This window comes from Pseudomonas sp. MYb13 (assembly GCF_002980075.1).
Lineage (GTDB): Bacteria > Pseudomonadota > Gammaproteobacteria > Pseudomonadales > Pseudomonadaceae > Aquipseudomonas > Aquipseudomonas lurida.
On the sequence record NZ_PCQI01000019.1, the window covers coordinates 55,639 to 106,890 of the forward strand.

At 61.4% G+C, this 51,252-nt stretch carries 50 protein-coding genes, 1 tRNA gene and 1 pseudogene (1 of these 52 only partly in view); 33 read left to right on the top strand and 19 right to left on the bottom strand.

Annotated elements, in window-relative coordinates; all coding sequences use genetic code 11:
• Window positions 1-887, top strand: the 3' portion of a protein-coding gene (locus tag CQ002_RS24775; protein WP_105161794.1) for a MucB/RseB C-terminal domain-containing protein. Its footprint begins 76 nt before the window's first position; the window shows 887 of its 963 coding nt (coding positions 77-963); its start codon lies off the left edge, out of view; its stop codon occupies window positions 885-887.
• A gap of 29 nt (window positions 888-916) precedes the next feature.
• Here the strand turns inward: CQ002_RS24775 and CQ002_RS24780 are convergent, their stop codons facing one another.
• Window positions 917-1,096, bottom strand: coding sequence for a hypothetical protein (locus CQ002_RS24780; RefSeq protein WP_105161795.1), 180 nt, complete (start codon window positions 1,094-1,096; stop codon window positions 917-919).
• Between the two features lie 25 nt (window positions 1,097-1,121).
• Here CQ002_RS24780 and CQ002_RS24785 point away from each other — a divergent pair, with 25 nt between their 5' ends.
• Complete coding sequence (locus CQ002_RS24785) at window positions 1,122-2,561, top strand: DegQ family serine endoprotease (RefSeq protein WP_034104125.1); 1,440 nt, start codon at window positions 1,122-1,124, stop codon at window positions 2,559-2,561.
• A 65-nt stretch (window positions 2,562-2,626) separates the two neighbouring features.
• Here the strand turns inward: CQ002_RS24785 and CQ002_RS24790 are convergent, their stop codons facing one another.
• Complete coding sequence (locus CQ002_RS24790; protein ID WP_034104127.1) at window positions 2,627-4,060, bottom strand: M48 family metalloprotease; 1,434 nt, start codon at window positions 4,058-4,060, stop codon at window positions 2,627-2,629.
• A 95-nt stretch (window positions 4,061-4,155) separates the two neighbouring features.
• Between CQ002_RS24790 and CQ002_RS24795 the strand changes: the two genes are divergently transcribed.
• Window positions 4,156-4,395: a sulfurtransferase TusA family protein gene (locus CQ002_RS24795; protein WP_003172483.1), complete on the top strand. Its 240-nt coding sequence runs from the start codon at window positions 4,156-4,158 to the stop codon at window positions 4,393-4,395.
• Window positions 4,396-4,425: 30 nt separating this feature from the next.
• Window positions 4,426-5,496: an AI-2E family transporter gene (locus CQ002_RS24800; RefSeq protein WP_069022293.1), complete on the top strand. Its 1,071-nt coding sequence runs from the start codon at window positions 4,426-4,428 to the stop codon at window positions 5,494-5,496.
• Window positions 5,497-5,534: 38 nt separating this feature from the next.
• Here the strand turns inward: CQ002_RS24800 and CQ002_RS24805 are convergent, their stop codons facing one another.
• Both CQ002_RS24805 and CQ002_RS24810 read right to left on the bottom strand, forming a co-directional pair.
• Entirely contained in the window at window positions 5,535-6,008 is a 474-nt protein-coding gene (locus tag CQ002_RS24805; protein WP_025855402.1) for a peroxiredoxin, read from the bottom strand.
• Between the two features lie 10 nt (window positions 6,009-6,018).
• The gene (locus CQ002_RS24810) at window positions 6,019-6,579 is read right to left on the bottom strand and encodes a glycine cleavage system protein R (protein ID WP_003172487.1); all 561 of its coding nucleotides are present in this window, start codon (window positions 6,577-6,579) and stop codon (window positions 6,019-6,021) included.
• A 273-nt stretch (window positions 6,580-6,852) separates the two neighbouring features.
• Here CQ002_RS24810 and dapA point away from each other — a divergent pair, with 273 nt between their 5' ends.
• From dapA to CQ002_RS24835, 5 genes are all read left to right on the top strand, one after another.
• The gene (gene dapA, locus CQ002_RS24815) at window positions 6,853-7,731 is read left to right on the top strand and encodes a 4-hydroxy-tetrahydrodipicolinate synthase (RefSeq protein WP_034104131.1); all 879 of its coding nucleotides are present in this window, start codon (window positions 6,853-6,855) and stop codon (window positions 7,729-7,731) included.
• A 17-nt stretch (window positions 7,732-7,748) separates the two neighbouring features.
• A complete protein-coding gene (gene bamC / locus CQ002_RS24820; protein WP_105161796.1) occupies window positions 7,749-8,864 on the top strand; it encodes an outer membrane protein assembly factor BamC in 1,116 nt (371 codons plus the stop codon).
• Window positions 8,865-8,868: 4 nt separating this feature from the next.
• Window positions 8,869-9,627 (top strand): MBL fold metallo-hydrolase, encoded by a 759-nt coding sequence (locus tag CQ002_RS24825; protein ID WP_034104133.1) that lies wholly within the window; start codon window positions 8,869-8,871, stop codon window positions 9,625-9,627.
• Window positions 9,628-9,654: 27 nt separating this feature from the next.
• Window positions 9,655-10,368: a phosphoribosylaminoimidazolesuccinocarboxamide synthase gene (purC, locus tag CQ002_RS24830; RefSeq protein WP_105161797.1), complete on the top strand. Its 714-nt coding sequence runs from the start codon at window positions 9,655-9,657 to the stop codon at window positions 10,366-10,368.
• 83 nt (window positions 10,369-10,451) lie between these two features.
• Window positions 10,452-10,541, top strand: a tRNA-Ser gene (locus CQ002_RS24835).
• A gap of 63 nt (window positions 10,542-10,604) precedes the next feature.
• Here CQ002_RS24835 and CQ002_RS28995 read toward each other — a convergent pair.
• The 4 genes and pseudogenes from CQ002_RS28995 to CQ002_RS24850 all read right to left on the bottom strand — a co-directional run bounded on the left by CQ002_RS28995 (window position 10,605) and on the right by CQ002_RS24850 (window position 17,288).
• Entirely contained in the window at window positions 10,605-11,468 is an 864-nt protein-coding gene (locus CQ002_RS28995; protein WP_371919471.1) for a methyl-accepting chemotaxis protein, read from the bottom strand.
• Window positions 11,460-12,230: pseudogene (locus tag CQ002_RS29000) on the bottom strand (MCP four helix bundle domain-containing protein); the annotation flags it as partial. The gene CQ002_RS28995 and the pseudogene CQ002_RS29000, both read right to left, overlap by 9 nt.
• A 100-nt stretch (window positions 12,231-12,330) precedes the next feature.
• Window positions 12,331-13,578 carry an EAL domain-containing protein gene (locus CQ002_RS24845; protein WP_105161798.1) on the bottom strand — a complete coding sequence of 416 codons (1,248 nt, stop codon included), beginning with the start codon at window positions 13,576-13,578 and terminating at the stop codon, window positions 12,331-12,333.
• A 92-nt stretch (window positions 13,579-13,670) separates the two neighbouring features.
• A complete protein-coding gene (locus CQ002_RS24850) occupies window positions 13,671-17,288 on the bottom strand; it encodes a transporter substrate-binding domain-containing protein (protein WP_234010402.1) in 3,618 nt (1,205 codons plus the stop codon).
• Between the two features lie 130 nt (window positions 17,289-17,418).
• Here CQ002_RS24850 and CQ002_RS24855 point away from each other — a divergent pair, with 130 nt between their 5' ends.
• The 6 genes from CQ002_RS24855 (at window position 17,419) to CQ002_RS24880 (ending at window position 21,091) form a co-directional block, all read left to right on the top strand.
• Window positions 17,419-18,045 carry a response regulator transcription factor gene (locus CQ002_RS24855; RefSeq protein ID WP_034104136.1) on the top strand — a complete coding sequence of 209 codons (627 nt, stop codon included), beginning with the start codon at window positions 17,419-17,421 and terminating at the stop codon, window positions 18,043-18,045.
• 159 nt (window positions 18,046-18,204) lie between these two features.
• Window positions 18,205-18,453 carry a hypothetical protein gene (locus CQ002_RS24860; protein WP_034104138.1) on the top strand — a complete coding sequence of 83 codons (249 nt, stop codon included), beginning with the start codon at window positions 18,205-18,207 and terminating at the stop codon, window positions 18,451-18,453.
• Window positions 18,454-18,616: 163 nt separating this feature from the next.
• Complete coding sequence (locus CQ002_RS24865) at window positions 18,617-19,174, top strand: cytochrome b (RefSeq protein WP_105161799.1); 558 nt, start codon at window positions 18,617-18,619, stop codon at window positions 19,172-19,174.
• Between the two features lie 43 nt (window positions 19,175-19,217).
• On the top strand, window positions 19,218-19,769 hold the full coding sequence (locus tag CQ002_RS24870; protein WP_105161800.1) for a tetratricopeptide repeat protein: 552 nt from the start codon (window positions 19,218-19,220) through the stop codon (window positions 19,767-19,769).
• Window positions 19,770-19,841: 72 nt separating this feature from the next.
• Window positions 19,842-20,327 (top strand): RNA polymerase sigma factor, encoded by a 486-nt coding sequence (locus tag CQ002_RS24875; protein ID WP_034104260.1) that lies wholly within the window; start codon window positions 19,842-19,844, stop codon window positions 20,325-20,327.
• Window positions 20,324-21,091, top strand: a complete 768-nt coding sequence (locus CQ002_RS24880) for an anti-sigma factor (protein ID WP_105161801.1) — start codon at window positions 20,324-20,326, stop codon at window positions 21,089-21,091. Before CQ002_RS24875 ends, CQ002_RS24880 begins: the two co-directional genes overlap by 4 nt.
• Here the strand turns inward: CQ002_RS24880 and CQ002_RS24885 are convergent.
• Window positions 21,080-22,018 (bottom strand): LysR family transcriptional regulator, encoded by a 939-nt coding sequence (locus tag CQ002_RS24885; protein WP_034104143.1) that lies wholly within the window; start codon window positions 22,016-22,018, stop codon window positions 21,080-21,082. The genes CQ002_RS24880 and CQ002_RS24885 overlap by 12 nt on opposite strands.
• Before the next feature lie 157 nt (window positions 22,019-22,175).
• Between CQ002_RS24885 and CQ002_RS24890 the strand changes: the two genes are divergently transcribed.
• From CQ002_RS24890 to CQ002_RS24905, 4 genes are all read left to right on the top strand, one after another.
• Window positions 22,176-23,495, top strand: coding sequence for an MFS transporter (locus CQ002_RS24890; RefSeq protein WP_034104144.1), 1,320 nt, complete (start codon window positions 22,176-22,178; stop codon window positions 23,493-23,495).
• 13 nt (window positions 23,496-23,508) lie between these two features.
• On the top strand, window positions 23,509-24,738 hold the full coding sequence (locus tag CQ002_RS24895) for a Zn-dependent hydrolase (RefSeq protein WP_034104150.1): 1,230 nt from the start codon (window positions 23,509-23,511) through the stop codon (window positions 24,736-24,738).
• Between the two features lie 11 nt (window positions 24,739-24,749).
• Window positions 24,750-25,775 (top strand): histone deacetylase family protein, encoded by a 1,026-nt coding sequence (locus CQ002_RS24900; RefSeq protein WP_105161802.1) that lies wholly within the window; start codon window positions 24,750-24,752, stop codon window positions 25,773-25,775.
• A 140-nt stretch (window positions 25,776-25,915) separates the two neighbouring features.
• Window positions 25,916-26,818, top strand: a complete 903-nt coding sequence (locus CQ002_RS24905) for a LysR family transcriptional regulator (protein WP_034104154.1) — start codon at window positions 25,916-25,918, stop codon at window positions 26,816-26,818.
• On the opposite strand, the gene CQ002_RS24910 is transcribed toward CQ002_RS24905, so the two are convergent.
• Together CQ002_RS24910 and CQ002_RS24915 are read right to left on the bottom strand one after the other, a co-directional pair.
• Window positions 26,810-27,568, bottom strand: a complete 759-nt coding sequence (locus CQ002_RS24910; protein WP_034104156.1) for a substrate-binding domain-containing protein — start codon at window positions 27,566-27,568, stop codon at window positions 26,810-26,812. The two genes, CQ002_RS24905 and CQ002_RS24910, sit on opposite strands and share 9 nt — an antisense overlap.
• The gene (locus tag CQ002_RS24915; protein ID WP_034104158.1) at window positions 27,565-28,872 is read right to left on the bottom strand and encodes an MFS transporter; all 1,308 of its coding nucleotides are present in this window, start codon (window positions 28,870-28,872) and stop codon (window positions 27,565-27,567) included. Before CQ002_RS24915 ends, CQ002_RS24910 begins: the two co-directional genes overlap by 4 nt.
• 197 nt (window positions 28,873-29,069) lie before the next feature.
• Between CQ002_RS24915 and CQ002_RS28365 the strand changes: the two genes are divergently transcribed.
• The 7 genes from CQ002_RS28365 to CQ002_RS24950 all read left to right on the top strand — a co-directional run bounded on the left by CQ002_RS28365 (window position 29,070) and on the right by CQ002_RS24950 (window position 35,652).
• A complete protein-coding gene (locus tag CQ002_RS28365; protein ID WP_164403684.1) occupies window positions 29,070-29,213 on the top strand; it encodes a hypothetical protein in 144 nt (47 codons plus the stop codon).
• A gap of 210 nt (window positions 29,214-29,423) precedes the next feature.
• On the top strand, window positions 29,424-30,146 hold the full coding sequence (locus CQ002_RS24925; protein WP_034104162.1) for a GntR family transcriptional regulator: 723 nt from the start codon (window positions 29,424-29,426) through the stop codon (window positions 30,144-30,146).
• Entirely contained in the window at window positions 30,143-30,931 is a 789-nt protein-coding gene (locus CQ002_RS24930) for an SDR family oxidoreductase (RefSeq protein ID WP_034104164.1), read from the top strand. Before CQ002_RS24925 ends, CQ002_RS24930 begins: the two co-directional genes overlap by 4 nt.
• 67 nt (window positions 30,932-30,998) lie before the next feature.
• Window positions 30,999-31,931, top strand: a complete 933-nt coding sequence (locus CQ002_RS24935; protein ID WP_105161803.1) for a 3-keto-5-aminohexanoate cleavage protein — start codon at window positions 30,999-31,001, stop codon at window positions 31,929-31,931.
• Between the two features lie 65 nt (window positions 31,932-31,996).
• Window positions 31,997-32,875: an SMP-30/gluconolactonase/LRE family protein gene (locus tag CQ002_RS24940; protein WP_034104169.1), complete on the top strand. Its 879-nt coding sequence runs from the start codon at window positions 31,997-31,999 to the stop codon at window positions 32,873-32,875.
• 73 nt (window positions 32,876-32,948) lie between these two features.
• Window positions 32,949-34,271: an MFS transporter gene (locus CQ002_RS24945; protein ID WP_105161804.1), complete on the top strand. Its 1,323-nt coding sequence runs from the start codon at window positions 32,949-32,951 to the stop codon at window positions 34,269-34,271.
• Window positions 34,272-34,326: 55 nt separating this feature from the next.
• Complete coding sequence (locus CQ002_RS24950) at window positions 34,327-35,652, top strand: MFS transporter (protein WP_105161805.1); 1,326 nt, start codon at window positions 34,327-34,329, stop codon at window positions 35,650-35,652.
• On the opposite strand, the gene CQ002_RS28370 is transcribed toward CQ002_RS24950, so the two are convergent.
• Window positions 35,607-35,783, bottom strand: coding sequence for a hypothetical protein (locus tag CQ002_RS28370; RefSeq protein WP_164403686.1), 177 nt, complete (start codon window positions 35,781-35,783; stop codon window positions 35,607-35,609). The genes CQ002_RS24950 and CQ002_RS28370 overlap by 46 nt on opposite strands.
• A 129-nt stretch (window positions 35,784-35,912) precedes the next feature.
• Between CQ002_RS28370 and CQ002_RS24955 the strand changes: the two genes are divergently transcribed.
• Window positions 35,913-36,836: a LysR substrate-binding domain-containing protein gene (locus tag CQ002_RS24955; RefSeq protein WP_105161806.1), complete on the top strand. Its 924-nt coding sequence runs from the start codon at window positions 35,913-35,915 to the stop codon at window positions 36,834-36,836.
• Between the two features lie 55 nt (window positions 36,837-36,891).
• Complete coding sequence (locus tag CQ002_RS24960; protein WP_034104178.1) at window positions 36,892-37,254, top strand: 5-carboxymethyl-2-hydroxymuconate Delta-isomerase; 363 nt, start codon at window positions 36,892-36,894, stop codon at window positions 37,252-37,254.
• Between the two features lie 3 nt (window positions 37,255-37,257).
• Here the strand turns inward: CQ002_RS24960 and CQ002_RS24965 are convergent, their stop codons facing one another.
• The 4 genes from CQ002_RS24965 to CQ002_RS24990 all read right to left on the bottom strand — a co-directional run bounded on the left by CQ002_RS24965 (window position 37,258) and on the right by CQ002_RS24990 (window position 43,345).
• The gene (locus tag CQ002_RS24965) at window positions 37,258-38,193 is read right to left on the bottom strand and encodes a LysR family transcriptional regulator (protein ID WP_034104180.1); all 936 of its coding nucleotides are present in this window, start codon (window positions 38,191-38,193) and stop codon (window positions 37,258-37,260) included.
• A 137-nt stretch (window positions 38,194-38,330) separates the two neighbouring features.
• Window positions 38,331-39,518, bottom strand: a complete 1,188-nt coding sequence (locus CQ002_RS24970; protein WP_105161807.1) for a cyanate transporter — start codon at window positions 39,516-39,518, stop codon at window positions 38,331-38,333.
• Window positions 39,519-40,280: 762 nt separating this feature from the next.
• Window positions 40,281-41,723, bottom strand: coding sequence for an aldehyde dehydrogenase family protein (locus tag CQ002_RS24985; protein WP_105161809.1), 1,443 nt, complete (start codon window positions 41,721-41,723; stop codon window positions 40,281-40,283).
• The gene (locus CQ002_RS24990; protein ID WP_105161810.1) at window positions 41,720-43,345 is read right to left on the bottom strand and encodes a 5-guanidino-2-oxopentanoate decarboxylase; all 1,626 of its coding nucleotides are present in this window, start codon (window positions 43,343-43,345) and stop codon (window positions 41,720-41,722) included. Before CQ002_RS24990 ends, CQ002_RS24985 begins: the two co-directional genes overlap by 4 nt.
• A 111-nt stretch (window positions 43,346-43,456) precedes the next feature.
• Here CQ002_RS24990 and CQ002_RS24995 point away from each other — a divergent pair, with 111 nt between their 5' ends.
• Window positions 43,457-44,329, top strand: a complete 873-nt coding sequence (locus tag CQ002_RS24995) for a LysR substrate-binding domain-containing protein (RefSeq protein ID WP_034102504.1) — start codon at window positions 43,457-43,459, stop codon at window positions 44,327-44,329.
• A gap of 59 nt (window positions 44,330-44,388) precedes the next feature.
• Here CQ002_RS24995 and CQ002_RS25000 read toward each other — a convergent pair whose 3' ends face one another.
• Window positions 44,389-45,003 (bottom strand): NAD(P)-dependent oxidoreductase, encoded by a 615-nt coding sequence (locus CQ002_RS25000; RefSeq protein ID WP_069022335.1) that lies wholly within the window; start codon window positions 45,001-45,003, stop codon window positions 44,389-44,391.
• Window positions 45,004-45,036: 33 nt separating this feature from the next.
• The gene (locus CQ002_RS25005) at window positions 45,037-45,903 is read right to left on the bottom strand and encodes an MBL fold metallo-hydrolase (protein ID WP_105161811.1); all 867 of its coding nucleotides are present in this window, start codon (window positions 45,901-45,903) and stop codon (window positions 45,037-45,039) included.
• A 104-nt stretch (window positions 45,904-46,007) separates the two neighbouring features.
• Between CQ002_RS25005 and CQ002_RS25010 the strand changes: the two genes are divergently transcribed.
• Complete coding sequence (locus CQ002_RS25010) at window positions 46,008-46,913, top strand: LysR family transcriptional regulator (protein ID WP_034102501.1); 906 nt, start codon at window positions 46,008-46,010, stop codon at window positions 46,911-46,913.
• Window positions 46,914-47,014: 101 nt separating this feature from the next.
• Window positions 47,015-47,191: a hypothetical protein gene (locus tag CQ002_RS28375; RefSeq protein ID WP_164403623.1), complete on the top strand. Its 177-nt coding sequence runs from the start codon at window positions 47,015-47,017 to the stop codon at window positions 47,189-47,191.
• A gap of 16 nt (window positions 47,192-47,207) precedes the next feature.
• Here CQ002_RS28375 and CQ002_RS25015 read toward each other — a convergent pair whose 3' ends face one another.
• Window positions 47,208-48,086 (bottom strand): helix-turn-helix domain-containing protein, encoded by an 879-nt coding sequence (locus CQ002_RS25015; protein ID WP_105161812.1) that lies wholly within the window; start codon window positions 48,084-48,086, stop codon window positions 47,208-47,210.
• A gap of 189 nt (window positions 48,087-48,275) precedes the next feature.
• Here CQ002_RS25015 and pobA point away from each other — a divergent pair, with 189 nt between their 5' ends.
• Together pobA and CQ002_RS25025 are read left to right on the top strand one after the other, a co-directional pair.
• Complete coding sequence (gene pobA, locus CQ002_RS25020; protein WP_371919472.1) at window positions 48,276-49,460, top strand: 4-hydroxybenzoate 3-monooxygenase; 1,185 nt, start codon at window positions 48,276-48,278, stop codon at window positions 49,458-49,460.
• Window positions 49,461-49,526: 66 nt separating this feature from the next.
• Entirely contained in the window at window positions 49,527-51,044 is a 1,518-nt protein-coding gene (locus CQ002_RS25025; protein ID WP_098465977.1) for an MDR family MFS transporter, read from the top strand.
• The last annotated feature ends 208 nt before the right edge of the window (window positions 51,045-51,252 follow it).

Here is a 51,252-nt window from a genome sequence, read left to right on the forward strand (position 1 = left end):
ACTGGCTGACTCGACTTGGGCGTGCTGAGCAGCAGCAAAGCTTTCAAGGTACGTTCGTCTACGAACGTAACGGCAGTTTTTCTACCCATGACATCTGGCATCGTGTCCAGAATGGCCAAGTCCGTGAGCGGCTGTTGCAGCTCGATGGTTCTGCGCAGGAAGTCGTGCGGTTGGATGGTCGGACGCAATGTGTCAGCGGCACCCTCGTCGCAGGCCTGGGCAATTCGAGTGGCACTTCGTCACGTTCGCTTGATCCGCAAAAACTCAATCAATTCTACGAACTGGCCGTCATCGGCAAATCCCGCGTGGCCGGTAGAAATGCGGTCATCGTGTCGATCACGCCGCGTGACCAGTACCGTTATGGGTTTGAGCTGCACCTGGATCGAGAAACCGCGCTGCCGCTCAAGTCCCTGCTACTGAGCGACCAGGGGCAGTTGCTGGAGCGCTTCCAGTTCACACGGTTAGATAGCTCGCGGGTGCCGGACGATAGCGATCTGCAGCCGAGCAGCGAATGCACACCCATCGCTGTCACCAATAGCAAGGCGCCACAGGTGCAGTCTACCGAGACGTGGCATATGGAATGGTTGCCGCCGGGCTTTCAGCTGACCAGTACCAGCGCACGCAAAGACATCCAGACCAAAGCGACCGTAGACAGTTTGATGTATGAAGATGGCCTGGCGCGTTTTTCGGTGTTCCTCGAGCCGATCAGCGATGCGAGCGTCACCGAGACCCGTACTCAACTTGGCCCTACGGTAGCTGTATCCCGTCGCCTCAATACGGTGGACGGCGAGATGATGGTGACAGTGGTGGGTGAGATCCCGATCGGCACCGCAGAACGTATTGCGTTGTCGGTGCGCGGTGAAAAAAAGCCGGCCGCCCAGCCTTGAGTCGTTAATCCTATGTTCATCCTGACCTTTCACTGTATTTCCATGCCAGGTTGGCTGCCGAGAGCATGAAATGTCTGGATCAGCATTTTCACTTGCAAAAAACTCTCATGTTTTTTATAGGTCAGGGCTTGTCGGCTCTGGCCTTGTTTTGTTCGCGGAACAAAAATGTCGGTCGCAGTTTCCGGCGTTTCTTGAACCCTGTCGCTCAACCCTGCTCGTCGTAACGGGAGCTGTATGTCGATACCACGTTTGAAGTCTTACCTATCCATAGTCGCCACGGTGTTGGTGCTGGGTCAGGCCTTGCCTGCGCAAGCAGTCGAGCTGCCTGACTTCACCCAATTGGTTGAGCAAGCCTCGCCTGCGGTGGTGAACATCAGTACCACACAAAAACTGCCGGACCGCAAAGTCTCCAACCAGCAGATGCCAGACCTGGAAGGCCTGCCGCCAATGCTGCGCGAATTCTTCGAGCGCGGCATGCCGCAACAACGCGCTCCTCGTGGTGGCGGTGGTGGCCAGCGTGAGGCTCAGTCCTTGGGCTCGGGCTTCATCATCTCGCCTGACGGCTATATCCTGACCAACAATCACGTGATTGCCGATGCGGACGAGATCCTCGTGCGCCTGGCCGATCGCAGTGAGCTGAAAGCCAAGCTGGTGGGCACCGATCCACGCTCCGACGTGGCATTGCTGAAGATCGAGGGTAAAGACCTGCCCGTGCTCAAACTGGGCAAATCCCAGGACCTGAAAGCCGGGCAATGGGTCGTGGCCATCGGTTCGCCGTTTGGTTTTGACCACACCGTTACCCAAGGCATCGTCAGCGCCATCGGCCGCAGCCTGCCGAACGAAAACTACGTGCCGTTCATCCAGACTGACGTGCCGATCAACCCGGGTAACTCCGGTGGCCCGCTGTTCAACCTGGCGGGTGAAGTGGTCGGCATCAACTCGCAGATCTACACCCGTTCCGGTGGTTTCATGGGTGTATCGTTCGCCATCCCGATCGACGTGGCCATGGATGTTTCCAACCAACTGAAAAGCGGCGGCAAAGTCAGCCGTGGCTGGTTGGGTGTGGTTATCCAGGAAGTGAACAAAGACCTGGCTGAATCCTTCGGCCTCGACAAGCCGGCGGGTGCCTTGGTCGCGCAGATCCAGGACGATGGCCCGGCTGCCAAAGGTGGCTTGCAAGTCGGCGACGTGATCCTGAGCATGAATGGCCAGCCGATTGTCATGTCGGCCGATCTGCCGCACCTGGTGGGCGCGCTCAAGGCTGGCAGCAAGGCCAAGCTGGAAGTGATCCGCGAAGGCAAGCGCCAGACTGTTGAGTTGACCGTGGGCGCAATTCCCGAAGAAGGCGCAACACTGGATGCCCTGGGCAACGCCAAGCCGGGTGCCGAACGCAGCAGCAACCGCCTGGGTATTGCCGTGGCCGAGCTGACCGATGAGCAGAAGAAAGCGTTCGACCTCAAGAGCGGCGTCGTGATCAAGGAAGTGCAGGACGGCCCTGCGTCCCTGATCGGCCTGCAGCCAGGTGACGTGATCACCCACCTGAACAACCAGGCAATCGATACCACCAAGCAGTTCACCGACATCGCCAAGGCGTTGCCGAAGAACCGCTCGGTGTCGATGCGTGTGCTGCGTCAGGGACGTGCGAGCTTCATCACCTTCAAGCTGGCTGAGTAAACCGTTAAAAACAAAAAGCCCCGCCTTCGTTGAACGAAGGCGGGGCTTTTTTGTGGACGAAGGGTTTAGCTCATCATGCCTTTTACCAGGCGTTCCTGTTCGATCAGCTCGCGCTGGCGTGCGTCGATACGTGAAGACAGCGGGAAATTGTTGCCAGCGCGACGCTTGGCAAAATCCAGTTGTTGGATGGCCTGCTGGAAATCACCCACCAAGGCAAAGTACTCGGCACGCGCCTGATGCAGGCCGATGATGTTGCCGGACAAGCCGCGTGTCTCCGCGACCTGATACCAGACGTCCGGGTCATCCGGGCGAGACTTGAGCAAGCTGTCCAACGCCTTTTCCGCGTCTGCCGTGCGGTTCTGCTTGAGCAGCAGATCCACGCGCATCTGATTCAACGGATAGTTGCCCGGGTACTGGGTCAGCATCCGATCCGTGCGTTGCTGGGCATCGGGCAGACGGCTGTTGTCGATGTCCAACTGGATCTGCGCCAAGTTGTAGGTAATGTCGTTGGGCGCCTTGGCCAGCAATGGCGCCAGGTTTTCCCGTGCCTGTTTGAACTGCGAGCCTTTGATCTGAGCGATAGCCAGGCCATAGCGCGCGACATCGTTCTTCGGGTTCTCGTCCAACTGCGCCTGGAAGCGCTTGGCAGCGAGGCCGGAGGTGTCTTCGTATTGCAACTGAACCCGTGCGCGAATCAGCTGATAGCGCAGGCTGTCTTCCTTGCCGCCAGGCTTGGCCTGCTCGGCACGGTTGCGGGTGTCGGCGATCCGCGATTCGGTGACCGGGTGCGTCAATAGGAATTCCGGTGGCTTGGCATCGAAACGGTACTGGCGCATCAGGCGTTCGAACATGGTCGGCATGGAGCGCGGGTCGTAACCGGCTTTTTCCAGGTTGACGATGCCGATACGGTCCGCCTCTTGTTCGTTCTGGCGCGAGAACCTGCGTTGTTCCTGGATCGCGGCGGCCTGCGTGCCGGCAATGGCAGCAATGCCGGCATCGCCTGCACCGGCGGCCGCCGCAATGATGCCGCCCAGCAGGGCAGCCATCATCGGGAGCTGCATGCGCTGCTGCGCTTCAACGCCACGGGCGAAGTGGCGTTGGGACAAATGCGCCAATTCGTGGGCCAGTACCGAGGCATATTCGCCCTCGGTCTGGGCGTTGAGGAACAGGCCGCCATTGACGCCGACAATACCGCCGGGTGCGGCAAAGGCGTTCAGTTGCGGGCTGTTGATCAGGATGAACTCGAGGCGCCGGTCGTTGACCTGGCTGGTCTCCACCAGTTTATACACGCTGGTTTCGACGTAATCCTTGAGCTGCGGATCGTTGAGCTGCGAGACCTGGCCCCGCAGGTAGGCCAGCCAGGCGCGGCCTAATTGGTATTCCTGTTGTGGCGAGACAATGGCAGAACTGGCGTCGCCAAGTGACGGCAGGTCGTCAGCGAAGCCTGGGGAGGCCAGCAGGCAAGCCAGCGTCAGCAGGGTAGGGCGCAAAAAAGTCATGCACAGAGCCTTTCGACAAAGAGCTTACTGTAGCCGGACACTGAGCTTCGGACCAGATATTCTAAGCAACCCAAACGCGTGTCCGGAGTAAAAACATGACCGACGCTGTAGCCTTTGATGCCGAACTCGATGCCAGTGGTCTCAATTGCCCTTTGCCCTTGCTCAAGGCCAAGCTGGAGCTCAATCGTTTGGCCAGTGGCGCAGTACTCAAGGTGATCGCCACGGACGCGGGCTCCCAGCGTGATTTCCGTACGTTTGCCAAGCTGGCCGGCCACACCCTGTTGCATGAAGAAGACGTCGCCGGTGTGTACCGTTACTGGTTGCGCAAGGCCTGAACCGTTTGCCCCATCACCCGAGGTTGATTGATGTTCAAAGTGTTACGAGACTGGATTCAGCGCTACTTCTCCGATGAGGAGGCCGTTGTGCTGGCGGTCCTGCTGTTCCTGGCCTTTACAGCCGTGCTCACCTTGGGTGGCATGTTGGCGCCGGTATTGGCCGGGATGGTGCTGGCCTACCTGATGCAGGGCCTGGTGACGACGCTGGAACGCTTGCGCCTGCCGGGCGGGGTCGCGGTGGGGCTGGTGTTCGCCTTGTTCATGAGCCTGTTGGTGCTGTTTATCGTGGTGGTATTGCCACTGCTATGGCACCAACTGATCACGCTGTTCAATGAGTTGCCGGGCATGCTCGCCAAGTGGCAGTCGCTGTTGCTGCTGTTGCCGGAGCGTTATCCGCACCTGGTGTCGGACGAGCAGGTGTTGCAAGCCATCGACGTGGCGCGCGGCGAGATCGGAAAGTTCGGCCAGTGGGCGCTGACCTTTTCCCTGTCCAGCCTGCCGCTGCTGGTCAACATCATGATCTACCTGGTGCTGGTGCCGATCCTGGTGTTTTTCTTCCTCAAGGACCGCGCCATGATCGGGCGTTGGGTGCGTGGCTACTTGCCGCGCGAGAGGGCGCTGATCACTCGCGTGGCCGAAGAGATGAACCGACAGATCGCCAACTACATCCGTGGCAAGGTCATCGAGATCATTATCTGCGGAGGCGTGACCTATATCGCCTTTATTGCCCTGGACCTGAACTACGCAGCCTTGCTGGCTTTGCTTGTAGGGATTTCGGTCGTGGTCCCGTATGTCGGCGCCGTGGTGGTGACCGTGCCCGTGACGTTGATCGCCTTGTTCCAGTGGGGGTGGAGCGACCAGTTCATTTACCTGATGGCGGTGTACGGGATCATCCAGACCCTGGATGGCAACGTGCTGGTGCCGTTGCTGTTCTCGGAGGCGGTCAACCTGCATCCGGTAGCGATCATCTGCGCAGTGCTGCTGTTTGGTGGGCTGTGGGGGTTCTGGGGCGTGTTCTTTGCGATCCCGCTGGCGACGCTGTTCAAGGCGGTGCTGGATGCGTGGCCACGGCAAGAGCCGGTAGTTGCACCGCTGTTGTAGTGAGCGGGGCAAGCCCGCTCACTGCACTGGTCAGCGTTTCAAGCCTTGTTCAAAGCCTGCGCCGCGGCCAGAACGGCATCCACGTGCCCCGGCACTTTCACGCCACGCCATTCCTGGCGCAGCACACCTTCGCTGTCGATCAGGAAGGTGCTGCGATCCACGCCCAGGTATTCCTTGCCGTACAGCTTCTTCAACTTGATCACATCAAACAGCTGGCAAACCGCTTCATCCTTGTCGCTGATCAGCTCGAAGGGGAATTCCTGCTTGCCCTTGAAGTTTTCGTGGGACTTCACGCTGTCTCGCGACACGCCGAACACTTCGGTGTTGGCTGCCTTGAATGCTGCATATTGGTCGCGAAAGCCCTGGCCTTCGGTGGTGCAGCCTGGCGTGCTGTCCTTCGGGTAGAAGTAGATCACCACTTGCTTGCCCTTGAGGGCGGCGAGGCTGAAGGTCTGGCCGCTGGTGGCCTGGGCTTCGAAATCGGCTACGGGTTTGTCGATGACTACTGCCATGAAAACTTCCTTACATTGGGTTCTGTGGGCGCCATGGCTCGATCAAGGCGTCGAGGTTCAGGGCATCGGCGAAATCCAGGAACTGATCGCGCAGCCAGCTGATCTGCACGCCAGCCGGCAAGGTCACGGTAAAGGTGGCGTTCAACATGGTGCCGCCGGTTTGCGGAGCCTGGTAGGTGTCGCAGGTCAGGTTCTCCAACTCGACGTTATGGTCGATGAAAAACTGGCACAGCTCGTTGACGATGTCCGAGCGGTAGGCCGAACTGACATACGCCACATACGGCAGGGCCTGGGGACGATTCTCCAGGGCCGCACTGCGCACTACATTGACGGTGAAGTCATGCTTCTTGGCCAGGCCCGGCAGGCCGGTTTCCAGGCGCGCCAGGGCATCCCAGGTGCCGGAGATCTGCAGGACCAGCGCGCTGCACTCGCCATGGCGGGTCAGGCGGGAGGTCACGACGGCGCAGCGGTTTTCATGGCTGGCGCGGCACAGGACGTTGGTCAGCTCCATGGGGTTGGCGCCGAGGGCACTGATAACAAGGAATTGTTCGCGAACTGTGGGGGTGGACATGCAGCCTTCCTAAAACGATGAGCGGTCGATACTGTGAGGGCCGTATCGATCAAAGGATGAAGGGTAGCGAAAACCGCCGCCAAGGGATAGGAGGTGGCGTTTTCATTGCGTGATCGGTCTGATTTCAGCGTGATTCAAGGCCTGCTTTTTCCCAATGATGGCATTGCCCGTCGTTTAGTTGCGCCAGAACGCATCCTCAGGCGGTACTTCGCTTGTGCAAGCATCTTGGCGCCAGTACCATTACGGCTCTCTTTTTCCGGCAGGAGCGGTTGCATGATTGCGGGCAGTATGGTGGCACTGGTCACACCCATGGATGCACAAGGTCATCTCGACTGGGACAGCCTGGGCAAACTGGTGGACTTCCACCTGCAAGAAGGCACCAATGCCATCGTGGCGGTCGGCACCACAGGTGAATCGGCCACCCTCGATGTGGAAGAACACATTCAGGTGATCGAATTCGTGGTCAAGCGGGTCGCGGGTCGTATTGCCGTGATCGCCGGTACCGGCGCCAACTCCACGCGTGAAGCGATCGAGCTGACCAAAAACGCCAAGAAGGCCGGTGCCGATGCCTGCCTGCTGGTGACGCCGTACTACAACAAGCCGACCCAGGAAGGCCTGTACCAGCACTTCCGCGCCATTGCCGAAGCGGTCGACATCCCGCAGATCCTCTATAACGTGCCGGGTCGTACCGCGTGCGATATGAAGGCCGACACCGTGATCCGCCTGTCCACCGTGCCGAACATCATCGGTATCAAGGAAGCCACCGGCGACCTGCAGCGCGCCAAGGACATCCTGGCCGGTGTGAGCAGCGATTTCCTGGTGTATTCCGGTGACGACGCCACCGCTGTCGAGCTGATCCTGCTGGGCGGCAAAGGCAACATCTCCGTGACCGCCAACGTGGCCCCGCGCGCCATGAGCCAAATGTGCGCCGCCGCCATTGCCGGCGACGCCGTGACCGCCCGCGCGATCCACGAGAAGCTGATGCCGCTCAACAAGACACTGTTTATCGAATCCAACCCTATTCCCGTGAAATGGGCACTGACTGAAATGGGCATGATGCCGGACGGTATCCGTCTGCCGCTCACCCGTCTCAGCGACGCCTGTCACGAACCGCTGCGACAGGCCCTGCGCCAGTCCGGCGTCCTGGTTTAATTGAGGAAGCACTACGCATGAAGCGATTGGCCGGACTTTCCGCACTTGCCTTGATTATCTCCAGCACCAGTGGCTGCGGTTGGATCTGGGGCCCGGAAGGCTACTTCCGTGACCGCGGCAGCGATTACCTGGAAGCACAACCCACCAAACCGATGGAATTGCCGCCAGGCGTCAACGTCGCCAAGCGCCTTGACCCGTTGCTGCCCATTCCGCGCAACGTCGCCGACGACACCACCAAGGGTGAGTACGTGGTGCCGCGTCCACAGCCGATCTCGGCCGTGGCGGATGCCAGTGACTACAGCCTGCAGAAAAGCGGCGACTCTCGCTGGATCGTTGCTCAGCGCCCACCTGCCGAAGTCTGGCCGGTGGCCGTGCAGTTCTTCCAGGACAACGGTTTCCGCATCGACGAGCAGCGCCCGCAGACCGGCGAGTTCACCACTGCATGGCAGCAGGGCAGCGAACTGTCCGCCACCATGGCCAAGCGCTTGCAGGCCGGTCTCGTCGCCGCTGACAGCGAAGCCCGCGTGCGTGTACGCATCGAGCCAGGCGTGCAGCGTAATACCAGTGAAGTCTACGTAGTCAGCGCCGAGCGTCCTGCCGGCAGCACCGCCAACGTTGATTTCACCAACCGTTCGGTCAACACCGGTGTCGACTCGGCGCTGGTCGACGAGATGCTGGCGAGCATGAGCCGTATTTCCGAGAAGGGCGGTTCGGTTTCCCTGCTCGCCGCACGTGATTACGACACCCCGAGCCGCGTCAGCCTCACCGAGGACGGCAGCGGCAACGTGGTGCTCAACCTGGGTGAAGACCTCGACCGTGCCTGGGCCAGTGTTGGCCGCGCGTTGGAGCAGGGCCCTTGGCGTGTTGAAGACATCAACCGCAGCCTGGGCCTGTACTACATCAACGTGGCCGAGAAGGCCGAGCGTAAGGATGAAGAGCCTGGTTTCTTCGGCAAGCTGTTCGGCAGCAAGCCGACCAAGGAAGAAATCGAGACCCGTGCCGAGCGTTACCAGGTTCGCCTGAGCAAGGTTGGCGAAAGCGTGCAGGTCACCGTCGAGAAGAACATCAATACCGTTGCGCCGGCTGAAACAGCGCGCAAAGTGTTGGGCGTGATTCAAGACAACCTGGGCTGATCCGGTGCGTTTTGCCGTTCTCGGCAGCGGTAGCCAAGGGAACGGTACGCTGGTCGCCCACGACGATACGTACGTGCTGGTGGATTGTGGTTTCTCGTTACGGGAAACCGAGCGGCGCCTGCTGCGCCTGGGGGTTCACCCCGCGCAGCTGAGCGCGATTCTGGTGACCCACGAACATGCCGACCACGTGCATGGCGTGGGTTTGCTGTCTCGGCGCTACAATATTCCGGTGTACCTCAGTCGCGGTACCTTGCGCGGGATGCGCAAACCCATTGAACCCGCAGGTTTCCTGGCCGGCGGCGAGCAGCTGCAAATCGGAGCCTTGAGCGTCGATGTGATTGCCGTGGCGCACGACGCCCAGGAACCGACGCAGTATGTATTCAGTGATGGTGAACGGCGCTTCGGCGTACTGACCGACCTGGGCTCCTATTGCGCCAAGGTGCTGGACGGCTACCGGAACCTCGATGCCTTGATGATCGAGTCCAACCACTGCCGAGAGCTGCTGGCTCGCGGCCATTACCCCTACTTTCTCAAGCAGCGGGTAGGCGGCGAACTGGGACATTTGAACAACCACCAGGCGGCGTACCTGGTGTATGAGTTGGGCTGGCAAGACTTGCAACACCTGGTCCTGGCCCACCTGAGCAGCAAGAACAACCTGCCGCAGCTGGCCCGGCAATGTTTTGTCGACACCCTCGGGTGTGACCCGGACTGGCTGCAACTGGCCGATCAAGATTCAGGGCTCGACTGGCGACACATCGCCTAGCCCACCATTTAGCAAGCGGAGCCCATCATGGAAAAACGTGAAGAACTCTACCGCGGCAAAGCCAAGTCGGTGTACAAGACCGACGACGCCAACCGCCTGATCCTGCTGTTTCGCAACGACACCTCGGCGTTCGACGGCAAGCGCATCGAACAGCTCGATCGCAAAGGCATGGTGAACAACAAGTTCAACGCCTTCATCATGCAAAAGCTCGAAGCGGCCGGCATTCCGACCCAGTTCGACAAGCTGCTGGGCGACAACGAGTGCCTGGTCAAGAAACTCGACATGATCCCGGTTGAATGCGTCGTGCGTAACTACGCCGCTGGCAGCCTGGTCAAGCGCCTGGGCGTGGAAGAGGGCCTCAAGCTCAATCCCTACACCTTCGAGCTGTTCCTGAAAGACGACGCCAAGGGTGACCCGTTCATCAACGAATCCCACGTCGTGGCGTTCGGCTGGGGCACCGCTGAGCAACTGGCGCGCATGAAGGAGTTGTCCCTCGAGGTCAACGACGTGCTGAGCAAGCTGTTCGACGACGCAGGCCTGCTGCTGGTGGACTTCAAGCTTGAGTTTGGCGTATTCCACGACGGCTCCATCGTCCTGGGCGACGAGTTCAGCCCGGACGGCTGCCGCCTGTGGGACAAGGACACCAAGAAGAAGATGGACAAAGACCGCTTCCGCCAGGGCCTCGGTGACGTCATCGAAGCCTATGAAGAAGTCGCCAATCGTCTCGGCGTACCGCTTTAATCGACGCAAGCATCTGATAGCACGGAAAAAAATCGCTTCGGCGCTTTGCATCCACGAATCATGCTGTTATGATGCGCGCCGTTGGAGAGATGCCAGAGTGGCCGAATGGGACGGATTCGAAATCCGTTGTACCTTCACCGGTACCTAGGGTTCGAATCCCTATCTCTCCGCCATTACACAGAAAAAGCCCCGTAGCTGAACAAGCTACGGGGCTTTTTCGTTTCTGGGGATAAACCCTAAACCACAAACTTCGCAATCATCGTATTGAGATCCACCGCCAAGCGCGAAAGCTCCTGGCTGGCTGCAGTCGTCTGGTTCGCACCGGCGGCAGTCTGGGCCGACAGGTCACGGATATTGGTCAGGTTGCGATCCACCTCCCGGGCCACTTGGGCCTGTTCCTCGGAGGCGCTGGCGATGATCAGGTTGCCTTCGGTGATTCGGGTGATTGCATGGGTGATCTGCTCCAGTGACTCTCCCGCACTGTGGGCCACGGTCAGTGTCGAGCGTGCGCGTTCATTGCTGCTGTGCATCGCCGAGACCGCTTGGGTCGAGCCTTTTTGCACGCCGCTGACCATCTGTTCGATTTCCTGGGTCGACTGCTGGGTTCGATGGGCCAGCGCGCGGACTTCGTCGGCCACCACGGCGAAACCACGACCCGCCTCACCGGCGCGGGCGGCCTCGATGGCTGCGTTCAGGGCCAACAGGTTGGTTTGTTCGGCAATGGCACGGATCACGTCCAAAACCTTGGTGATGCCCTGGACGCTATCGGCCAGGCTCTGGATTTCCCCGGTTGCCGACGTCACTTCTTCGGCCAGCAGCGAAATCGACGCGACGGTGTCCATGACATGGCTGTGGCCGTTGCCTGCCAGGGTGTCACCGTCGCGTGAGGCATCGGCGGTGGTGATCGCGTTACGTGCGACTTCATCCACCGCGGCGGTCATCTGGTTGACCGCGGTGGCAGCCTGTTCGATTTCACCGTTTTGCTCGTGCAGCGCGCGGGTCGACTCCTCGGTCACCGCCGACAGCTCCTCTGCCGCCGATGCCAGTTGATTGGACGAGTCGGTTATCTGGTGGATGGTTTCGCGAAGGTCCGATTGCATGGTTTCCAGGGCGCGCAATAGCTGGGCAGGTTCGTCCTGGCCCTCGACGACAATCTTCACGGTGAGGTCGCCCTTGGCCACTTGTTCGGCGATGCTGACCGCCTGGTGCAACGGCACCACGATGCTGCGGGTAAACAGGGTGGCGAGGAGGGCGGTGAGCAGGGTTGCCAGCAGCATGGCGATGAACACCCATTTCACTGCGCTGGTGTACGTTGCGTCGGAACTCGTCGCCGCGTCGTCGGCTTCCTGGGTATTGATGACGAGCAGGTTCGCCAACTCGGAGCTGAGCCTGTCGCCCAGGGCGATCAGCTCGCCATTGAGCAGCGCGAGTGCTTGTGGTCGCTCGCCGCGTGCGGCCAGGGCCAATACCTGCTGCTGAGTTTGCAGGTATTGCGCCTGGACCGCCTTGAAACGTTCGAACGTAACCCGCTCGGCGTCCACTGCGAGTTTGCTGGTGTACAGGGCGTTGTCCGCTTGAATCTTCTCGCGCAGTTGCGAAAAAGCGCGCTGGCTGGCCTTCACCTGATCCGCGCTGTCCAGCAGCATGACCCGGTAGGTTGCCACACGAATCTCGGACATGGTGGTCTGTAGGTCGCCCAGGGCCAGGATGCTGGGCAGCCATTTCTTGTCGACTTCATCCGACTGGTTGGCCATGTCGCGCATCTGGCTCAGAGAAAACAGGCCCAGTAACACCACGAGCAAGCCGACCAGGCCAAAGCCAAAGGCCGAACGCAGCGCTATTTTCATCTTTCTTAAACTCATGAACTCCCCCGATAACAGGAAAAAAGGAGTGGCCGCCGCCTAGGTTTGTCCCCGCGAAATCGCAGGAGCAAGGGGGCGTCACTCTGTTGGTTTGGTTGTTTTAAAGGTGCGGCAGCGGGCTGTGGCCCATGCCGTGCATCACGGGCGAGCGCTGTGTGGCGGCGTTCCTGTCGATCAGCCATGGCAACAGGTTGTGCGCGGGCATGGGGCGAGCCAGCAAGTAGCCCTGGCCGGTTTCGCACCCCAGGTGGAGCAGGATGTCGCGTTGCTCAGGGGTTTCGATGCCTTCGATCACCACGCCGATATTCAGCTCGCGCGCCAGTGACAACACGCTGGAGATGGCAGCTCGGCTACGCGGTTCCGATGACAGGTCGCGAACAAATTCGGCATCTATTTTTATTTCGTTGAACGGTAAACGGCACAGGCGCTGCAAGGAGGAATAGCCGCCACCGAAATCGTCGATGGATAACCCGCAGCCCATCATGCGCAGGCGCACCATGTTCTCCAGGCTGAGCGAGCCGGGGTCGAGCGTGCCGGTCTCCGTCATCTCGAAAGACAGGCAGGCGCCCGGTGCGTCGAAGCGTTTGAGCAGCAAGGCAATGTGCGTACTCATTTGGGGGTTGGCAAACTGGCTCGCGTTGACATTCACCGCGAACGTGAGTGACAGCCGGTTGGCCAGCGCTGCCTTGCGCAGCGTCAAGCATTGGTCTACCTGCCGATAGAGCAAACTGTCCAGCAGGCCATGCTGTTCCAATACCGGAATAAAGGAAGCGGGCGTCAGAATGCCTCGCTCAGGATGGTTCCAGCGTGCAAGCGCCTCTACGGAAGTGACCTGCAGGGTGCGGATATCGAATTTGGGCTGGTAAAAGACCTCCAGCTCGCCGTTTTCCAAGGCCCTGAGCACCTGGTGTTCGTTGTTCTCATCTGCGACGTGCAGCGGGTAAGGATTACGCGGGTCGTGGTCGAGGTACTTGCTGACCAGCCTTTTCACATCGTGCTCATACAAGGGTTTGCACAGCTGACCGAGCACGCGCAGGCCGAGCAGTGTCGCCATCCCGCTAATGGCTTGGCGCAAGTCAGGAGCGATACTGCTGGTGATCACCACGGATTTCAGTGCGTGCCGTTGGCTCGCGCGCCGCATGAAGGTCATGCCGTCCATGCCTGTCATACAGATATCGCAAAATGCGATGTCTACCGGCCCGTGGCCTTCCAGCAACTGCAGTGCCTCACAACCGTCCGAGGCTTCAAGAATGCGCGTACAACCCAGGTGGGCGAGGAGCGCGACAGCGTAACGGCGCTGTACTGGCTGATCCTCCAGCACCAGGACGCGAAGGGTGGACATTGACATCAGAAGGGCTCACCGAAAGGCTAAGGCGCTAGCTTGCCTAAGACTGATGGCCTTTTAATCTCGAAATCCCTTACGCCTTTGCAAGAAATTTCTTAAAGTGATTGTCCACTGGCATGCGCCTGCAGCAGCGCCAACAGCCGCTGCATGCAATGTCCCATGGCGGCCGTCGAGGCGACCAGTACGGTTCCCTCGACCTCCTTCGCGCAATGGGCCTCAAGGTTCTCGCAGGTGAGGATCAGTTGCTCATAGTGGATAAGTTTCGCCCCGCCTTTGACCCGGTGCGCCAAGTGGGCCAAGCCTGCGCGGTCATCGCACGCGAGCAGCTCGGTCAGCTGCTGCAGGTCGGCCTGGGTGGCCGACGTCAGTTCTTCGCGCAACGTGTGCAGCGCCGATAAGTTGCCCAGCGTCAGCGTGTTCAAATGCGCATCCAGTGAGTCGCCGGTCAGCTCCCCACTTGTCTCGTTGCTGAAGTATTGCGATTGCAGTTGCTGCAGCCGTGTACTCAGTTGATCCAGGCTGATCGGCTTGAAGAGACAATCATCCATGCCGGCTTCCAGGCAGCGCTGTTTCTCTTCGGCAACGGCGTTGGCGGTGAAGCCCAGCAGCACACAGCCGGGCTCGCCTCTGGCCTGCTCAGCCTGGCGAATGGCCTGGGCCAGTTGGTAGCCGTTCATGCCCGGCATATCGCAGTCTGTCACCACCACATCGAAAGGCTGCGCGTTCCACAAGGCCAGGGCTTGGGCACCGTCACACGCATCCTGCACCTCATGGCCCAGGTAGGTGAGTTGCTGTGAAAGCACCAGGCGGTTGGCGGCGTAATCGTCGACGACCAACACGCTGAGCGCCAGGCTCGGCGGGCTGTCGAGCGGGTCGCAAGCCGGCGTCGGCGGTGCATCCGCTGCCGGCAGAACGAGCCTCACGGTGACTCGCGTGCCTGTGGCCGGAGTGCTGGACAACTCCAGGCTGCCGCCCATCATTTCGACCAACGACCGGCTGATCACCAGACCCAGGCCTGAGCCTTGTTGCTGCTTGCCGGCCTGGCTGAATGGCGAGAACAACTGCTGCTGATCGGCTTCGCAGATGCCCACGCCGGTGTCCACGATGCTCACCGATAACGGCATCGGTTGAGAGGCTTGCGCGGCTGGCGCGTGGGCGGTGATACGCACTTCGCCCACCGCAGTGAACTTGATCGCATTGCTCAGCAGGTTGGCGATAATTTGCTTGAAGCGCATGGCATCGATCAGCACGTTGCGGTCCAGGGCTGGGTCGATTTCCAGCTTCAGGGCAATGGCCTTCTCGCGTGCCAGGCCATCGAACACCCGCGCCACCGAGGTCAATAGCTGATACGGGTTTGCACTGTCTGGCGCCAGGCTCTGGCGTCCGGATTCGATACGGGCAATGTCGAGTACGTCCCCGATCAGCGCCAGCAGTTCCTTGGCGGCGCCCGATGCGACATCGATGGCAGCCCGGTCGAAGACGCCTTGGTCGGATTTGCGCGAGGCCATTTCGAGCATACCCAGTACCGCATTCATCGGGGTGCGAATCTCATGGCTCATGGTTGCCAGAAACGTGGTCTTGGCCCGATTGGCGTTGTCTGCTTCCTGCTTTGCCGCGTGCAGTTGTTCTACCAGGCGCTGACGGTCGCTGACGTCGACCCAGCCACCGATCAAGCCATCGACACTGCCTTCGCTGCCACGAAAAGGCAGGATCCAGTGATAGATCGTCAGTATTTCACCACTGGGCAAGACCAGCAGTCGATCACGTAGCATCGGTTCGTCGGCGGCCATTACAGCAAGGTAGTCACGGTGGTATTCCTGGGCCTGCTCTTCGCTGGAGAGCAAGCTTTGCATCACGGTAGTGCCCAGCAACTGTCGCTCGTCCTCGACGCCGAAGACCTGTCGGTAAGCCCTGTTGCACAGCAGCAGGCGCCCCTGGCGATCCCGCACATAGGTGGGGTGAGGCGTGCCGTTGATCAGTACACGATCAAATTCAAGCCGTGCGCTCAACGCGCGTTCGGCGCGTTTGCGGCGCAGCACCTGGCGTCGCAGCAATACAATCCACACACAGGCGCTCAGCAAAAGCACGGCCGCCAGCGCAAAGCCCTGCAGGATTGCCGCCCGGTGTTTGCTCCAGTAGCTGTCGTCCAGCACCACGGGGCTGCGCCAGCGGTTGGTCAGTTCGTCCATTTCCTCGGGCGAGATACTGAGCAGCGCCTTGTTGAGGATCGAGAGCAGTTGCGGCGAGGCGTGATCAACTGCGAACGCCAGTTGCGCAGCACGAGCACCGACGGTTGCACTGATTTTCAGTTGGTCAGGGTAATTTCGGGCTATCAGGTAACGCGCGCTGATCAGCGTGCTGACACTGGCATCCACGCTGCCTTTGGCGAGCAACGAAAACGCATCGGCCAGACTCTTCGCCTCGATGATCTGCACCGTCGGAAACTGGCGTTCAATGGTCTCCCGGCTGGCGTTGCCACTGATGATCGCCAGGCGTTTTCCCGACAAGTCCTGCAGGTTGTTCGGGCTGTCCGGTGCGTTGCGCGTCACCAGTACAAAGGGCGTGGACAGGTAGGGGCGGCTGAAACTGACGCGTCGTTCGCGGTCGACGCTGGGCGTCAGGGCCGCCAGCAAATCGGCTTCACCCTGGTTGACCTGGGTAATCATTGCGTCGACCGATGTGCCTTTTTGCGGGTCGAATTTCAACCCGGTCCGCAGGCTGATTTTCGCGATCACGTCGGCACTCAGGCCCCTGAAACGTTCGTGCTCATCAAAAAAAGTGAACGGCAGAAAGTCTTCGTTAATGACCACTTTGAGTCGGGGGTGCTGTGCCAGCCAGCGCTGTTCCTCGACGCTGAACTGCACTTGATGCGTACCGGAAATACTGACGCCACCGGCATTCCAGCGGCGTGCGATGGTCATCTGTTCACTGGAGGGAATCGCTTGCAGGGCGGCGTTGACCAGGTGCAGCAGGTTAGCGTTGCGGCGTGTCGCCGCGAACGAGAAGTTGTTGACCTCCATTCGCGAAAAGTCCACCAGTTGCACATTGTTCAGGTAGCTCTTGTTGATCAGGTAGCTGGCCGTCACCGAGTCGCCCAGGTAAAGGTCCGCCTTGGAAAACGCCACTGCACCGATTGCATTGAGGATCGAGGGGTACAGTTTGAAGGTGGCCTCCGGGTAGAACGCCTGCACCGCGCTCAGGGGCAGATAGTGATCGACCATGGCAACCGTTTTGCCCGCCAGGCTCGGGTCGACCAGCGGCGAATCGTTGCTGCGCGCCACCAGCGTCGGCTGGTCAAGGGTGTAGGGGTCTGATAGGAGAAGGTCCGGGTCTGCGGCCTCAAAGCCATTGGCAGACGCCAGCAGGTCGATGTCACCGCGTTTGAGCGCCTGGATAACCTCGGTGCGATTGGGGTAACGCAGTACGTGTATGGGTACCGTCAGCAATTGGCCGATCAGTGCCAGGTAGTCCGCGCTGATGCCCTCGAACTCGTGGTTATGGTTGCTGATGTCAAACGGCGGGTAGTCAGGGTCGGATGTGCCCACGCGCAGCTGTTTCTTAGCGCTCAGCCGCTTCAAATCGGCGGGGCTCAACGGCAGTTGGCTGTCTTGCAGGGTGGATCTTCCCAACACCGTTAACGTGACTGGCGCCTCAGCCGCCCAGGCCATGTGAACACTTGCCCCTATCAACAGCATGGCGGCGAACAACTTCAAATCAAAGGTCCTTAATGCGGTGCAGAGAGGGCGTAACCCGTCCGGAATTGAGTAGTGGCATTAAAGCATTATGGTACATTGTCGCCATTATTGCCGACGAAGCACCACTAAACACCGAGGAAGGCTGCAGATGTATAAAGTCCTGGTGGTCGATGACCACCCTTTTATCAGGACCGCGCTGCGTACGCTGGTGAGTGGGGAAGGCTATGAAGTCGTAGGTGAAACCGACAACGGCGTCGATGCCATCAGTCTGGTGCGTCAACTGGCCCCGGACCTGGTGTTGCTGGATATCACCATGCCGCGCCTTGACGGTATTGCGGTGATCGAAAGAATCCGTGCCCTTGAGTTGAACACCCGCATTATTGTGCTCACGTCCCTCTGCTCAGAGCACTACGCCACGCGCTGCATCGGCGCCGGCGCCTCGGGGTTCATCAGCAAGACCGATGAGCTGAACGTGCTCGCCCAAGCCATGAAAACCGTGATGAAAGGCTACGTCTACTACCCCGAAGCAGTGGTGGCGTTCTCGAAGAAACACGAATTGGCCGTGGATGAGGCGCAACTGATCGCCTCACTGTCCAACCGTGAACTGTCGGTGTTCCAGCAGCTTTCCCAAGGCATTAGCAATAAGGACATTGCCCAGAATATGTTGCTCAGCAGTAAGACGGTGAGTTGCTACAAGGCACGTTTGTTGGCGAAGCTGAACGTGAAATCGGTGGTGGACTTGGCGGACGTTGCCCGGCGCAATAATCTGATTTGATGCGGTATGAAGTGCGACCTACATGAAGATCGCGCCTGTCTTACACATTTCCAAAACGTTGCGCACAGGCAGCGCATTGCGACCCTCCAGGGAACTCATTATCTTTCGGTCTCGACGATTTCTAAGGTAGAAATCACTGCACCGCAAAGGAAATGCACCATGAGCACGAACACTAAGAAAACCTCCAGCACGATGGCCTCGTTGGCCGCAGAAACACTCAACAATCCGAATGCCTCGGCGATTGCCAAAAGCCTTGCAGCGTCCGCGTTGGCTCAGAGCGGTACTGACAAACAGACCGGTGCCGTGATGGAAGAGAAGGCGGGCAAGGTCCTACGGAGCGGTCAATACCGTGAGGAGACTAATTCCCTTGCCGCGTCGGTGCTTTCCCAGGCCAATAAAGAACGCTGAAACCTGCGCCCCATCATGAAAAAGCCCGGTGGCTGAGCAAGCCACCGGGCTTTTTGGTTTCCGAGCGGTTTATTTTTCGCGGCGCCCTGAAACAAAATTCCATCCCCGGCGAATAACTTTCCCTCCTGCGGTGTTCACCCCACAGACCACCCAGGGAACGCCCATGAACAGCCTATCCGACCGCTACGACCGCCTGACCCGCGCCTTTCACTGGCTGACCGCCGCAGTGGTGATCTTCATGTTTGCCAGTGCCCATGTCTGGGAAAACCTGGCGAAGGGGACGCCGCTGCGCAAGGGGCTGCAGTCGGTGCATATCTCGTTGGGCATCGCCATGGCGCTGTTGATCGCCGCGCGCCTGCTTTGGCGGCTGTTCGGTGGCAAGCGCCTCAAGGCCGACAGTCACCCAGCGCTTAACCTGCTGGCAAAAATGGCGCATGGTTGCCTGTACCTGTTGTTGCTGGCGCAGATTGCCCTGGGGTTCCTGTTTCGTTGGGTCCAGGGCGAGCCGTTCAACTTTTTCGGGCTGTTTTCCGTTCCCGCGCCTTTCGGGGTCGATCATGAGTGGCGGGGCACCCTGGGTGACCTGCACAACGACGTGGCGTGGGCGATTATCGTGCTGGCGGGGCTGCATGCCGGGGCTGCGCTGTGGCATCACTGCGTGATGCGCGACGGCACCTTGCGCCGCATGCTGCCCCGCCCGCGGAGTGCTTGGCAAAAATAACGTTTGCGGCTGTACCACCCTGTCGTTGCGGAGCAATACAACCATGAAGACTCACCCTCCACACCTGCTCAACCCTCACCGCGCGCTGTTGTTCGGTGCCTGCCTGGCGGCCGCGTTGTTGGCCGGGCAGGCACGTGCTTCGGGCGATGAATCGGCACCGCCCAAGCCCAACTGCCCCAAGGGCCAGGTCTGGGATACCAAGACCGGCAAGTGCGTGCTGCAAACCAGCAAGGCCACCTCGGATGCCGACCGCACCGATTACGCCTACCGCCTGGCCAAGGACGGGCGTTACACCGAAGCCCTGGCTCTGCTCGACACCCTGCAAAACCCGAACACCGCCAAGGCCTTGAACTATCGCGGCTACGCCACGCGCAAATTGGGTCGCACCGACGAAGGCATCGGCTACTACCTGCAATCCGTGGCGCTGGACCCCAATTACGCCCAGGTCCGTGAGTACCTCGGTGAAGCCTACGTGATCAAAGGGCGTCTAGACCTGGCGCAGGAGCAGTTGCTGAAAATCAAAGCCCTGTGCAGCACCACCTGCGAAGAATATGAAGACCTCGCTGAAGCCATCGCTGCCGCACCACGGGTATGAAACCGGTGATTGAACGAGCAGGGGGCCGCCATCACCAGAGACGCTGAGTTTCGTCGCGAGCTAGGCCTGTTGTTGCCACGTTTATGGCGATACGGGCTGGTGTTGTCGCGGCAAAAGCATCTGGCCGAGGACCTGGTCCAGGCCACCTGTGTGCGCGCATTGGAGCGAACCGGGCAGTTCGCGGCAGGCACGCGGCTGGATCGCTGGTTGCTGGCGATCATGCACTCGATCTGGCTTAACGAACTGCGCTCGCAACGGGTGCGGCAGGGGCAGGGCTTCGTCGATGCTGAGCAAGCCTTGTCGTTCGATGGCGAAAGCCAGGCCCAGGACCAGGTGCTGGCCGCGCAAGTGATCAAGCGCGTCAACGGCCTGCCCGAAGCGCAACGGGAGACGGTGTTTCTGGCGTATGTCGAAGGGCTTTCCTATAAGGAAATTGCCGACGTCCTGCACATACCGGTGGGGACGGTGATGAGTCGGCTGGCGGCCGCACGCGCCAAGCTTGCCGAGGCGCCCCCCTCCAATCACCGAGCGGAAAAAACCAGCGGAGAACGACGATGACCGACCTTAATGCACCGTCCGACGAGCTGCTGGTGGCGTATCTGGATGGCGAACTGGACGCTGAGCAGCGTCGGTTTGTCGTCGACCAGCTCCACGCTCATCCCGCTGTGGCTGAGCGTCTGGCGGCATTGCAATGCGCTGATATGCCTTTCAAGGCCGCGTTTGAGGGGGTGCTGGATGAGGCTCCCACCGAACGCTTGAACGCAATGCTCAAGGCGCTGCCAGCGAGAGAACCGCCTGCCTTGAGTCGCCGGCGATTCCTGGCGGTGGCGGCGAGCTTTGCGGTGGCCGGCGTCGTTGCCGACCGCCTGTTCATGGCATGGCCCCATGCCGAGTCCGGCCAGGGCTGGCGTGCCTCGGTCGCTGAATACATGGCCTTGTACACGCCCCAGACCCTGGAGAATCTAAGCGACGATCGCGCTGCTCATGTCGCGCAACTGCGTTCTGTTGGCACACAACTGGGCCTGCCATTGTCCCCAGACGCAGTGAGCCTGCCCGGTGCCGAGTTCCGGCGCGCGCAGATCCTCAACTATGACGGCGTACTGATCGGCCAGTTGACCTACCTGGACCCGCGCCACGGTCCACTGGCGCTGTGCATTACCGCGAGCCAAAAGGGCCCGGCGGGCTTGGCGACTGAGCAGCGGCGGGGAATGAATGTGGTGTATTGGTCCAACGCGTCCCATGGTTTCATGTTGATCGGCAGGAACCCTTTCGACGATTTACAGATCATGGCGCGCAGCGCAGAGGAACGCCTACTGGGCTAACCGTGCCCTGAAGCTATCGATAAACACGCGTTCTGCCCGGCTCATCTTTTGCTCCCGATTCCACAGCAGATAAATGTCCACATCCGCGATGCCTTCATCCGGCGGCAGCCGCCACAGCAAGCCGTTTTTCACATCGTCCGCCACCACATGAATCGGCAAGCAGCCCAGGCCAAACCCGGCGATCACCAGCCGCCGCACTTCTTCCAGGCTGGATGACGACGCCACGATGCGCCCACTGAAGCCCTGTTGGTCGCGAAATATGGTCAGCGGCGAGAGCATCCCGCCGATTTGATCGCTGGTGAAACTCACGAAGTTTTCCGACTGCAAGTCGCCCTCGGCCAGGGCGCTGCGACCAAACAGCGGGTGGTGGCGCCCGCAAAAGAAAGCATAACGTTGGCGCAGGAACAGGTGCTGTTCCAGGCGCGGTTGTGGCCGGCGATTGAGGCTCAGCCCCAGGGTCGCCGTTTTTTCGAGAAGGGCCGCGACGATGTCGGAGCTGCGCATTACCTCGACATCCAGATCCACCCGCGGATGTTCGCGGTGAAAGCCTGCGAGAAAGTCATCGAACAGGTCGGAATTGATGCGGCTGATCGTCAGCAAGCGCACTTTGCCAATGACCTCGTCGCCCGGTTTTTGCAGCGCGTTGCTCATCTGCGATACCTGGCCGTACATCTCGCCGGCGATGGCGAAAATCTGCTCGCCAGCTTCGGTGAGCACAAAACGCGGACCACGGCGCACGATAAGTTGGCAGTCGAGTTGTTCTTCAAGACGCTTCAGGGCCTGGCTGATCGCCGGTTGGGTCAGGTGCAGGCGGGCGGCGGCGCGACTGATGCTCAACTCCTGGCCGATCACGCGAAAGGTGCGCAGCAGGTTCCAGTCCAGGCGGTCGTTGAGCAGCGGGTGAACGTCGCGGCGAAACTCAGGCATGCTCGGGCTCGATAATAAGCAGGATTTATAATTGGAATAATAAATAGAAAATTGACTAATCATAGCCCCGAGACAAAAAATCCTCCTGACAAGCGCCTTCAGAGCGCACGCGTTTGACCCTTCTCCTGCCAAAAAAATAACCAAAGGAGCCAGCCCCATGAAGCCATCCGCTTCGCCCCAGCCCCGCCGTGCTGCGGCCGCCGCTTTCATCGGCACCATGATCGAGTGGTACGACTTTTACATCTATGCCACCGCCGCCGCGCTGGTATTTGGCCAACTGTTTTTCCCCTCCGAAGACAAGCTGTTCAGCACCATGGCCGCGTTCGGCACGTTTGCCGTGGGCTTCTTCGCGCGGCCGTTGGGCGGCATTGTGTTCGGGCATATCGGCGACCGGATCGGGCGCAAGAAATCCCTGGTGATCACCCTGGTGATGATGGGGGTGGTCACCGTGTGCATCGGCTTGTTGCCGACCTACGCCCAGATCGGCGCCGCGGCACCGGTGCTGCTGATCCTGCTTCGCGTCGTGCAGGGCATTGCCGTCGGCGGCGAGTGGGGCGGGGCGGTGTTGATGGCGGGCGAGCATGCGCCGAAAGGTCGGCGTAACTTCTTTGCATCCTTCGCGCAATTGGGTAGCCCGGCGGGGTTGATCCTGTCGTTGCTCGCCTTCAGTGCGGTCACTCGTTTACCGGAAGACCAATTGCTCAGCTGGGGCTGGCGCGTGCCGTTCCTTGCCAGCGCCTTGCTGTTGGTGGTGGGCCTGGCGATTCGCCTGGGCGTGAATGAGTCGCCTGAATTCCTCGAAGACAAAGCCCTGGCGGAAAAAGCGCGAGCGATCAAGAAAGACCAGGCCCCAGTGATCGAAGTGCTGAAAACCGCCTGGCGCCCGCTGTTGCTTTGCATCGGCGCGAACACCCTGGGCATCGCCGGCGTGTATTTCACCAATACCTTCATGATTGCCTACAGCACTCAGCAATTGGGCTTGCCGCGTTCGTTGATTCTGGAGTGCCTGTTTTTCGTGGCCATCATTCAGTTCTGCGTCCAGCCCCTGGCCGCGTGGGTGGCGGAGAAAGTCGGTGCCACGCGCTTCCTGTGCGCGATGACGGTATTGGCAATGGCGTCGCCTTACCCGATGTTCGTGCTGGTGAGCAGTGGCCAGGCGCCGCTGATCATCCTTGGCATCGCCCTGGCGGTGGTGTGCATGGCCTCCTTTTATGCCGTGATCGCCGGGTTTGTCAGTGGCCTGTTTGAAACCCGCGTGCGCTACACGGCGATCTCCCTGGCGTATCAGGTCTGCGGTGCGCTGGCGGGTGGGCTCACGCCGCTGATCGGCACGTGGCTGGCCCATGAATACCAGGGCCAATGGTGGCCGATGGCAGTGTTCTACAGCCTGATCGCGGCGGTCTCGCTGGTGTGCGTACTGGCGTTGTCGCGCCGCCACGCCACCGCTCACCGTCATGAGATGGCCCATAGTGTTTGATGGAGCGTGTGCAATGTTGAAGATCAATGGCGAGCGCCTGTGGGCCAGCTTGATGGCCATGGCCGAGATTGGCGCCACGGCTCGCGGCGGCAGTTGCCGCCTGGCGCTGAGCGCTGAAGATAAAAACGGTCGAGAACTGTTCAGCCACTGGTGCAACGCTGCCGGGCTGACGTTGAGCGTGGATGCCATCGGCAATCTGTTCGCTCGGCGTGCCGGCACGGATAAGGACGCGGCACCGGTCATGATCGGCAGCCACCTCGACACCCAACCCGAAGGCGGGCGCTTTGATGGTGTCTACGGTGTACTCGCCGGCCTGGAAGTGATCCGCAGCCTCGACGACCACGGTATCCAGACGCGCAAACCCTTGGAAATCGCCGTATGGACCAACGAGGAGGGCGCGCGTTTCACCCCGGCCATGCTCGGCTCGGCGGTGTTCACCGGCACCCTGTCGCTGGACGAGGCCCTGGCCACGGCCGATGTCGATGGCATCCGCGTGGCCGAGGCATTGCGCGCCACGGGGTATAACGGTTCGCGCCCATTGGGCGGCGCAGTGGATGCGTATTTTGAAGCGCATATCGAGCAGGGCCCGATCCTTGAGGACAATGCCAAGAGCATTGGCGTGGTCACCGGTGGCCAGGCGATTCGCTGGTTGGATGTGCGCGTCGACGGCATGGCCGCCCACGCCGGTACGACGCCGATGGCGTTGCGTAAAGATGCGCTGTATGGCGCCGCGCAAATGATCCAGGCGCTGGAGGCACTGGCGGCGGATTTTGCCCCGCAAGGCCTGACCACCGTCGGCGAACTGAACATCGCCAAATCATCGCGCAATACCATTCCAGGATTGTTGACCTTCACCGTCGACCTGCGTCATCACCGCGACAGCGAGATCGACGCCATGGAGCAACAGGTACGCCAGCGGTTACACGCCATCGCCGAACAGCGTGGCCTGAGCGTGACTGTCAGCCCCCACTGGGTCAGCCCCGCCACGCCATTCGACAGCGAGTGTGTCGCGTGCGTGCAAACCTCGGTGGACGCCCTGGGCTACAGCCAGCAACGCATCGTCAGTGGCGCCGGCCACGATGCCATCCACCTGGCGCGCTACTGTCCGACGGCGATGATCTTTATCCCGTGCGTGGGCGGCCTCAGCCACAACGAGGCCGAAGACGTGCTGCCCGAGGACGTGCGCCAGGGCACCGATGTATTGCTCAACGCCGTGTTGAAACGCGCCGGCCAGGTTCAGTAAGGAGAATTTTAATGCGTACGTTTTTCCACCCCGAACAACTCCTGCACCATCCGCGCAGCTACTACTCCCGTGGGCAGATGCGCACGCCACAGGAAGTCCCGGAGCGCGCCCGCAACCTGTTGCTGGCCGCACAGACCCTGGGCTTCGACATCCAGCAACCGCAGGATTTTGGCCTCGACCCGCTGCTGGCCGTCCACGGCGCGCCGTACCTGACCTTCCTCCAGGAAGCCCATCAGCGCTGGAAAGAAATCCCCGAAGAGTGGGGTGACGAAGTCATGTCCAACATCTTCGTACGTGAACCCAACGCCTTGCGCGGCATCCTCGCCCAGGCTGCGCGCTACCTGGCGGACGGCAGTTGCCCCGTTGGCGAGCTCACCTGGCGCTCGGCCTACTGGTCGGCCCAGAGCGCGGTCGCGGCCGCCAGGACTATTCTTGACGGCGCCCCGGCCGCCTACGCACTGTGCCGCCCACCTGGGCATCACGCGCGATACGACGCTGCCGGCGGGTTCTGTTACATCAACAACGCGGCCGTTGCGGCGCAAGCCCTGCGCCAAGGCTTCCAGCGCGTCGCGGTGCTCGACACCGACATGCACCACGGGCAAGGCATCCAGGAGATCTTCTACGACCGCGACGACGTGCTGTATGTGTCGATCCATGGCGACCCGACCAACTTCTATCCTGGCGTGGCCGGCTTCGCCGAGGAGCGCGGACGTGCGGCGGGTGAAGGCTTCAATCTCAACCTGCCGATGCCCCACGGCGCCAGCGAGGCGGTGTTCTTCGAAAACCTGCAACGGGCCCTGGCGGCGGTGAAAGACTTCTCGGCGGATGTGCTGGTGCTGTCGCTGGGTTTCGATATCTACGAACTGGACCCCCAGAGCAAGGTTGCGGTAACGCGCGAAGGGTTTGCGCGTTTGGGCGCGTGCATCCGAGGGCTGGGGCTGCCGTGTGTGATCGTGCAGGAAGGTGGCTATCACCTGGAAACGCTGGACAGCAATGCGCAGGCGTTTTTCAGTAGCCCGCAGGCTTGGCAGAATTAAACCGGCTGCTGTTGCAGGGGGGCTGTCCTGTAAGCAATGGGCGGCAGGGTTATCAGCGTAGTCTGGCTCCGGTACGCATGGCGCCTCATCGGCTCCCATACGATAATGCTCGCCACCCCGACCACTTTGGCCTCCCTACCGTGATCATCAACTTCGACCTCAACGACCTCCAGGCTTTCCGTGCGGTTGTAGACAAGGGCAGTTTCCGTGGTGCCGCCGAGGCCATCCGCATCTCGCAACCGGCCCTGAGCCGGCGGATCGAAAAGCTCGAGACTGCCCTCGACGTCAAGCTGTTCGAGCGCACCACCCGGCGCGTCAGCCTGACCATGGTCGGCCGCGCGTTCCTGCCGCAGGTCGAACGCATGCTCGACGACCTCGACGTGGCGCTGATGGGCATCAGTAACGTCGCGTCCACGCGCATGGGCAATGTCACCATCGCCTGCGTGCCGTCGACCGCGTATTACTTCATGCCCCACGTGATCTCCGAATTCCACAAGCTGTACCCGAAGATTCGCCTGCGGGTGCTGGATGCCAGTGCCGGCGAGGTGTGCAATGCGGTGGAAAGTGGCGAGGCGGATTTTGGCGTGAGTTTCAGCGGCAGCCTGGCCGATGAAGTGGAGTTCGAACTGCTGTTGCAAGAGCGCTATGTACTGGCGTGTCGCCGTGACCACCCGTTGGCCCAACGCGACAGCGTGACCTGGGTCGAGGCCTATGAGCACGACTACATCACCGTCGACAAAACCTCTGGCAACCGTTTCCTGCTCGACCAGGCCTTGCGCGGTGTGCGAGTGAAAAAGCCGAGTATTTGCGAGACGCACCACGTGACCACGATGATCGGTCTGGTGGAGGCGGGGTTGGGGGTCGCGATGGTGCCGTCGATTGCCATGCCCGCCATTGAACACCCGATTCTGGTGAGTGTGCCGCTGGTGGAGCCGCAGGTGATGCGCAATGTGGGCTTGATCAAGCGCCGCGGGCGGACGTTGCCACCGGCGGCGCTGGAGTTGGAGCGGTTAGTGCGGGAGATGCCGTTTCGCTCAGCGTGACACCGAGTCCAGGCCGGTGGATTGCACCACCGGTTGCGCTTCGGGCGAGGCCAGGTAATGCAGCAGCGCCTTGGCCTGCTCCGGGTGCTGGGCGTTGACTGGAATGCCAGCGGCAAAGCGCGTCACCGATTGCACGTCTTCCGGGATCTTGCCGACGTAGGTCACACCCGGCACCGGCAACAATTCCGCCACCTGCTGCAGGCCCACTTCGTAGTCACCCTTGGCGACCTGCTCGGCCACCGGGAGGCGTTCGATCATGGTGCCCTTGGCGGGCATGCCGAGCTTTTTGAACAGCTCTTTCTCGACATACACACCGCTGGCACTGTCCGAATACGCCACGGACTTGGCCTTGCTCAGCACGGCTTTGAGCTCGGCATCAGTCCCGATGGCAGGCTTTGCTGCACCTTCTTTCACTACCAGGCCGATGCGCGAGTCCGCGAGCTCCACGCGGGAGGCCGGGTCGACCTTGCCCTGCTTGATCAGCTCATCCAGGGCGTAGCCGACCATGATCACCACGTCGGCATGTTCGCCACGGGCCAGGCGGTTGGGAATCGCTTCCGGCGCCTTGCCCATGGAGGGGCCGAGAATGGTGTCGAGGCTGTCACCGCTTTGCTTGGCGTACTGCGGGCCGAGCAATTTATACGCGGCGGTGAAGCCGCCGGAGGTCATCACCTTGAGCTGTTCGGCCTGGGCCGTCAGCGCCAGCGCGCCGAGGGCCAGGCCCGTCAGGGTCTTGAACAGTGCCTTCATTGCGCGGCCCCCTGCATGACCTGCCCGCGAGCGTTGGCGCGGCGATACAGCGCCAGGGTCGAGCACAACGCGCACAGCGCAGCGAACATCATCCAGTAGGCCGGCGAGGCCTTGTCTTCGGTGATGTGAATGAACCAGGTCGAGATCGCCGGGGTGAAGCCGCCGAAGATCGCGGTCGCCAGGCTGTAGGCCAGGGAGAACCCTGCCACGCGCACTTCCACGGGCATGATCTCGGTAAGCGCCGGGATCATTGCGCCGTTATACATGCCGTAGAGGAAGGAGAACCACAACAGGGTTTCCAGCATATGGCCGAAGCTTGGCGCATTCACCACGTAGGACAGCGCTGGATAAGCGGTGAGGACGGTCAGTGCGGTCATGGCGATCAGCACCGGCTTGCGGCCGAAACGATCACTCAAGGTACCGCCGATCGGCAGCCAGACAAAGTTCGACACCGCCACCAGCAGGGTTACCAGCAGTGCATCGGAAGTGCTCAGTTGCAGCACGGTCTTGCCGAAGGTCGGCGCGTACACAGTGATCAGGTAGAACGCGGTGGTGGTCATCGCCACCATCAGCATGCCGCCAATCACCACGGTCCAGTTTTTCACCAGGGTCGCCAGCACTTCGCGCATGGTCGGCCGATGCTTGCGGTTGGCGAACTCCTCGGTCTCCTGCAGGTTGCGACGCAGGAAGAAGATGAACGGGATGATCACGCAGCCGATGGCAAACGGAATGCGCCAGCCCCAATCGGCCACTACGGCCGGTTCCATCCACACGTTCAGGCCATAACCCAGCGCGGCGGCGACCACGATGGAGATCTGTTGGCTGCCCGATTGCCAACTGGTGTAGAAGCCTTTGCGGCCTGGGGTGGCCATTTCAGACAGGTACACCGACACACCGCCCAGTTCTGCACCGGCAGAGAAGCCCTGCAACAGGCGGCCCAGCAGCACCAGCAAGGGCGCCCACAGGCCAATAGTGTGATAACCGGGCACCAGCACGATCAGCAGCGTGCCGCTGGCCATGATCGAGAGCGTCACGATCAGCCCTTTGCGACGACCGACGTCATCGATGTAGGCACCCAGGATGATCGCGCCCAACGGACGCATCAGGAAGCCTGCGCCGAATACGGCGAAGGTCATCATTAATGACGCAAACTCATTAGCGGCAGGGAAGAACGCGGCAGCGATGTAGGTGGCGTAGAAACCGAACAGAAAGAAGTCGAACTGTTCGAGGAAGTTGCCCGAAGTAACGCGGAATACCGCACCCACTTTCGAACGGGCAGAGTCGGGCCGGGAAGGGCTAGTCATGGTTTTGTGTCTCCAGCGTTCTTTTTAAAGTGCTTGTTTCGCCTAAGACTTCGAATAGTGGCTGACACATTTAGAAATGATAAGTGACAAATTTGGATAGATTGATGTTCATTGGCTATCAATCGGCGGTGCAGTCCAAAATGTCTTCGCTGTTCTATGCTTGCAAAGTGACCAATTCTTACGGATGGGAGGTGGCAATGGCTGACCAACACACACCGCAGGACGCACCGGAGCGCGAGCGACCCCGGCGGCAGGAGGAAGAAAAACCGCAGACCTGGAAGCATCCCGATGACGGGACGGAGCTGTCCGAGCGCGACCAGGAACGTCCGCTCAAGCCCTGACCTCAAGCTCAACACCACCCCACTGAGGGAGCGGGCTTGCCCGCGAATGCGGTGTGTCAGTCAACCAATGTGTCGGCTGATCCACTGCTTTCGTGGGCAAGCCCGCTCCCACACTTGTTGTGCGCGCGCATCCGTCTGGGAAACTATTTGACATATTTGATTTGTGATCACATATTGAGGCCATAAGAACGACAACACAGGTTTTGCCTCATGACAGATGGTCCGCTCCTCCTGCCTACCCTGCGCCAGGTGTCCCGCGATACCTTGCAAGACCAGGTCTATCGCCAGATCCGCGAAGCGCTGATGAGTGGCCGCTTCCAGCCCGGCCAGAAACTCACCATCCGCGGCCTTGCCGAAGCACTGGGTTCCAGCCCCATGCCGGTGCGCGAAGCGCTGCAGCGCCTCAGCGCCGAAAACGCTTTTGAAGTCACCGAAACCTCTCGACTGCGCGTGCGCCTGATGACGGTCGAACGTCTGCGCGAAATCCGTGATGCACGGGTCGCACTCGAAGGTTTGCTGGCGGAAAAAGCCGTGCTGCGCCTGCAAAAAGCCGACCTCGATGAAATCACCGACCTGTGCCAGCAGATGCAGCACGCCGCTGACGAAGTCGACGTGTCCCGCTACCTGTGGACCAACTTTGCCTTCCACCGGCGCATCTACGCCGTGGCCCAAGCCGAATTGACCATGGCCGCCGTGGAAAACTTCTGGCTGCACATGGGCCCGTGCTTTGCGCTGGTCGCCCCGGATAAAGCTCACCTGCAACGCTCGATGGAGGCGCACACGCGCATCGTTGAAGCGCTGGCTGCCCGTGATGGCGCCGGCGCACGCGCCGCGGTGACCGATGACATCATGCAGGCCGCCGACTCCCTGGCGCGCCTGCTCGTCAAGAACGACCGTACGCGGTCGTCTGCTTCAGGAGGTAAACGTGCATGAGTGTCCTACAACGGCTGCAGCCCTATCCTGGGTTACGTGTGTTGATTTCCGGCGGGGCTGCCGGCATCGGTGAAGTGCTGGCGGCGGCGTATCTGGAAGCCGGTGCCCAAGTGCATGTGTGTGATGTGAGCGAGCCGGCCCTGGCCGCGTTTCGCGACAAATACCCAGGCACCGTCGCCACCCGTGCCGACGTCAGCGATGCCGCGCAGATCGAGGCGGTGTTCAAGGTGCAGCACGAGCATTTCGGTGGCCTCGATGTGCTGGTCAACAACGCCGGGATTGCCGGGCCCACCGGCGGCATTGACGCGATCAGCGACGCGGAGTGGCAAGCCACCATCACGGTCAATCTCACCGCGCAATACCGGTTTGCCCACCACGCGGTGCCGATGCTCAAGGCATCGTCCCACGGCCATCTGCTGCATATCGCCTCGGTGGCGGGGCGCTTGGGCTACGCGTGGCGCACGCCGTATGCGGCGACCAAATGGGCGATTGTCGGCTTGATGAAGTCCTTGGCGTCGGAGCTGGGCGAGAGTGATATTCGCGTCAACGCCTTGTTGCCCGGCATCGTCGAAGGCCCGCGCATGGACGGCGTGATTCGCGCCCGTGCCGAACAGGTCGGCGTACCCGAAGCCGAGATGCGCCAGGAATACCTCAACAAGATTTCCCTCAAGCGCATGGTCACCGCCGAAGACGTGGCAGCCATGGCTCTGTTCCTCTGTTCGCCCGCCGCGCGCAACGTGACCGGCCAGGCGATCAGCGTCGACGGTAACGTCGAGTACCTGTAAGTCACGCAAGACCACATCGCGCTGTACCCAGGATTTTTTTCATAAGAATAAAAGCCGGAGATTCGTCATGCCCAAAAATCGTCCTGTCATCATCACCTGTGCCGTTACCGGTGCGATCCATACGCCGTCGATGTCGCCGCATCTGCCCATCACCTCGCAGGAAATTGCCGATGCCGCGATCGGTGCCGCCGAAGCCGGCGCCGCGATTGTCCACTTGCATGCGCGCGACCCGATTGACGGCCGTCCCAGCCAGGATCCGGCCTTGTTCGCCGAATTCCTGCCGCACATCAAGGCCGCCAGCGACGTGGTGATCAACATCACCACCGGTGGCGCACCGACCATGGGCGTGGAAGAGCGCCTGCAACCGGTGATGCAGTTCAAGCCGGAATTGGCCTCGCTGAACATGGGCTCGATGAACTTCGGCCTGTACGAAATGCTCAACCGCTTTACCGAGTTCAAGCACGACTGGGAGCGGCCATACCTGGAAGACAGTGACGACCGGATCTTCCGTAACACCTTCCGCGACATCACTCACATCCTCAATTCGTGCGCCGAGAACCGCACGCGTTTCGAGATCGAGTGCTACGACATCGGCCACCTGTACACCGCCGCGCACTTCCTGGAGCGCGGCCTGCTCAAGCCGCCGTTGTTCATCCAGTCGGTGTTCGGCCTGCGCGGCGGTATCGGCGGCCACCCGGAAGACCTGGCGCACATGCGTCGCACCGCCGACCGCCTGTTCGGCGACGACTATGTGTGGTCGATCCTCGGCGCCGGGCGTGGGCAGATTCCGCTGGCGACCATGGGCCTGTCGATGGGCAGCAACGCCCGTGTCGGCCTGGAAGATTCGCTGTGGGATGGCCCGGGTAAGCTGGCCGCGTCGAACGCCGACCAGGTACGGCGCATTCGCACGGTGATCGAAGCCCTCGGCCACCGGGTTGCCACGCCGGATGAAGCGCGGGAAATCCTCGGGCTCAAGGGGCGCGACCAGGTCAATTTCTAACCCGACAAACTGCCGCGTCAAGGCGCGGCCTGCATCCCGCACAACAACAATAAGGGGATCACACCATGCGTATCGAAGTGCTTGTCGACGTCAAGACCACCCTGGGCGAAGGCCCGGTGTGGGACGTCGAGCAACAACGCTTGTATTGGATCGACAGCGCCGACGGCCGCATCCTGCGCTGCACCGACGACGGCCGCGAACTGCGTGCGTGGGAGGTGGGCCAGAAGATCGGCTCCATGGCCCTGCGCCAGGCGGGCGAGTCGGCGATTGTCGCGCTGCAGAATGGCGTGCACACGCTCGACCTCGACAGCGGAGAGCTCGACCTGGTCATTGACCCGGAACCGCACCTCCCCGACAACCGCCTCAACGATGGCAAGGTCGACCGCCAGGGCCGCTTCATCTTCGGCTCCATGGACACGCAGGAAGACCACGCCAGCGCCAAGCTCTACCGCCTGGACGCCGACTTGAGCCTGCACACCCTAGACGAAGGCATCATTGTGTCCAACGGCCCGTGCTGGAGCCCGTCGGGAGAGACCTTCTACTTTTGCGACACCTGGTCCGGCGATATCTGGGCCTACGACTATGACCTCGCCACCGGCCATGTGAGCAACCGCCGCACCTTTGCCAAGGTCGATACCGCTGGCGGTGGCGCCGCCGACGGCTGCACCGTGGATGCCGAAGGCTGTCTGTGGCAAGCCTTGGTCTACGCCGGAAAACTGGTGCGCTACACCCCGGATGGCCAGGTCGACCGCATCATCCAGATGCCGGTGAAAAAGGTCACCAGCCTGACGTTTGGCGGGCCAAACCTGGACACCCTGTTTGTGACTTCCATGGCCAAGCCGCCACTGCCGCGTTTTCCGGCGGACGGCCAGCAGCGCGGAGCGCTGTTCGCCATTACCGGGTTGGGCGTGCAAGGAATAGCCGAGCGACGATTCGCCAGCTAGCGCGTGTGTGTGACAAGGCATATTCCTTCGCAACCTTTTGTCAGTGCGCGCCCTCGCGCGCCTGGAGAGGCCCATGGCAACTATAAAAAAAGCGTCGCTGCGCAGCATTCACCGGCATTCCTGGGTATCGCTGCTGGTCTGCTGGATGATCTGGATCCTCAACGCCTACGACCGTGAGATCGTGTTGCGCCTGGGGCCGACCATCTCCAAGCATTTCGATTTGTCCGCAGACCAATGGGGCACCGTCGCCACGGTGGTCATGCTGGCGCTGGCCCTGCTGGATATCCCCGGCTCGATGTGGAGCGACCGTTACGGTGGCGGCTGGAAACGTGCGCGCTTCCAGGTGCCGCTGGTACTGGGCTATACGGCGATCTCGTTCCTGTCCGGCTTCAAGGCGTTGAGCGGCAACCTTGCCACCTTTATTGCCCTGCGTGTGGGCGTCAACCTCGGCGCCGGCTGGGGCGAGCCCGTGGGGGTGAGCAACACCGCCGAATGGTGGCCAGTGGAACGTCGCGGGTTTGCCCTGGGCGCGCACCACACCGGCTACCCGATTGGCGCCATGCTCAGTGGCATCGTCGCGAGTTTTGTCATCACGGTGTTTGGTGAGGAGAACTGGCGCTACGTGTTCTTCTTCGCCTTCGTGGTGGCGCTGCCGCTGATGATCTTCTGGGCGCGTTATTCGACCGCCGAACGCATCACCGCGCTGTACGTCGACATCGCCGCCAAAGGCATGACCCCTCCGGACAACGCCCCGGCCAGTTCGGTAAAAGGCGAGGCCTGGCGGACCTTTGTCGCGACCTTGCGCAACCGTAATATCGCCCTGACAGCGGGCAATACGATGCTCACCCAGGTGGTGTACATGGGCGTGAGCATCGTGCTGCCGGCGTACCTCTACAACATCGCCGGGCTGTCGCTGGCCGAGTCGGCGGGGATGAGCGTGGTGTTCACCCTCACCGGCATTCTCGGGCAACTGGTGTGGCCGTCGCTGTCGGACATCATCGGCCGGCGCACCACCCTGATCATCTGCGGGCTATGGATGGCGGCGAGTGTCGGCGCGTTCTACTTCGCCAACACCCTGACATTGATCATCGTCGTGCAACTGCTGTTCGGCCTGGTGGCCAATGCAGTGTGGCCGATCTACTACGCGGTGGCCTGCGACTCGGCCGAGCCGTCGGCGACCTCCACCGCCAACGGCATCATCACCACGGCAATGTTCATCGGCGGCGGCCTGGCGCCGGTGCTGATGGGCAGCCTGATCGCCATGGGCGGCGGCTGGACCACGCTGCACGGCTACACCGTGTGTTTCTTCGTGATGGCCGGCTGCGCTTTGGGCGGTGCGCTGCTGCAACTGTTTTCCCATCGCCCCCAGGCGCTGGTTGTGCAACTCGACTCCTAGAACAACACCGATGCGCCCCCCAGCCCGGCTGGCGGGGCGCCAAGAGGAATTGCCGATGACTACCGCCACCCACGCCCGCGAGCCGCAGGCGTTGAACAAACTGATGTTCGTCAAGCTGATGCCCTTGCTGATCATCGCCTACATCCTGAGCTTCCTGGACCGCACCAACATCGCCCTGGCCAAGCATCACCTGGACGTCGACCTGGGCATTTCCGCCGCGGCCTACGGGTTGGGCGCGGGGCTGTTTTTCCTCACCTATGCGCTGTCGGAAATCCCCAGCAACCTGATCATGCACAAGGTCGGCGCACGCTTCTGGATTGCGCGGATCATGGTGACCTGGGGCCTGATCTCGGCGGCCATGGCCTTTGTACAGGGCGAGACTTCGTTCTACGTGTTGCGCCTGTTGCTGGGCATCGCCGAGGCCGGTCTGTTTCCCGGCGTGATGCTGTACCTGACCTACTGGTTCAACCGTGAACAACGGGCGCGCGCCACCGGGTACTTCCTGCTCGGAGTGTGCTTCGCCAACATCATCGGCGGCCCGGTGGGTGCCGCCTTGATGCGCATGGACGGTATGCTCGGCTGGCACGGCTGGCAGTGGATGTTCCTGCTGGAAGGCTTGCCCGCCGTGGCGTTTGCCTGGGTGGTGTGGCGCAAGTTGCCCGACCGCCCGAGCAAGGCCCCCTGGCTGTCGGCCGAGGAAGCACGAGGGATTGAACAGCGCATCGCCCTGGAAACCGAAGAGGGCGCAGGCGAGGGCGGTCACTCGTTGAAAAACTGGCTGACCCCACAAATCCTGCTGGCGATCTTTGTGTACTTTTGCCATCAGATCACCATCTACACCGTGATCTTTTTCCTGCCGAGCATCATCAGCAAGTACGGCGAGCTGAGCACCATGAGCGTTGGCCTGCTGACCTCCTTGCCGTGGATCGCGGCGGCACTGGGTGCGGTACTGATCCCGCGATTTGCCACAACGCCGGGACGCTGTCGTCGCCTGTTGATCACGGGGCTGCTGACCATGGCGCTGGGCCTGGCGATTGCCTCGGTGTCGGGGCCGGTGTTCAGCCTGCTGGGCTTTTGCCTGTCGGCGGTGATGTTCTTTGTGGTGCAGTCGATCATTTTTCTGTACCCGGCCTCGCGTCTCAAGGGCGTGGCGCTGGCGGGCGGGTTGGGTTTCGTCAACGCTTGCGGGCTGTTGGGCGGGTTTGTCGGGCCTTCGGTAATGGGCGCGATCGAGATGAGCACCGGCGATGCGATGAACGGCTTGAAAGTCATTGCGCTGGTGCTGGTAGTGGCCGCCCTGGCCGCGTTGCGTCTGCGCCAAGGCCAGGAGGAGGCTCAGACCAGCAGCGAAGTCGGAAACCCGGAAGCCAGCACCAGGTAGGCCACGACCGCCGCCAGGCATAACCCGACAAAAACGCGCAGCAGTGTCCTGGCGGTGGGGTGAGCGATGTACTTGATGGCCCAGAGCAAACACCCGCCGAGCAGGATGCTGAGGGCAAGGATGACCAGCACGGTGGAATTCCTGCGACCTGTGAGAGCTGATTTATAGTCGCAAAGCCGCTGGATGAACAGTGCGCACATAGACGCAGGCCCCCGCGCTTTCTAAACTGCGGCTTGTCTTGGGCAAAGGGGCAGGCGCCGATGAATCGCAATGAATTACGCAAGGCCGACATCAACCTGATGGTGGTGTTCGAAGCTCTGATGCTTGAGCGCAACGTGACGCGGGTGGCGGAGAAGCTGTTTCTTGGCCAGCCGACTATCAGTTCGGCCCTCAATCGTCTGCGGACGCTGTTCAACGACCCGCTGTTCATTCGCGTGGGCCACCGCATGGAGCCGACGGCGCGCGCCGAGGAAATCATCCAGCACCTGTCGCCGGCCCTTGATTCGTTATCGTCGGCCTTGAGCCTCACCCACGATTTCGACCCCTCCATCAGCACCATGACCTTTCGCATCGGCTTGTCCGATGACGTTGAATTCGGCCTGTTGCCGCCATTGCTGCGCGCCTTGCGCCAGGAAGCGCCGCAAGTCGTGTTCGTGGTGCAGCATGTGGACTACTGGCGTATTCCCGACCTGTTGGCTTCCGGCGATATCACTGTCGGCATTACCCAGACCCGTGGCTTGCCGGCGAATGCCAAGCGCAAGCTGCTGCGCCATATCCGCCCGCGCTTGCTGCGCGCCGATGTCTCGGACACGCCGCTGACCCTCGATGAATATTGCTCACGCCCCCATGTGCTGGTGTCCCACACCGCCAACGTGGCCGGGTTTGCCGATGAGTGGCTGGCGGAAATCGGCCGCAAACGCCACGTGGTGCTGTCGGTGCCGCAATACAGCGCGCTGCCGGCCTTGCTGGCCGGCACTGACTTGATCGCCAGCTTGCCGGACTACACCGCCGAGGCGATGGCGGTGTCGGGCCAACTGTTCTGCGAGCCTTTTCCGTTCGAGACGCCGACCCTGGACTTGTCCATGGTCTGGTTGAGCCACGTGGACACCGACCCTGCCGAGCGTTGGGTACGCTCACGGCTGGAGGCGTTTATGAGTGATCGAGGGTTGGCGAACAAGGCCTGATGCTTTTATCCGTGGTATATCTAGGAATCTTCCTACGAAAACCTCGGAGCCATCCATGCCGCACCTGCACTTGGAATACACCGCCAACCTTACCGGCCTGGCCGTCGAGAAGACCTTGTTGCGGCTCAATAACGTGCTGATGGTGTCCGGGCAGTTCGCTTCCGAGTTCGATATCAAAAGCCGTGCGGTCAAGGTCGAGAGCTTTCAGGTCGGTACTTCCCTGAACCCGCGCGGGTTTATCGCAGTGAAGCTGTCACTGCTCAGTGGGCGGTCACCGCAGGTCAAGGAACAATTGTCCCAAAGCCTGCTGGCGGCGCTACAGGACCTCGGGGATTGGCCGGAGGGTGTCCAAGTCCAACTGAGTGTCCAACTGGTAGACATGGATCGTGATTCCTACAGCAAAGTCGCCATCGGCTGACGCTTAAAGCAGGCCCTGATCGGCGCAGACTTTCACCACCTGCTCACGAAACCAGGTATTGGCACTGTCCTGTTCACTGGTTTCGTTCCACTGCATCTCCAGCGTGAATCCCGGCAAGCCATTGGGCGCCTCGCAGTGGCCAAACACCGTCGCCGGCGCCAGCAGCTTGTGCACGCGACGCGGCAGGGTGACGATAAAGTCGGTGCCGGTAATCATCTTCAAGGCTGCGCTGTAGCTGTTGGCGCGGGCGATCACCTGGCGCTTGTGGGCCTGGCGCGCCAGCCAGCCATCGATCATGTTGGTGTCGGAGGTCCACGGCGTGGGGAACACATGCCGCCGCTCGACAAACGATTGCAGGCTGAAGGCCGGCTCCCGCGGTGCCGAGCGCTTGTCGAAGACGCACACCAGGTCGTCCTCCAGCAGCATCTGGGTGCGGAAGTCTTTGTGGGCGCGGTGGAAGTTGGGGCCGAAGCAGATCACCAGGTCGAGGCGATTTTCACGCAGGTCATCGGCGGGGATGTCGGTTTCCAGTTTTCGCACATTGACGATCACCGGCAGGTCGGCGCGGTCGAAGTGCTTCAACAGGCGCGGCAGGATCAGCTGTTCGAAGTATTCCGGCGCGCAGACATTAAAGGTCACGGCTTTCTGGGTCGGGTCGAAAGCCTGGCCACCCGCGTGGCAGAGGTTGATGCTTTCGAGGATTTTCTGCACATGGCCATACATCGTGGTGGCCTTGTACGTCGGCCGCATGCCCGCCCGGGTGTTGATGAACAGCTCGTCTTCGAAGCTGGTGCGCAGCTTCTTCAGGCTGTAGCTCACGGTGGACTGGCTGACGAACAGCGTTTCGGACACCTCGGTAACGCTGCTCTGGTCGTAGACGGCGATAAACACCATCAAGTCCTGCATGTCGAGCTTTCTGAGCAAGTTACTGTTTAGCATCCATTCCGTCCGGTAAGCCTTGGCACTGAAACAGTGCGCGACAAGGGCAAAAGCTTAACGGAACGAACGTACCATTAGAAAGCTCTGTAGGGCGTTTCTATGTTTGGCGTGAGACAAATACTGTTTGCAACACGACGTCAGCCAATGTGCCGTGCGTAATGCCGAGGGTTGAAGCGCGTGACGATCACTAGCATCACCACGATCACCGCCGTCAGCGACCACCAGGCCCATTCGAAGGTGCCCAGTTGGTCGCGGATCATCCCGGCGATCAAGGGCGACAGCCCGGCAATCAGGTAGCCGATACCTTGCACAAACGCGGTGAGGCCGCCGGCGCGGCGTGGGTTGTCGAGGTGGTCGAGGGACAGGATCAGGCTCATCGGGAACAAGCCGCCGATGCCCAGGCCCAGTAGGCAGGGCCACAATAAGCTGAGGTGGTGCGGGCTGAGAATCAAGCCGCAGAAACCCAGGATGATCAGGACCAGCAGCACGGCCACCACACCGCGTTTATCCTGGCGACGGTTGGCGATGGCGGGTGTGATCAAGCCGGACACCACTTCCATGGCCGTCAAGAAGCCCAGCAGCAACCCGGCGTTCTGTTCGCTCCAGCCTTGCTCCACGTAGTAGGGTGCGAGCCAGGCCAGCACGCAGGTGTAGGAGGCAGTGCCGAGGCCGAAAAAGACCGCCAGCAACCAGGCGCGGCCGTTAGCGAAAAACGACGCGTGAGGGCCGCTCGCGGCTTGGGGCATCGGCGGCAGCACGCAGCGTTGCGCATGCCAGGACACCAAGGCCAGCACTGCGAGCACGGCCCAGATCGCCAGGCCGATGCGCCAACTGCCGGTCTGCGCCTGCACGAAGGGTGAAAACGACGCGGCCATTGCCGCACCGCCCATGATCGCGGTGACGTACAGGCCCATGAACAGCGACACATTATCGCTGAACCGCGCTTTGATCAGCGCCGGCATCAATGCCTGGATCATCGCAATCCCCACGCCGGCGGCGATGGCGCTGACGATCAACTCCAGCGCCGAATCGAGGAACAGCCGTGACAGCGTGGCCATGCCAATCACCACCAGTGACACCACGATGCTGCGGTGCTCGCCAAAGCGCTTGGCCAGGCCCATGCCAAGGAACATCGCCGCGCCCATGGCCATCACCGGCAACATGGTCAGTAGGGCTGCGCTGCTGAAGCTCAAGGCCACCTCCGCGCGGATCGATGACAACAACGGGCCGACGGCGGCCATCGATGGGCGCAGGTTGAGGGCGACCAGCACGACGCTGATCATCAGCCAAAGGGCGGTGGTGGGTTTGGTGTGGACGGTTTCCATGGGGCGGCCTTGAATGAACGAGGGGCAATCAGGCCATGGGTGTGGGAGTGGGGCAAATGAGAAAGTCGCAGGTGCTATTGAAAAATTGCGGGTTGGTTGACACAACGCCGATCCAATGGGGGAGCTGGCTTGCCCACAAAGGCGGCCTGACAGCCAACCACTATCTAACGGTTATCCCGCGATCCAAACATGTGGGAGCGGGCTTGCTCGCGAAGGCGGCCCCGCAGCCAACCACCCTCTAACTGTCACCCCGCGCTCCAACTGTGGGAGCGGGCTTGCCCGCGAAGGCGGCCTGACAGCCGACCTGAATGTTGGATCAGACCGGGTACATATCCGTTATTTAGGTTACGGCTGATATTGGTTCCGCTCTTACAGCGGGTCACTTTGGAAAAGAGCCCCAAAGTAACCAAAAGGCTCTTGCCCCAACACTCGGCACCTCGCTCACGCTCGGTGTGCCCGTAATCCGACAGTGATTTGGGGGGCCGCCGCCACGCGCCCTCCATGGCGCGGGGCGGCTAAACCGGCATCCCTGCCGGTTTACCCCCCAAATCCCTGTCGAATTCCGGCCAGCGTGTTTGATGGGGCGCCTGAGATCAAAAGCAGGATCAAGAGCAAGAGCAAGAGCAGGATCAAGAGCAAGAGCAAGAGCAGGATCAAGAGCAACAGCGGCTCGCTTCGCATCGTGGTTAGGGGGGGGCTTCACTGTTGTGGGGATGGCTGTCTTTTCGCAGGTGAGCCAGTTCCCATGTGAATGTTGCGTGGCTAGTTAGACCGGATCACGTGCTTGATCTCTTGGAACGCCGCCAGCCCCCACGGCCCCAATTCGCGGCCGATGCTGCTCTGTTTGTAACCGCCCCATGCGGTTTGCGGGAAGATTACTTGCGGTGCGTTGATCCACACCAGCCCGGCTTGCAAGGCATTGGCCACGCGTTCGGCGGTCTCGGTATTGGCACTGACCACACTGGCGACCAGGCCGAAGTCACTGTTATTGGCAAGGGCGATAGCTTCTTCCTCCGAGGCAAAACGACGTACACACAGTACCGGGCCGAAGATTTCTTCGTTCCACAGTGGGCTGTCCAACGGCACATCGGTGAACACGGTGGGACGAATGAAGAAGCCCTTCGGCAAGTCCACCGGCCGCGCGCCACCGCAGAGTAAGCGGGCGCCGTCTTCGAGGCCTCGTTGGATATGCCCCAGCACCCGCTGATACTGCACGCGGTTGATCAACGCACCCATTTCCACCGCGTCGGCAAACGGATCGGCCACGCGTATGCCTTCGGCCCGTGCCTGCAGACGCTGCAGGAACGCATCCGCCAGGCTGTCCGCTACCAGTACGCGGCTGGTGGCGGAACACATCTGGCCGGCATTGAAAAAACCGCCGCCACAGGCCAGTTCCACCGCCAGGTCCAGGTCGGCGTCCGCCAGTACCAGCAACGAGGACTTACCGCCCAATTCCAGGCTCACACCCTTGATGGTTTCGGCGGCGCGCTGCATTACGTGCACACCGACTGCGTTACTGCCGGTGAAGGAAATCTTCGCCACCCGATGATCCGCCGCCAGCGGCGCGCCGACGTCCAGGCCCGTGCCACACACGAGGTTGAATACCCCAGCCGGCAAGCCTGCCTCGGCGATGATCCGCGCCAACTGCAGCTCTGCCAACGGCGTCACTTCCGAGGGCTTCAGCACCACGCAGCAACCGGCTGCGAGGGCCGGTGCGAGTTTCCAGGCGGTGGTCACCATCGGGAAATTCCACGGCACGATCAGCCCCACCACGCCGCACGGTTCACGCCGCAGGCGTGCGCTGAAGTCGACGCTGGGCAGCACTACCGGACGGTCCTGGCCGGCGTCCATGCCGTCGGCCACCGTGGCGTAGTACTCGAAGGTGGCGATCACGTCGTCCACATCAATCGCCGCTTCAAACAGCGGCTTGCCATTGTTGCTCGACTGCAGGTGCATCAGCTGTTCGCGCTGCTCGCTCACGCCCTGGGCGATCTTGCGCAGCAGCGCGCCGCGATCGCGGCCGGTGCTTTTCGACCAACCGACAAAGGCGGCACTGGCCGCATCCACCGCCAGGGCCACGGTGCTCGCATCGCCAACGCTGACCTCGGCCAAAATGGCCTCGCTGGCCGGGTTGATCACCTCAAGTACTTCATGACCGGTACGCCACGAACCGTCGATATAGATCCCGTTCAACACCGCGCTCATACCGCGACCTCCCGCATCCACTGGCCCTGTTCGATTTCAATCAGCGTCGGCCCCGGGCGATCTGCAGCACTGCGCAATGCCGTACGCAGGTGCGCGATGCCCTGGATGCTTTCGGCAGCACAACCCAGTGCCTTGGCCACCCCGATGAAGTCCGGGGTGTAGATGTCTACGCCGACCGGCTCGATCGCGCGGTTGACCATGTATTTCTTGATCTCTTCATAGCCGTGGTTATTCCACAGCAGCACGATGACCGGCGTGCGGGCTTCCACGGCGCTGGCCAGTTCCGACAAGGTGAATTGCAGGCCGCCGTCGCCGATCAGGCACACCACCGGTTGCCCGTCGCCGCGCCCCAGCCAGGCACCGATGGCGGCGGGCAGGGCATAGCCCAAGGTGCCGTAGCCAGTGGATGAGTTGAACCAGCGGCGCGGGTGGTCGAGGTTCAGGGTCAGGTTGCCGCTGTACACCGGTTGGGTGGAATCGCCGACCAGCACGGCGTTGGGCAATGTTTCCAGGACAGTGTGGAGGAACAGGGTTTGCGCGCGGGTAGCCGCATCCCAGGCAGGGTTCAGTTCGGCCCATAGGCGCGCGACACGCTCAGCGCCCCAGGCACTGTCACGGGGTGGCAATGGCTTGCTGTCCAGTTCGGCGAGCAAGGCTTCGGCGGCCATGTGTGCATCGGCCACCAAGGCGACTTGAGGCGGGTAGTTGCGCACGGTCTGGTCCGGGTCGATGTCGACGCGCAGCAACGCGCCGGGAATCTCGAAGCCCCCGGCGAAGGTCACGTCATAGTCGGTTTCTGCCAGTTCGGTGCCGATGGCCAGGACCACGTCTGCTTCTGCCACCAACGCGCGGGTGGCGACCAGGGTCTGGGTCGAGCCGATCAGCAGCGGATGGCGGGCAGGCAGCATGCCCTTGGCGTTGATGGTCAGCGCCACTGGCGCGCCGAGCGCCTCGGCCAATTGCGTCAGTGCCGGGGCTGCATCGATGGCGCCGCCACCGGCCAGAATCAACGGTTTTTTGGCCGCGGCGAGCAACTGGCTGATCTGCTTGACCGCCGACGGCGCCGCCCCGGCACGGGCCACGCTCACCGGCTCACTGCCCCGCAGTGCGTCGGCGTTTTCCACCAGCACGTCCAACGGGATTTCGATGTGCACCGGGCGCGGTCGCCCGGCCTGGAACAACGCAAAGGCCCGCGCCAATACGCCTGGCAATTCTGCTGCCGACATCAGGGTATGGGAGAACGCCGCCACGCCAGCCATCATCGCGCCCTGGTTCGGCAGCTCATGCAACTTGCCGCGCCCGCCGCCCAACTGGCTGCGTGACTGCACGCTGGAAATCACCAGCATCGGGATCGAGTCGGCATAGGCCTGGCCCATGGCGGTGGTGATATTGGTCATGCCGGGGCCGGTGATGATGAAGCACACGCCAGGCTTGCCGCGGGTGCGCGCGTAACCGTCGGCCATGAAGCCGGCGCCCTGTTCGTGGCGCGGGGTGACGTGACGGATGCTGGAGCGGGCCAGGCCGCGGTACAGCTCCACGGTGTGTACGCCGGGGATGCCGAACACCTGGTCCACGCCGTAGCCTTCCAGGAGGTTGACCAATACTTCGCCGCAGGTCGCCATAGATGTCGCTCTTATTGTTGAGGTAGGGCGTTATTGGACCGGCTGGCCCGTAGCGGCAACAATCGATAAAAAGTCATACTAGCCATGTCCTCACGTCATGGCTCAGCCCTCATGAAACGCCTCCCGCCGCTGCCTGCGTTGCACACCTTCTGGGTCACGGCCCAGTGCTGCAACTTCACGCGTGCCGCCGAGCAATTGCACATCACCCAGGGCGCGGTGAGCCGGCAGGTTGCCGGGCTGGAAAGCCACCTGGGCTACGCGCTGTTCCAACGCCAGGCGCGGGGCTTGAGCCTGACCGAAGAAGGCCGCGAATGGTCGCTGCGCGCGCAACAGGTGTTCGGCCTGCTCGGCGAGGCGGTCGAGCAGATCGGCAGTCGCCGCCAGACCCTGCAACTCAAGGCCTCCACCTGCGTGATGCGCTGGCTGCTACCGCGCCTGATGCAATGGCAGAAAGAGCGCCCGGACGTGCCGGTGGAACTCACCACCACGGTGGCCTACACCGTGGACTTTCGCCGTGAGCAATTCGACGCTGCAGTGATCTATGCGCCTATCGCCGAGCAGTCGGCCGAGGCGCGGCACCTGTTCGATGAACAGCTCACCCCGGTCTGCGCGCCGGCCTTGCTCGGGAGGTTGCACACCCCGGCAGACCTGCAGCAACAGGTACTGCTGCACCCCACGCGGGACGAGCGGGACTGGGCGCTGTGGCTGAAGGCGGCGAGTACGCGGCTGAGCAATTTGAGCCAGGGGCATCATTTTGAAACGCTGGATCTGGCCATGACGGTAGCGTCCCAAGGTTCCGGCGTGGCGATTGGCGACAGTGCGTTGATTGGCGAGGATTTGAAGGCAGGGCGGTTGGCGACGCCGTTTGAACTGCGGGTGCCGACGGGGATGGGGTATTACCTGGTGTATCCGCCGGGCACCGAGCCTTCGGCGGGGCTTGAGGCACTGATGGATTGGTTGGTCAGCCAGGCACGACATTCGTAGCGCTGAAGATCAACCGTGGGGGCTGGCTGGCCAGCTCCCACCGTTTTAACCGTGTCGGGTCAGTAACCCACGGTGAAGCGTTGGCGCGAGTGTTTCGGCGATTCAACTTCGTCGATCAGGGCGATGGCGTAGTCGGCAAAGCTGATCCAGCTACGGCCTTCGCTGCTCACCAGCAGATCATCCTGGCCCACACGGAATGTGCCGGTACGTTCGGTTTCAACGAACTCCGCCGATGGCGACAGGAAGGTCCAATCCAATGCCTTTTCCTGACGCAGCGTGTCGAGAAACGCTGCGCCTGCGCTGGCTTCGGCCTTGTACTCAGCCGGGAAACCTTCGCTGTCGATCACCCGACCGCCACCCGGCAGCAGCAGTGAACCGGCCCCGCCCACTACCAGCAAGCGCTTCACCCCGGCTTTCTTCACGGGCTCGATCACGGCACTGGCGGGCAGGGTGGCAAAGTGCGCCGCGCTGATCACCACGTCGCTGCCGCTGATGGCCTGTTGCAGGGCGTCGGCATCCAGTGCATCAACTTGCTTCACGGTGACGCCCGGGCGCACGGCCAATGGGTCGGTATTGCGCGCAATGGCCACGACGCTATGCCCACGGCGCAAGGCTTCTTCCAGCAGTTGGCTACCGGCACGGCCGGTGGCCCCAATGATTGCGATCTTGCTCATGACGTTCTCCAGTACGTTAAGGGTTACAACCCATCACCACTTCATTTCGCCCTTGGCGACTTTGGCACTCAGTTCCAGGCTGCTTTCGTCTTCAAGGTTCGGGTAACGCTTTTTCATCGCCGCGATCAGTGCAGTCGCGTCCTTGGCCTTGGCGGTCTCGATATCGAAGGCCTTGATGTAGTCGGCGGTAAAGGCCACGGACTGCACGGTGGGCGTACCCAGGTAGTGGCCCGGAATCACGGTGGACGGTTTCAGGTCCTGGATGCGTTGCAAGGTGGCCAGCCAGTCGGTGTGGGACTTCGCGGTTTGCGTATCGGCCATCCAGACGTGGGTGTTTTCAAAGACGACGACGCCCCCGACCACGGCCTTGATCGATGGAATCCACACAAAGGTGCGGTCCGGTTGCGCGCCGTCCAGGCCGATCACTTCCAGCGTCTTGCCTTCGAGGGTCAGGGTATGGCCTTTCAGCACTTGCGGGATGATGGCTTTGCTTGGCTTGTCTGCCCCCAGCTTCGGGCTCCAGAACGCGATTTTTTGCTCAATGGTGGCCTTGATGTGGTTCACCACGGGCTGGGTTGCCAGTACCTTCGCGTCGGGGAAAGCGGCCGTCAGGGTGTCGAGGCCGAAGTAGAAGTCAGGGTCGCCGTCGCTGACATAGATGGTGGTCAAGTGCTTGCCGCTGGCGCGAATCTTTGCCACAAGCTGCTCGGCTTGGGACTTGCCGAATTGGGCGTTCACCAGGATGAGGTCTTTCTCGCCGCTGACCAGCACCGAGCTCACGGGCATCATCGCCGAGGTGCCGGGGTTGTAGGCGTCCAGCTTCAGGTCAGCGGCCGCGGCATGGGCGGCGAAGGCCAGGGCAGCCGTGGCGATGGCCAATCGTTTGAGCGTCGAGATCATGTGCAACTCCAGCAGGAGGTAAGTGATGCACAGAGCTTAGTTGCACCAAACACAACAAAAAATGCCATGCTTGGACATAGTTTGTTTCTAAAAGCGGGCAAATCATGGATCGTCTTCAAGCAATGCGAGTGTTTGTGACGGTAGTCGACCTGGGCAGCCAGTCGGCCGCTGCGGATCAACTGGAGCTGTCGCGACCGGTGGTCTCGCGGTACCTGGCCGAGCTCGAGGATTGGGTCGGCGCGCGCCTGATGCATCGCACCACGCGCAAGCTCAGCCTCACCGCCGCCGGTGGTGAAATGCTGCCCCGCTGCCGGCAGATGCTGGAGCTGTGCAGTGACATGCAGGCGGCCGTCAGTGAGCCGGACGAGGCGCCACGCGGCCAGTTGCGGCTGAGTGTCAGCAGCTCATTCGGCCAGGCGCAGCTGGCGGATGCCGTGGCCGAGTACGTGAAGCGTTTTCCGTTGGTCAGCATCGATCTGCAGATGCTCGACCGCACGGTGAACCTGGTGGATGAGCGTATCGACCTGGCAATCCGCACCAGTTTTGAACTTGACCCCAACCTGATCGCACGCAAGCTGACGCTTTGTCGTTCGGTGATCTGCGCGTCGCCGGCGTACCTGCTGGAGCACCCGCAGCCACGCCAGGTGCACGACCTGGCTGGACACAATTGCCTGACGCACTCTTACTTCGGCAAAAGCCTGTGGCATTTCACCGAGAACGGCGAGCCGGTGTCCGTGGCGGTGCAGGGCAATATCACCGCCAATGAAGCGACGACCTTGCTGCGGGTGACGCTGGCGGGGGCCGGGGTGGCACGGTTGCCCAGTTATCAGGCGGGGGATTACATCCGCAGCGGCGAACTGATCCGTTTGCTGCCCAAGGCTGAGCCCCAGCAAATGAATGTCTACGCGGTGTATGCCTCGCGCAAGCACATGCCGTTGGCGCTGCGCAGTCTGCTTGATTTCCTGGTGCTGCGGTTCCCGGAAGAACCCGTCTGGGATATCGGTCTTTGAACCCGACATAAATGTGTTGAATGGCGCCCAATAATGGCAACTCGCGCTGGTTGACCTATGCTTTGGATAGCACCGTGTAGATCCGCTCAGAGGTCTGTGCCATGAGCATTAAAACCAGAAAGTACCTGATGATTTTCAGCCTGTGCGCCATCGCCAGCGCGCTTTACGCAACTGCCGCCTACCGCGTGGAGCAGACCCGAATGCAGCCAACCTTTGCGATCAGCTGCCATCAGGACCAATGCGTTCCGCACACCGGCAGCTTCAGCGCCCTGCGCTAAAAGCCTGCTGTCACATTCAGGGCTGAGGCGTTTCGCTCTTCAGTTGTTCGCGAAACGCCTTGGGTGAGAACCCGACCCGGCGGCGGAACAGCCGAGAGAAGTTGGTCGGGTCGGAAAAACCCAATACCTCCGACATTTCATTGATGGTCATGCTGGTGTAGGTCAGCAGCCTCTTGGCCTCAAGCAGCTGGCGGTCGTGCATGATCTGCAGCGCCGGCTGCCCCCCCAATTCCCGACATGTCCCGTTCAGGTGCGAGACCGAGATGCCCAGTTTGTGGGCCAGGTCCTCGATCTTCGGATGCTCGCGGTAGTGTTGCTCGACCAGTTGGGTAAAGCGCCGGAAGTATTCCTGACCCCTGGGGGCCCGTGGGTGGCGACGCTGGATGGCCTGGCGGCTGATCCAGACCAGCAGCACGCTCACCAGTGCATGCATCATCATGTCCCGCGCCGGTTGTTCGTCGGCGTACTCTTCCTGCAAGCGCACAAACAGGCTGTTGAGGTAGTCACTGTCCTTGCCCGCTGTATAGCAGCCCAGCGCGTGCAAGCCGTCTACCGTGGTGCCCAACTGAGCTTGCAAGTGGCTGACCAGCGGCGCCGCGAGCGTCACCACGTAGCCTTCGACATCCTCGGAAAAATGAAACCCGTGCACATACAGGGGTGGCAACACCTGCAAGGTCGCTTCATTCAGCGTGGAGCGCTGGCCTTCGATTTCCAACTGTGCCTGGCCCTTGTGCACGTACAGCAACTGGCACAGATCCGCGTGCCGGTGGGGTTGGATTTCCCACTGGTATTCCCGGCTGCGTCGGGAAATAGTTTCGCAGTGCAACAAATCGGGGGTCGGCCATTGCTGGTGTTCCCCGTAAAGCTTGAAGACCGGAATCGCGGTTTTGGTCATGGTTTCAATCCGATACTCAGGAGAGTGGTGCGGTAATCGCCCCGATTGGCAAAAAGCGCAGGCTTTGTCTCAGTTTTCACCTTCTTATGCCGGCCACTCAAGTGAAAAATGTCAGCTACAAGACCAATGACCACTCTTTCACCCTATCCGTTCGGGTGGAGCTTGCGGGCGATAAAAATAATGAAAACGTTGAACACCCAAGTCGCCATTATCGGCGCCGGTCCCGCGGGGCTGTTGCTCGGCCAACTGTTGCACGACGCCGGTATCGAGACCCTCATCCTAGAGCGCCAGAGCGCTGATTACGTGCAAGGCCGCATCCGTGCCGGGGTGCTGGAACAAGGCATGGTCGACCTGCTGAGGCAGGCGGGCGTCAGCCAGCGCATGGACAACGAAGGCCTGGTGCACGATGGCTTCGAGTTGGCGCTCAATGATCAATTGACCCACATCGACCTCAAGGCGCTCACCGGTGGTCAGTCGGTGATGATCTACGGCCAGACCGAAGTCACCCGCGACCTCATGGCTGCCCGCACTGCCGCTGGCGCCATCACCCTGTACGAAGCCCGCAACGTTCAGCCCCACGGGCTCAAAAGTGATCAGCCCTGGCTCACGTTCGAGCATCAGGGCGAAGCTTTTCGCCTGGAGTGCGACTACATCGCCGGGTGCGATGGTTTCCACGGCGTTGCACGCCAATCGATCCCGGCGGATTCACTCAAGGTCTTCGAGCGGGTCTACCCATTCGGCTGGCTGGGCATCCTCGCCGACACGCCACCAGTGCACGCTGAACTGGTGTACGCCAAGCACCCGCGTGGCTTTGCCCTGTGTAGCATGCGTTCACCCACGCGCAGCCGTTATTACCTGCAAGTGCCGGTGGACGAACCTATTGATGAATGGTCCGATGCACGCTTTTGGGACGAACTGAAAACACGCCTGCCCAGCCATCTCGCCGAACACCTGGTGACCGGCCCCTCGATCGAGAAAAGCATCGCGCCGCTGCGCAGTTTTGTGGTGGAACCGATGCAGTACGGACGCCTGTTCCTGCTGGGGGACGCGGCACATATCGTGCCGCCCACGGGGGCCAAGGGCTTGAACCTCGCAGCCAGTGACGTGAGCACGCTGTATCGGATCCTGCTCAAGGTCTACCGCGAGGGGCGGGTGGACTTGCTGGAACGCTACTCCGCCATCTGCCTGCGGCGGGTGTGGAAGGCCGAACGGTTTTCGTGGTGGATGACCTCCATGCTGCATCAGTTTCCCGAGGCGGACGGGTTCAGCCAGCGTATCGCCGAGAGTGAGCTCGAGTACTTCATCCACTCCGAGGCGGGGCGCAAGACCATCGCAGAAAATTACGTCGGACTTCCTTACGAAGCTATCGAATAGCCTGCTATCGTATCGAGCATTCCCGCGGGCTGCCTTTTCCTGCGGGCCCTGCTCGAAGGTTCTGCCGTGACGCACCTCAACCAGCCCGTTCCGCCGCTGCCCGCTGTGCGCAGCATCCTCGCCTCGCTGATGATGGCGATCTTCCTGGGGGCCCTGGACCAGACCATTGTCGCTGTGTCCATGCCGGCCATTTCCGCGCAGTTTCATGACGTCAACCTGCTGGCCTGGGTCATCTCTGGCTACATGGTGGCGATGACCGTGGCGGTGCCGATCTATGGCAAGCTCGGTGACCTGTACGGGCGGCGGCCGATGATGCTGATCGGCATGGGCCTGTTTACCCTGGCCTCGCTGTTCTGCGGCATGGCAAACAGCATGGAGCAACTGGTGCTGGCGCGGATCCTCCAGGGCATCGGCGCCGGCGGCATGATCTCGGTGAGCCAGGCGATCATCGGCGACATCATCCCGCCCCGCGAACGCGGGCGCTACCAGGGCTATTTCAGCAGCATGTACGCGGTGGCCAGCGTGGCCGGGCCGGTGCTCGGCGGCTACATGACCGAGTACCTTTCGTGGCGCTGGGTGTTCCTGATCAACCTGCCCTTGGGCGCCGGCGCCTGGTACGTGGCCCATCGCACCCTGGTCGGGCTGCCGGTGCCGCAGCGCAAGCCGATCATCGATTACCTCGGCACCCTGTTGATGATTGTCGGGCTGACGGCCTTGCTGCTGGGCATCACCGAAATCGGCCAGGGCCATCATTGGCGCGACGACGAAGTGCTGGGCCTGCTGGTGTGCGCGCTGGTGGCATTGACGCTGTTTGTCTGGCACGAGCGGCGTGCGCGCGAGCCTTTGCTGCCAATGCATTTGTTCGCCAACCGCAGTGCGGTGTTGTGCTGGTGCACGATCTTTTTCACCAGTTTCCAGGCGATTTCCCTGACGGTGCTGATGCCGCTGCGTTATCAGACGGTGACCGGCTCCGGGGCCGACAGCGCGGCCCTGCACCTGCTGCCGCTGGCCATGGGCTTGCCGATGGGCGCCTATTTTGCCGGGCGCATGACGTCAGTGACCGGACGTTACAAACCGATGATCCTCAGCGGCGCGCTGCTCAGCCCGTTTGCGATCCTCGGCATGGCCTTGAGCGCCCCCCAGGCGGTGGGGCTGACGGCAATGTTCATGCTGCTGGCCGGGATCGCTGCGGGCATGCAATTCCCCACCTCGCTGGTGGGCACACAGAACTCGGTGGAACAACGCGACATCGGCGTCGCTACCAGCACCACCAACCTGTTCCGCTCCTTGGGCGGCGCAGTAGGCGTGGCATGCATGTCGGCGTTGTTGCTGGCGTTGCTGCAGGATTCAAGTTTCGCCCACCTGGCCAGCGGCGCACTGGCGGCCGAAGGCAGCTCCGGCAACGTACTGCTCGACGGCCTCAACGCCGCACCCGGCCCGGCGCAGGACGCCCTGCGCAGCGAATTGGCAGTGACGTTCCGGCATTTGCTGATGGTCAGTGCAGCCGTGTCGCTGCTGGGGCTCGCGGCAGCAATCGCAATGCCAAACCGAGTGCTGCGCGGCCGCGAAGACAAAGCCAACTAAACTGCCCGGCGGCCCAGTAGGAATCTAAACAGCGTTGTAGCAACCAACCGCACCCGCACCCGCACCCGCACCCACAACCACACCACGATGCGAAGCGAGCCGCTGTTGCTCTTGATCCTGCTTTTGATCTCAGGCGCCCCATCAAACACGCTGGCCGGAATTCGACAGGGATTTGGGGGGTAAACCGGCAGGGATGCCGGTTTAGCCG

Coding starts and splice junctions, on each gene's coding strand:
- CQ002_RS24845 (WP_105161798.1), bottom strand. CDS start 13,578: ATGTCAATGTCCACCCTTCGCGTCCTGGTGCTGGAGGATCAGCCAGTA.
- CQ002_RS24915 (WP_034104158.1), bottom strand. CDS start 28,872: ATGACTAGCCCTTCCCGGCCCGACTCTGCCCGTTCGAAAGTGGGTGCG.
- CQ002_RS24800 (WP_069022293.1), top strand. CDS start 4,426: ATGTTCAAAGTGTTACGAGACTGGATTCAGCGCTACTTCTCCGATGAG.
- CQ002_RS28365 (WP_164403684.1), top strand. CDS start 29,070: ATGGCTGACCAACACACACCGCAGGACGCACCGGAGCGCGAGCGACCC.
- CQ002_RS24795 (WP_003172483.1), top strand. CDS start 4,156: ATGACCGACGCTGTAGCCTTTGATGCCGAACTCGATGCCAGTGGTCTC.
- CQ002_RS24940 (WP_034104169.1), top strand. CDS start 31,997: ATGCGTATCGAAGTGCTTGTCGACGTCAAGACCACCCTGGGCGAAGGC.
- CQ002_RS25015 (WP_105161812.1), bottom strand. CDS start 48,086: ATGACCAAAACCGCGATTCCGGTCTTCAAGCTTTACGGGGAACACCAG.
- CQ002_RS24930 (WP_034104164.1), top strand. CDS start 30,143: ATGAGTGTCCTACAACGGCTGCAGCCCTATCCTGGGTTACGTGTGTTG.
- CQ002_RS24925 (WP_034104162.1), top strand. CDS start 29,424: ATGACAGATGGTCCGCTCCTCCTGCCTACCCTGCGCCAGGTGTCCCGC.
- CQ002_RS24900 (WP_105161802.1), top strand. CDS start 24,750: ATGCGTACGTTTTTCCACCCCGAACAACTCCTGCACCATCCGCGCAGC.
- CQ002_RS24890 (WP_034104144.1), top strand. CDS start 22,176: ATGAAGCCATCCGCTTCGCCCCAGCCCCGCCGTGCTGCGGCCGCCGCT.
- CQ002_RS24870 (WP_105161800.1), top strand. CDS start 19,218: ATGAAGACTCACCCTCCACACCTGCTCAACCCTCACCGCGCGCTGTTG.
- CQ002_RS24810 (WP_003172487.1), bottom strand. CDS start 6,579: ATGTCCACCCCCACAGTTCGCGAACAATTCCTTGTTATCAGTGCCCTC.
- CQ002_RS24965 (WP_034104180.1), bottom strand. CDS start 38,193: ATGCTAAACAGTAACTTGCTCAGAAAGCTCGACATGCAGGACTTGATG.
- CQ002_RS28375 (WP_164403623.1), top strand. CDS start 47,015: ATGAGCATTAAAACCAGAAAGTACCTGATGATTTTCAGCCTGTGCGCC.
- bamC (WP_105161796.1), top strand. CDS start 7,749: ATGAAGCGATTGGCCGGACTTTCCGCACTTGCCTTGATTATCTCCAGC.
- CQ002_RS24970 (WP_105161807.1), bottom strand. CDS start 39,518: ATGGAAACCGTCCACACCAAACCCACCACCGCCCTTTGGCTGATGATC.
- CQ002_RS24860 (WP_034104138.1), top strand. CDS start 18,205: ATGAGCACGAACACTAAGAAAACCTCCAGCACGATGGCCTCGTTGGCC.
- CQ002_RS24880 (WP_105161801.1), top strand. CDS start 20,324: ATGACCGACCTTAATGCACCGTCCGACGAGCTGCTGGTGGCGTATCTG.
- CQ002_RS24995 (WP_034102504.1), top strand. CDS start 43,457: ATGAAACGCCTCCCGCCGCTGCCTGCGTTGCACACCTTCTGGGTCACG.
- CQ002_RS25000 (WP_069022335.1), bottom strand. CDS start 45,003: ATGAGCAAGATCGCAATCATTGGGGCCACCGGCCGTGCCGGTAGCCAA.
- CQ002_RS24950 (WP_105161805.1), top strand. CDS start 34,327: ATGACTACCGCCACCCACGCCCGCGAGCCGCAGGCGTTGAACAAACTG.
- CQ002_RS24790 (WP_034104127.1), bottom strand. CDS start 4,060: ATGACTTTTTTGCGCCCTACCCTGCTGACGCTGGCTTGCCTGCTGGCC.
- CQ002_RS24955 (WP_105161806.1), top strand. CDS start 35,913: ATGAATCGCAATGAATTACGCAAGGCCGACATCAACCTGATGGTGGTG.
- CQ002_RS24855 (WP_034104136.1), top strand. CDS start 17,419: ATGTATAAAGTCCTGGTGGTCGATGACCACCCTTTTATCAGGACCGCG.
- CQ002_RS24960 (WP_034104178.1), top strand. CDS start 36,892: ATGCCGCACCTGCACTTGGAATACACCGCCAACCTTACCGGCCTGGCC.
- CQ002_RS24910 (WP_034104156.1), bottom strand. CDS start 27,568: ATGAAGGCACTGTTCAAGACCCTGACGGGCCTGGCCCTCGGCGCGCTG.
- CQ002_RS24945 (WP_105161804.1), top strand. CDS start 32,949: ATGGCAACTATAAAAAAAGCGTCGCTGCGCAGCATTCACCGGCATTCC.
- CQ002_RS24935 (WP_105161803.1), top strand. CDS start 30,999: ATGCCCAAAAATCGTCCTGTCATCATCACCTGTGCCGTTACCGGTGCG.
- CQ002_RS25005 (WP_105161811.1), bottom strand. CDS start 45,903: ATGATCTCGACGCTCAAACGATTGGCCATCGCCACGGCTGCCCTGGCC.
- CQ002_RS24805 (WP_025855402.1), bottom strand. CDS start 6,008: ATGGCAGTAGTCATCGACAAACCCGTAGCCGATTTCGAAGCCCAGGCC.
- CQ002_RS24990 (WP_105161810.1), bottom strand. CDS start 43,345: ATGGCGACCTGCGGCGAAGTATTGGTCAACCTCCTGGAAGGCTACGGC.
- CQ002_RS25010 (WP_034102501.1), top strand. CDS start 46,008: ATGGATCGTCTTCAAGCAATGCGAGTGTTTGTGACGGTAGTCGACCTG.
- CQ002_RS28995 (WP_371919471.1), bottom strand. CDS start 11,468: ATGCAATCGGACCTTCGCGAAACCATCCACCAGATAACCGACTCGTCC.
- purC (WP_105161797.1), top strand. CDS start 9,655: ATGGAAAAACGTGAAGAACTCTACCGCGGCAAAGCCAAGTCGGTGTAC.
- dapA (WP_034104131.1), top strand. CDS start 6,853: ATGATTGCGGGCAGTATGGTGGCACTGGTCACACCCATGGATGCACAA.
- CQ002_RS24865 (WP_105161799.1), top strand. CDS start 18,617: ATGAACAGCCTATCCGACCGCTACGACCGCCTGACCCGCGCCTTTCAC.
- CQ002_RS24785 (WP_034104125.1), top strand. CDS start 1,122: ATGTCGATACCACGTTTGAAGTCTTACCTATCCATAGTCGCCACGGTG.
- CQ002_RS24985 (WP_105161809.1), bottom strand. CDS start 41,723: ATGAGCGCGGTGTTGAACGGGATCTATATCGACGGTTCGTGGCGTACC.
- CQ002_RS24895 (WP_034104150.1), top strand. CDS start 23,509: ATGTTGAAGATCAATGGCGAGCGCCTGTGGGCCAGCTTGATGGCCATG.
- CQ002_RS24885 (WP_034104143.1), bottom strand. CDS start 22,018: ATGCCTGAGTTTCGCCGCGACGTTCACCCGCTGCTCAACGACCGCCTG.